The organism is Serratia sp. GW822-FHT06D09 (assembly GCF_058799515.1).
Window position 1 is genome coordinate 1 of record NZ_JBXALO010000006.1, and the last position, 57671, is coordinate 57671.

51 protein-coding genes (1 of these 51 running past the window's edge) are annotated in these 57671 nt (G+C 55.3%); 27 read left to right on the top strand and 24 right to left on the bottom strand.

Features of this window, described 5'->3' with window-relative positions:
- The first annotated feature begins 217 nt into the window (after window positions 1-217).
- The 7 genes from AC1RKG_RS15360 (at window position 218) to AC1RKG_RS15390 (ending at window position 5399) form a co-directional block, all read left to right on the top strand.
- A complete protein-coding gene (locus AC1RKG_RS15360; protein ID WP_128772015.1) occupies window positions 218-1051 on the top strand; it encodes a DUF4942 domain-containing protein in 834 nt (277 codons plus the stop codon).
- 76 nt (window positions 1052-1127) lie between these two features.
- Window positions 1128-1376, top strand: a complete 249-nt coding sequence (locus AC1RKG_RS15365; protein ID WP_108168540.1) for a CopG family ribbon-helix-helix protein — start codon at window positions 1128-1130, stop codon at window positions 1374-1376.
- A 3-nt stretch (window positions 1377-1379) separates the two neighbouring features.
- Window positions 1380-1655 (top strand): type II toxin-antitoxin system RelE/ParE family toxin, encoded by a 276-nt coding sequence (locus AC1RKG_RS15370; protein WP_493183413.1) that lies wholly within the window; start codon window positions 1380-1382, stop codon window positions 1653-1655.
- Window positions 1656-1773: 118 nt separating this feature from the next.
- Window positions 1774-2562, top strand: a complete 789-nt coding sequence (locus AC1RKG_RS15375; RefSeq protein WP_493183414.1) for a helix-turn-helix transcriptional regulator — start codon at window positions 1774-1776, stop codon at window positions 2560-2562.
- A gap of 369 nt (window positions 2563-2931) precedes the next feature.
- Window positions 2932-3567 carry a carbonic anhydrase gene (locus AC1RKG_RS15380; RefSeq protein WP_020825036.1) on the top strand — a complete coding sequence of 212 codons (636 nt, stop codon included), beginning with the start codon at window positions 2932-2934 and terminating at the stop codon, window positions 3565-3567.
- 208 nt (window positions 3568-3775) lie between these two features.
- Window positions 3776-4072, top strand: coding sequence for a helix-turn-helix transcriptional regulator (locus AC1RKG_RS15385; RefSeq protein ID WP_260629778.1), 297 nt, complete (start codon window positions 3776-3778; stop codon window positions 4070-4072).
- A gap of 4 nt (window positions 4073-4076) precedes the next feature.
- Complete coding sequence (locus AC1RKG_RS15390) at window positions 4077-5399, top strand: type II toxin-antitoxin system HipA family toxin (RefSeq protein ID WP_493183416.1); 1323 nt, start codon at window positions 4077-4079, stop codon at window positions 5397-5399.
- Between the two features lie 96 nt (window positions 5400-5495).
- Here AC1RKG_RS15390 and AC1RKG_RS15395 read toward each other — a convergent pair whose 3' ends face one another.
- From AC1RKG_RS15395 to ascF, 5 genes are all read right to left on the bottom strand, one after another.
- On the bottom strand, window positions 5496-6467 hold the full coding sequence (locus tag AC1RKG_RS15395; protein WP_217331501.1) for a 5'-nucleotidase: 972 nt from the start codon (window positions 6465-6467) through the stop codon (window positions 5496-5498).
- 168 nt (window positions 6468-6635) lie between these two features.
- Window positions 6636-7757: an HNH endonuclease gene (locus AC1RKG_RS15400; protein WP_493183418.1), complete on the bottom strand. Its 1122-nt coding sequence runs from the start codon at window positions 7755-7757 to the stop codon at window positions 6636-6638.
- A 254-nt stretch (window positions 7758-8011) separates the two neighbouring features.
- Entirely contained in the window at window positions 8012-8146 is a 135-nt protein-coding gene (locus AC1RKG_RS15405) for a hypothetical protein (RefSeq protein WP_493183420.1), read from the bottom strand.
- An 84-nt stretch (window positions 8147-8230) separates the two neighbouring features.
- Window positions 8231-9661 carry a 6-phospho-beta-glucosidase gene (locus tag AC1RKG_RS15410; protein ID WP_493183422.1) on the bottom strand — a complete coding sequence of 477 codons (1431 nt, stop codon included), beginning with the start codon at window positions 9659-9661 and terminating at the stop codon, window positions 8231-8233.
- Between the two features lie 222 nt (window positions 9662-9883).
- A complete protein-coding gene (gene ascF / locus AC1RKG_RS15415; protein WP_493183424.1) occupies window positions 9884-11326 on the bottom strand; it encodes a PTS cellobiose/arbutin/salicin transporter subunit IIBC in 1443 nt (480 codons plus the stop codon).
- Window positions 11327-11609: 283 nt separating this feature from the next.
- On the opposite strand from ascF, the gene AC1RKG_RS15420 reads away from it, so the two are divergent.
- Window positions 11610-12644, top strand: coding sequence for a LacI family DNA-binding transcriptional regulator (locus AC1RKG_RS15420; RefSeq protein ID WP_493183425.1), 1035 nt, complete (start codon window positions 11610-11612; stop codon window positions 12642-12644).
- On the opposite strand, the gene AC1RKG_RS15425 is transcribed toward AC1RKG_RS15420, so the two are convergent.
- Window positions 12641-13408, bottom strand: a complete 768-nt coding sequence (locus tag AC1RKG_RS15425) for an AraC family transcriptional regulator (protein ID WP_493183427.1) — start codon at window positions 13406-13408, stop codon at window positions 12641-12643. The two genes, AC1RKG_RS15420 and AC1RKG_RS15425, sit on opposite strands and share 4 nt — an antisense overlap.
- Before the next feature lie 104 nt (window positions 13409-13512).
- Between AC1RKG_RS15425 and AC1RKG_RS15430 the strand changes: the two genes are divergently transcribed.
- Window positions 13513-14682 (top strand): MFS transporter, encoded by a 1170-nt coding sequence (locus AC1RKG_RS15430; protein ID WP_493183428.1) that lies wholly within the window; start codon window positions 13513-13515, stop codon window positions 14680-14682.
- Window positions 14683-14850: 168 nt separating this feature from the next.
- Here AC1RKG_RS15430 and AC1RKG_RS15435 read toward each other — a convergent pair whose 3' ends face one another.
- Both AC1RKG_RS15435 and AC1RKG_RS15440 read right to left on the bottom strand, forming a co-directional pair.
- Window positions 14851-18138 carry a DEAD/DEAH box helicase gene (locus AC1RKG_RS15435; protein ID WP_493183429.1) on the bottom strand — a complete coding sequence of 1096 codons (3288 nt, stop codon included), beginning with the start codon at window positions 18136-18138 and terminating at the stop codon, window positions 14851-14853.
- 225 nt (window positions 18139-18363) lie between these two features.
- On the bottom strand, window positions 18364-19632 hold the full coding sequence (locus AC1RKG_RS15440; RefSeq protein WP_187962224.1) for a flavin-containing monooxygenase: 1269 nt from the start codon (window positions 19630-19632) through the stop codon (window positions 18364-18366).
- Between the two features lie 413 nt (window positions 19633-20045).
- Here AC1RKG_RS15440 and AC1RKG_RS15445 point away from each other — a divergent pair, with 413 nt between their 5' ends.
- From AC1RKG_RS15445 to argE, 4 genes are read left to right on the top strand one after another with little or no spacing between them, the layout of a single operon-like run.
- Window positions 20046-21440: a purine-cytosine permease family protein gene (locus AC1RKG_RS15445; RefSeq protein ID WP_493183431.1), complete on the top strand. Its 1395-nt coding sequence runs from the start codon at window positions 20046-20048 to the stop codon at window positions 21438-21440.
- A 24-nt stretch (window positions 21441-21464) separates the two neighbouring features.
- Window positions 21465-21905 (top strand): RidA family protein, encoded by a 441-nt coding sequence (locus tag AC1RKG_RS15450; protein WP_493183433.1) that lies wholly within the window; start codon window positions 21465-21467, stop codon window positions 21903-21905.
- Window positions 21902-22576 (top strand): DUF1028 domain-containing protein, encoded by a 675-nt coding sequence (locus AC1RKG_RS15455; protein WP_187962226.1) that lies wholly within the window; start codon window positions 21902-21904, stop codon window positions 22574-22576. The genes AC1RKG_RS15450 and AC1RKG_RS15455 overlap by 4 nt, the downstream gene beginning before the upstream one ends.
- On the top strand, window positions 22569-23717 hold the full coding sequence (gene argE, locus AC1RKG_RS15460; RefSeq protein WP_493183435.1) for an acetylornithine deacetylase: 1149 nt from the start codon (window positions 22569-22571) through the stop codon (window positions 23715-23717). The genes AC1RKG_RS15455 and argE overlap by 8 nt, the downstream gene beginning before the upstream one ends.
- Window positions 23718-23737: 20 nt before the next feature.
- Here the strand turns inward: argE and AC1RKG_RS15465 are convergent, their stop codons facing one another.
- The 6 genes from AC1RKG_RS15465 to AC1RKG_RS15490 form a co-directional block, all read right to left on the bottom strand.
- The gene (locus tag AC1RKG_RS15465) at window positions 23738-24646 is read right to left on the bottom strand and encodes a LysR family transcriptional regulator (protein ID WP_187962228.1); all 909 of its coding nucleotides are present in this window, start codon (window positions 24644-24646) and stop codon (window positions 23738-23740) included.
- Window positions 24647-24902: 256 nt separating this feature from the next.
- A complete protein-coding gene (yjiA, locus tag AC1RKG_RS15470; protein WP_493183437.1) occupies window positions 24903-25865 on the bottom strand; it encodes a GTPase in 963 nt (320 codons plus the stop codon).
- 12 nt (window positions 25866-25877) lie between these two features.
- A complete protein-coding gene (locus tag AC1RKG_RS15475) occupies window positions 25878-26081 on the bottom strand; it encodes a YbdD/YjiX family protein (protein ID WP_004953088.1) in 204 nt (67 codons plus the stop codon).
- 67 nt (window positions 26082-26148) lie between these two features.
- Complete coding sequence (locus tag AC1RKG_RS15480; protein WP_046374598.1) at window positions 26149-28329, bottom strand: carbon starvation CstA family protein; 2181 nt, start codon at window positions 28327-28329, stop codon at window positions 26149-26151.
- Between the two features lie 364 nt (window positions 28330-28693).
- Window positions 28694-29404, bottom strand: coding sequence for a trehalose-6-phosphate synthase (locus AC1RKG_RS15485; protein WP_493183439.1), 711 nt, complete (start codon window positions 29402-29404; stop codon window positions 28694-28696).
- 33 nt (window positions 29405-29437) lie between these two features.
- Window positions 29438-30817, bottom strand: a complete 1380-nt coding sequence (locus tag AC1RKG_RS15490) for a glutamine synthetase family protein (RefSeq protein ID WP_262034017.1) — start codon at window positions 30815-30817, stop codon at window positions 29438-29440.
- Window positions 30818-31075: 258 nt separating this feature from the next.
- Between AC1RKG_RS15490 and AC1RKG_RS15495 the strand changes: the two genes are divergently transcribed.
- Window positions 31076-31390: a hypothetical protein gene (locus AC1RKG_RS15495; protein ID WP_048762868.1), complete on the top strand. Its 315-nt coding sequence runs from the start codon at window positions 31076-31078 to the stop codon at window positions 31388-31390.
- Window positions 31391-31429: 39 nt separating this feature from the next.
- Here the strand turns inward: AC1RKG_RS15495 and yncE are convergent, their stop codons facing one another.
- Window positions 31430-32506, bottom strand: coding sequence for a 7-bladed beta-propeller protein YncE (yncE, locus tag AC1RKG_RS15500; protein WP_048762869.1), 1077 nt, complete (start codon window positions 32504-32506; stop codon window positions 31430-31432).
- Between the two features lie 587 nt (window positions 32507-33093).
- Here yncE and AC1RKG_RS15505 point away from each other — a divergent pair.
- Window positions 33094-34230 carry a porin gene (locus tag AC1RKG_RS15505; protein ID WP_493183442.1) on the top strand — a complete coding sequence of 379 codons (1137 nt, stop codon included), beginning with the start codon at window positions 33094-33096 and terminating at the stop codon, window positions 34228-34230.
- A 57-nt stretch (window positions 34231-34287) separates the two neighbouring features.
- Here AC1RKG_RS15505 and AC1RKG_RS15510 read toward each other — a convergent pair whose 3' ends face one another.
- On the bottom strand, window positions 34288-35106 hold the full coding sequence (locus AC1RKG_RS15510; protein ID WP_048762871.1) for an AraC family transcriptional regulator: 819 nt from the start codon (window positions 35104-35106) through the stop codon (window positions 34288-34290).
- A 116-nt stretch (window positions 35107-35222) separates the two neighbouring features.
- Between AC1RKG_RS15510 and AC1RKG_RS15515 the strand changes: the two genes are divergently transcribed.
- The 8 genes from AC1RKG_RS15515 (at window position 35223) to AC1RKG_RS15550 (ending at window position 43587) form a co-directional block, all read left to right on the top strand.
- Window positions 35223-35618, top strand: coding sequence for a hypothetical protein (locus tag AC1RKG_RS15515; RefSeq protein ID WP_020825052.1), 396 nt, complete (start codon window positions 35223-35225; stop codon window positions 35616-35618).
- A 16-nt stretch (window positions 35619-35634) separates the two neighbouring features.
- A complete protein-coding gene (locus tag AC1RKG_RS15520) occupies window positions 35635-36513 on the top strand; it encodes a helix-turn-helix domain-containing protein (RefSeq protein WP_020825053.1) in 879 nt (292 codons plus the stop codon).
- A gap of 171 nt (window positions 36514-36684) precedes the next feature.
- Window positions 36685-37605: a L,D-transpeptidase family protein gene (locus AC1RKG_RS15525; RefSeq protein ID WP_041414166.1), complete on the top strand. Its 921-nt coding sequence runs from the start codon at window positions 36685-36687 to the stop codon at window positions 37603-37605.
- Between the two features lie 506 nt (window positions 37606-38111).
- Complete coding sequence (locus tag AC1RKG_RS15530; RefSeq protein ID WP_258090175.1) at window positions 38112-38516, top strand: ExbD/TolR family protein; 405 nt, start codon at window positions 38112-38114, stop codon at window positions 38514-38516.
- A gap of 1 nt (window position 38517) precedes the next feature.
- Window positions 38518-39270 (top strand): energy transducer TonB, encoded by a 753-nt coding sequence (locus tag AC1RKG_RS15535; protein WP_493183446.1) that lies wholly within the window; start codon window positions 38518-38520, stop codon window positions 39268-39270.
- 39 nt (window positions 39271-39309) lie between these two features.
- Window positions 39310-41550, top strand: coding sequence for a TonB-dependent receptor family protein (locus tag AC1RKG_RS15540; protein WP_046374590.1), 2241 nt, complete (start codon window positions 39310-39312; stop codon window positions 41548-41550).
- A gap of 143 nt (window positions 41551-41693) precedes the next feature.
- Window positions 41694-42344 (top strand): MotA/TolQ/ExbB proton channel family protein, encoded by a 651-nt coding sequence (locus AC1RKG_RS15545; RefSeq protein WP_201895775.1) that lies wholly within the window; start codon window positions 41694-41696, stop codon window positions 42342-42344.
- A complete protein-coding gene (locus tag AC1RKG_RS15550; protein ID WP_493183449.1) occupies window positions 42337-43587 on the top strand; it encodes a phospholipase D-like domain-containing protein in 1251 nt (416 codons plus the stop codon). Before AC1RKG_RS15545 ends, AC1RKG_RS15550 begins: the two co-directional genes overlap by 8 nt.
- A 102-nt stretch (window positions 43588-43689) precedes the next feature.
- Here the strand turns inward: AC1RKG_RS15550 and AC1RKG_RS15555 are convergent, their stop codons facing one another.
- The 4 genes from AC1RKG_RS15555 to aptA all read right to left on the bottom strand — a co-directional run bounded on the left by AC1RKG_RS15555 (window position 43690) and on the right by aptA (window position 49200).
- Window positions 43690-44796, bottom strand: a complete 1107-nt coding sequence (locus AC1RKG_RS15555; protein WP_020825062.1) for a DmpA family aminopeptidase — start codon at window positions 44794-44796, stop codon at window positions 43690-43692.
- A 2-nt stretch (window positions 44797-44798) separates the two neighbouring features.
- The gene (locus AC1RKG_RS15560) at window positions 44799-46175 is read right to left on the bottom strand and encodes an APC family permease (protein ID WP_020825063.1); all 1377 of its coding nucleotides are present in this window, start codon (window positions 46173-46175) and stop codon (window positions 44799-44801) included.
- 159 nt (window positions 46176-46334) lie between these two features.
- Window positions 46335-47843: a CoA-acylating methylmalonate-semialdehyde dehydrogenase gene (locus AC1RKG_RS15565; protein ID WP_261287095.1), complete on the bottom strand. Its 1509-nt coding sequence runs from the start codon at window positions 47841-47843 to the stop codon at window positions 46335-46337.
- A 16-nt stretch (window positions 47844-47859) separates the two neighbouring features.
- On the bottom strand, window positions 47860-49200 hold the full coding sequence (gene aptA / locus AC1RKG_RS15570; protein WP_116691336.1) for an omega-aminotransferase AptA: 1341 nt from the start codon (window positions 49198-49200) through the stop codon (window positions 47860-47862).
- Between the two features lie 259 nt (window positions 49201-49459).
- On the opposite strand from aptA, the gene AC1RKG_RS15575 reads away from it, so the two are divergent.
- Window positions 49460-50389: a LysR family transcriptional regulator gene (locus AC1RKG_RS15575; protein WP_020825066.1), complete on the top strand. Its 930-nt coding sequence runs from the start codon at window positions 49460-49462 to the stop codon at window positions 50387-50389.
- A 134-nt stretch (window positions 50390-50523) separates the two neighbouring features.
- On the opposite strand, the gene AC1RKG_RS15580 is transcribed toward AC1RKG_RS15575, so the two are convergent.
- On the bottom strand, window positions 50524-51651 hold the full coding sequence (locus tag AC1RKG_RS15580) for an iron-containing alcohol dehydrogenase (protein ID WP_493183452.1): 1128 nt from the start codon (window positions 51649-51651) through the stop codon (window positions 50524-50526).
- Window positions 51652-51917: 266 nt separating this feature from the next.
- Between AC1RKG_RS15580 and AC1RKG_RS15585 the strand changes: the two genes are divergently transcribed.
- The 3 genes from AC1RKG_RS15585 to AC1RKG_RS15595 all read left to right on the top strand — a co-directional run bounded on the left by AC1RKG_RS15585 (window position 51918) and on the right by AC1RKG_RS15595 (window position 54467).
- Window positions 51918-52676, top strand: coding sequence for a response regulator transcription factor (locus tag AC1RKG_RS15585; RefSeq protein WP_493183453.1), 759 nt, complete (start codon window positions 51918-51920; stop codon window positions 52674-52676).
- A 102-nt stretch (window positions 52677-52778) separates the two neighbouring features.
- Window positions 52779-54080: an NAD(P)/FAD-dependent oxidoreductase gene (locus AC1RKG_RS15590; protein WP_020825070.1), complete on the top strand. Its 1302-nt coding sequence runs from the start codon at window positions 52779-52781 to the stop codon at window positions 54078-54080.
- Window positions 54081-54101: 21 nt separating this feature from the next.
- The gene (locus AC1RKG_RS15595) at window positions 54102-54467 is read left to right on the top strand and encodes a cupin domain-containing protein (RefSeq protein ID WP_129983279.1); all 366 of its coding nucleotides are present in this window, start codon (window positions 54102-54104) and stop codon (window positions 54465-54467) included.
- Window positions 54468-54507: 40 nt separating this feature from the next.
- Here AC1RKG_RS15595 and AC1RKG_RS15600 read toward each other — a convergent pair whose 3' ends face one another.
- From AC1RKG_RS15600 to AC1RKG_RS15610, 3 genes are all read right to left on the bottom strand, one after another.
- Window positions 54508-55314 (bottom strand): alpha/beta hydrolase, encoded by an 807-nt coding sequence (locus AC1RKG_RS15600; RefSeq protein ID WP_115060203.1) that lies wholly within the window; start codon window positions 55312-55314, stop codon window positions 54508-54510.
- Between the two features lie 86 nt (window positions 55315-55400).
- Window positions 55401-56513: a class II histone deacetylase gene (locus AC1RKG_RS15605; protein ID WP_142816006.1), complete on the bottom strand. Its 1113-nt coding sequence runs from the start codon at window positions 56511-56513 to the stop codon at window positions 55401-55403.
- A gap of 13 nt (window positions 56514-56526) precedes the next feature.
- Window positions 56527-57671 carry the 3' portion of an MFS transporter gene (locus tag AC1RKG_RS15610; protein ID WP_493183456.1) on the bottom strand. It continues 28 nt past the right edge of the window, so the window shows 1145 of its 1173 coding nt (coding positions 29-1173); its start codon lies beyond the right edge, outside the window; its stop codon occupies window positions 56527-56529.

The following is a 57671-nucleotide window of genomic DNA, read 5'->3' on the forward strand; positions in this document are numbered from 1 at the left end:
GGACTGACGCCGGAAGAATCAGAGAACAGATACCGTTTTTACTGTAAAACCGTGGCCAATATTACTTGACCACTACAAAGGCCATAATCTTTCGACACGCTGAATCTTGCGAGCCTCCTTCCCGAATTACATTCCCGATCTGTCTTCCTTATTTACTCATTGCATAATGCGCCTGCCACTCCCGGCAGGCGAGTTTGCTTTTATACGGACAAAAATCATGCAAACAGAAGCTGAAGTCTTAACTGACCATAATGAGCTAATTTGCTCAACCAGTATCGAACGCATCGTCACAGGACGTGATGCTGCGCTGAGCTTGATAGAAATCCTGATCCATAAGCTTGATGATATCTCACGGCTAACCTCCAGCATCGGTGGTGATGTGGCGGAGCATTGGGCGATGCGCCAGGGCCATTCCTTTGACTGTTGGCTGATGCAACCAGTAGATAAAGCGATGCCGGTGATTACCCGCAATATCGATCGCAGTATCTGGCGCGATCTCATGCTGAAGTCCGGGATGTTGACTCTGATGGATGCCGAAGCCCGCAGCCAGTGGGCTAAAAACCTCGAAGAGGGCGATCTTCCAGCCATCAGTGAAGCCAACATCCTGAGTACCTTTGAACAACTCCACCACAATAAACAGGATGTTTTCGAACGTGGGATTATCAACGTATTCAAGGGACTAAGCTGGGACTATAAAACCAACAATCCTTGTTGTTTCGACAAGAAGATCATCATCAACAATCTGGTGAAGCACGACCGATGGGGCTACAGCCTGAATTGGGGCTGGCGGCGCGATCAGCTTGCCGATCTGGAACGGATGTTCTACCTGCTGGATGGGAAGACCATTCCCGATAACCGGCATGATGTCTCTATCCGGTTTATGGATTTTGTGCGCGACAATCCGCATCAGCAAATTTTCGAAGATGAGTTGTTCACTATTCGCTACTTTCAGAAGGGCAGCGGGCATATCACGTTTAAGCGTCTGGATCTGGTGGAGAAGATGAATGACATTGTGGCAAAGCACTTTCTGGGGATGTTGCCTGCGAAATGAGATGTGATGTTTTTATAGGCACCTCTATGCTAATCTTAATAGGAGTTATTAAATGTTATTGAAGGAGATAATCCCTATGGGTTCGCTTACTAAACAAACCATCAGCGCACAGATACCCGTTGAATTGGCTGCTGCTGTTGAGAATCTGGCAATTGAGTTGGATCGTTCTAAGAGCTGGATTATTAAAGAAGCGTTGACCAGTATGCTGGCCGAAAGAGAACGGCGTCACCAGAGCATCCAGGCCGGTCTTGCGGATGTGGATGCCGGTCGCGTAGTGAGCCACTCGGACGTGGTGGATTTTGCTAATCGCTTAAAGAAATCCTGATAAATGGAAATTTACTGGACGCTTAAAGCTCAGGATGACCTGGAGCGTATCTACCGTTTCGCCCTTCAGTACAACCGCCAGCACGCCGATGACGTATTGGAGCGTCTGATTACTGGTTGTGCTGGTCTTACAGCGCATCCGGCAATTGGCGTACAGCAGACTCGGTATGAACCTCGCGAAGTCCGAAAAGTGTTGTTTGATGATTACGAGGTTCACTACGAACTTCGTGACAATGACATCTATATCGTGGATCTCTGGCATACCAAAGAAGAACGTTGAAGAGATGCTCTTCACATTAGCGAGTATTTCCCACTAACTAAAAACTCATTTTCGTGTTTTTTACTCTTTGTTGTGTTTTAATGATATCCATTACTTCTTGGTAAGTGGGGAGGGCATCATGCAAAACAAAATTAAAGAACTTCGTACTCAACTATCAATCACTCAGCGTGAATTGGCGGATATGGTTGGTACCAGCCAACAACAGATCCAACGTATCGAGACAGGGAAAGTTGCGGCCAAGTTAGGGCTGGCGCAAGCGATAAGCGCTGTCTTAAAGAAACCATTGAATGCAGTTTTTCCTGGTAACGATACTATATTGCAAAAAGTGCGCAATCAAAGTAGCCGTAGTGATGATGATCTGGAAAGCATCGCCGCTAGTGGTATTGAAATGGATGGCTGCATTTGGACGGTGAAACTCTGGTTACGAGGGCAGCAAGATTATTTGCTGTTACCCATTTCCCCGGCTGATAAGCGTCGTTTTTACTCATACTTTCAGGAAAGAGCAGCGCCTGATTATGAGCATTTCTTTGTTTTTGACTCTGAACAGCATCGTTATGCCTTAAATGCCCGAGAGGTTATTTTCCACCAATTCTTGTTTGATGGTTTTCCACCTATCCCTGATGAAGAGGCAAATAAAGAAAGATATGGGAATGTCCATATCACCATGGTGAATGGTGGTCCGGTTATTGAGCTTTACTGTGAGCCAGATGAGTCCGAGGACGAAAGTGATGGCGATATCGGTCAGTTGAATGCATTTTTTGACATTCTTGAATCAGAGCCGGAATCAACCGAGCGGTATCAGTTAACCGACATAGATGGAGAAGATGCTTTTATCCGTATTGGTTCTATTGCGATGGTGCGAGTCGCGCTTGACGCGTTAGAACCTGTGGAAGACGATGAAGAGTAATTTTTGAGCTAGTTAAGACCTCAGAGAATCGCGTTGAGTATACATGTGAGTATATGTTTCGATTCTCTTATTTTTAAACTTCAATTATTTCAGTTGGTTACGCGGATAATCACGGTGCAGCCTTGCACCATTAGTACAGCGCGAACAAGAAACCACCGAGAGGTGGTTTTTTTGTGCCTGAAATCCAGCCCCGCGAGTTTTCCCTATCTAACCCAACTCATCCATCAACGGATTGTTGCATCCCGTTATTGCCACTTTTGCAGGCACGTTCCGAAGCCCCTTCAAAGCTCATTTCCATCCAAGAGATACTGGACTAACCGGGAGTGATGATTATCATGTTATCGATACTACCGATCCAGAGAGCGTGTTATGCAACATATCATTGAAGGTTTCCTCAGCTTCCAGAAAGAGATTTTCCCACAGCGTAAGGAACTCTTCCGCAGCCTTGCCTCCAGCCAGAACCCTAAAGCGCTTTTTATTTCGTGTTCTGACAGTCGCCTGGTACCCGAGCTTGTGACTCAGCAAGATCCGGGGCAGCTTTTCGTTATCCGTAACGCAGGCAACATCGTTCCTTCCTTTGGCCCGGAACCGGGCGGGGTGTCTGCGACCATCGAATACGCAGTGGTGGCACTGGGCGTTACGGATATCGTGATTTGCGGCCACTCGAACTGCGGCGCCATGAAGGCGATAGCTTCTTGCCAGTGCCTTGACCCGATGCCTGCTGTGGCCCACTGGCTGCACTATGCGGACGCGGCCAAAGCGGTGGTAGAGAAGAAAACGTGGGATAACGAAATCGACAAAGTTAACGCTATGGTCGAAGAGAACGTTATCGCCCAGCTTAATAACATTAAGACTCACCCCTCCGTTGCCGTGGGCCTGCGCAACAACGGCCTGCGTCTGCACGGCTGGGTGTACGACATCGAAAGTGGCGAGATCCGCACGCTGGATAAAAATACGAAGAATTTCGTGTCACTGGCAGATAACCCTGAAGTTCACTTCGAATAAGGTGATGCCCGGTCTTGCTTATGAAATTCAATCCACGCTTCGGCGTGGATTTTTTTTCGGCATAAATTTAGCTTAGCTAACAGCCTTTAGGCTGTATTTATAGCAAAACACCCTATAAGCTGTATTTTGCATTTACAGCTTATGGGGTGTAATGTGAATAATACAGCTTATAATCTGTACACAGCGATAAGGCAGCGAGCCGCTATCTATGAATACCGTCTATCCGTTAAAAACACTAAGCCAGCTACGTCCTTTACTGGTGGGTTTTCGTAAAGCAAAAGGCCTGACGCAAAAAGACGTCTCTGAGAGGTTGGGTGTCACCCAGCAGACCTATGCACGCCTGGAGTCAAACCCTGCATCAGCCAGCCTGGAACGTCTGTTTAGGGTGTTTAATGTGCTGGGTATTGAAATGGTGTTTTCATCAGAGCTGACCTCTCCTGGATGTGAAACCGAGGAAGCCTCTGCCGAACATAAAAACTCACCCGCCAGGCGGGAACAGTGGTGACGAGATGCGTCGTTCGCAACAACGCTTAGCTATCTGGATGAACGGTATTCCGGTGGGATACTGGGAAAAGCATAAAGGTGAAGATCGGCTGGAATATCACCCTGACTGGATTGCTGATAGTCAGGGGAGGCCTTTGTCGCTTTCGTTGCCGTTCACACCGGGGAATCAGCCTTATCGTGGCAACGTCGTGCGCGATTATTTCGATAACCTGCTGCCGGATAGCGAGGGGATCCGTCGACGTCTGGCAATGCGTTATCATGCCGAAAGCCTTGATCCCTTTGATTTACTGACTGAACTGGGCCGCGACTGTGTGGGCGCCATACAACTTCTTGATATTGATGAACAACCCACTCATATATTTTCCATCAGGCAGCGCCCGCTTTCAGAGGCGCAAATTGCCGAAATGCTCCGCAATACTGCCACGATGTTACCGGGGCGACAGGGTCAGGATGACGATCTACGCTTATCTATCGCCGGCGCTCAAGAAAAAACAGCGCTGTTGTGGCACGACGACCAGTGGTGTTTACCTGAGGGAAATACGCCGACCACGCATATTTTCAAATTAGCGCTGGGGCTGGTGGGAAATATGCGGGCTGATATGAGTACATCCATCGAGAATGAGTGGCTCTGCTCTCTCATACTTGAGCACTATGGTGTGCCTGTCGCAAGAACGGCTATAGCGCAATTTGAAGATCAAAAGGCACTCATCGTTGAGCGTTTTGACAGGAAGCTATCGAGTGATAGGCAGTGGTGGATTCGCCTGCCGCAAGAGGATATGTGCCAGGCACTGGGCATGTCGCCGCTGAAGAAGTATCAGTCAGACGGTGGCCCCGGTATTACAGATATTATGGAAGTTCTGAGTCGCTCGGATCAGGCTGAAACAGATCGCAGGCACTTCTTTAAAGCGCAGATTATTTTTTGGCTACTGGCCGCGACCGATGGTCACGCAAAGAATTTCAGTCTTGCGCATTTACCGCAAAATCGTTACCACCTGACGCCCCTGTACGATGTGTTATCCGCTTGGCCAGTGATTGGCCCGGGGAATAGCCAGATAGCCTGGCAGAAGTGCAAACTGGCGATGGCCGTTCGCGGGAGCAGTAACTATTACCACATTAGCCAGATCCGACGCCGCCACTGGATAAAACACGGTGAAATGACCGGGTTAGGCCAGCATGAGGTTGAATCCATTATTGAAGAGCTGCTGGCGGATACTCCGGGAGTTATTGAGCGTGTAACAGGGCTGCTGCCTGCTTCGTTCCCACCGGAACTAGTAGCATGCATTTTTGATGGTATACGGCAGCAGTGTGCGCGGTTGGCTGGGGGATAATATGATATGCGAACGAGGGATGATCACAAATCACATTACTCTAAATATAGAGGCTCTGTGCCGAATGATTTATCAGTATTTGCCCGCGTGATCATATCAACTCTTAGTATCTAATGCTAAATAAAGCCCTGAATTGCTTGCATAAGGCACTTTACCTGAAGGTACAAGCTTCGCTGCGGTATCCAAATGAACATCTTGATCATCAAAAAAGATATGTGGCCTGAATGCTTTTAAAACTTTATCTTTTCCAACCCCGCCGAGAAAAAATGCTTCGTCAACGTAAACGCCCCATTTTCGTAGCGTTTTAATCACTCTCATCTCTGATGGGGAATTTCTTGCAGTGACTAAAGCAATACGTATTGGGGAGTATTCCATTCTTATAGGTAGCCTCTCCTGAAGTTTTGCCAACTTTTTGAGTAATGTAGCATACGGTCCTTCCCCCATAGGGATGTCTTGTTGTGCATTCTCTTGAGCGTGAAATGCTGCCATCCCTTGTGTTTTATAGACCAATTCACTCTCATCTGAAAAAAGCACGGCATCTCCATCGAAGGCAATTCTGACCTGGCCCTCAGGGATCTCTGGAGCATCTGCAGGAGGATCTTTCAAAATGGCTGCAGCACAGAAACAAGAGTCAATTACCTTCTGTGCATCAGCAACATTTGTAGTCAGAAAAAGGTCTACATCAAATGCATCTAAGTAATCGGCAACCGTTTCTCCGGCGGTGAAGGCCGAACGCGAGATGTTCAGCTTATCGTGACGAATGGTGTTTAATACACGAATACCGGTTTCTGGGCTATTACGAGACATAACAACGACTTCTACTAACGGTGATTTATCCTCGGCTTGCTTATACTGGTTTAGCCCAAGTAATGCTTTGATTAATGGATAGCCAGTCCCGGGCTCAAGTGGTTCATTTTCGTGTTCTAGCATATAGGCTCGATATTGCTCAATTGCACTATCGGGATCTGTTACCGATGTCTCTTGAAAAATACGATCCGACTCGCTCATATCAAACAGTGCGGTAGCACTTATACCAATAACCAAAGTATTACTCAGATCTAATGCCATTTTACTCTCCTATCAGAGCCCACTCATGCCATTAACAAATGGTATCTATCACACAGCGAATTTTATCATACACGCGAGAGCTAACGATTCAACGTTCAAGAACTCTAGGCTTATTGCTTTAAATATCCTCTTCGAAACACTTCTACTCAAATAGTTTTTAAACAACAGCTATTTAAAATCAGCCTCTTTCAGCTCCAACTTCACCATCAAAGTCTGGTTCAGCGCTTTCCCATCAACCCCACTATGGATCCGGCGGTGGCAGGTAGGGCAGATAGCGCCGACCCACTGAGGGTGATCGGGGCCTTCATCGGCCAGGCGTTTTGTGTGGTGAGGCTCCAGGTAGAGTTCGCCATTCTTTTTCATGAACGGAGCCGGTTTATCGCATGACTCACAGATGCCATTGGCGCGTTGCAGTACGTATTTTTTCACGTCCTCGCTGCGCTTGAACCAAGAATTCTTGCAGTCACTTTCTTTACGCTGGCCCGTCATCATGGATGATTTTATGGCCTTGGCACGTAGCTGCTCGAGCGTTTCTTTCTTCGAAGCGACTTCTGAAGTATTGATATCATTATCAACTTCGCGAGCAGAAGATACCGGGAATAAATTAAAAACTATACCCTGCCGCATATCCTTTTTTTCGAAGTCTAAGCATTGAATGTAATCCCAAGTATCACATTCAAACATGCCAATAAATCTTACGCCCTTATCTTTTTTATTATCTTCAAATAAGAAGATGTCTTCGCCATTCTCTTTGTGGTCGCGGATGGCCTTATTGCCCCGAATAAACTCCATTGGGCCTTTCTGGCCTTCTCCGGTATAGGAGAAACTGCCATCAGCAGACCAACCGTCTTTGTAGCCATAAGCCTCGCCGCTCTCACCGGTAAAGATGAAGATGACGGGGAACTCAGTGGGTGTCCAGATACCGCCCTGCAGTTGCCCACCATAGAGGTCGATAAGCTCTTTACGCGTGTAAAGCCTACCTTTTACTAAATGCTCAATAGGGTGAGGTGTTTCGATGATCTCGAAACCGAGGTTTTTAAGTGCTTGGATCGCAATCTTAGCACCGCTGTTAGATTTTATTTTTTCGAATGGTGTTACGAACTGGTAAACATAAGCGGCCGCGACGATGACTCTGATATCGTACTTTTCGTTATTATAAAGGAGTTCACATTTTTTAATTCGTTTGACGTTGTATTTTTCCAGCAGAGCATCACAACCCAACGCTTTATATTCTTCGATGGCTTTTAAAACCGCTTCTTTCGAAGATAACGTCTCTATTTTAGTCGCCAAAACATTTCCCTCATTGCAGAACGGATTCTGATCAATGCGTTTGCGTACTGCCAGCGGCCATGCGTGGTTATCCAGCAGTTAACTCATCGATTTATCGAATGCGTTAACTATGCCAGGCCACGGGGGAAATGCCTACCTTCGTGAATGTGTTTATCGTGATGTGTCAGTCAGATCTATGAGATTTACCGGAGTGATAAGAACGGCACAAAACTAATACCGTTCTTATTATTTATTTTGGCTTTTATTTTAACTTATCAGCTCTGGCACTCCATCTCCCGCAGCGCACGGCCATAGAGGTTACACAATGCCGGTACTAAGTGAGCCGCCGCGTTGAGGTAGTGATTCAGCTGTTCCCACTGGGTGTCGTCGGATTGCGGGTTCTTTTGCATAAGTTCACCGAACAGCATCAGGCCGTGACAAAGCCCTTCTGCCTGTTCGGCTCGCAACAATCGCCCTTATCGCACCCAACCCCATCACCCCAAATCCGCCCCATTACTGGCAATCACCTGCTTGTACCACCAGAAGGATTTCTTGCGCGTGCGGGCGAGGGTACCGTTGCCGTTGTCGTCGCGGTCGACGTAAACCAGGCCGTAGCGTTTGCTCATTTCTCCGGTTGAGGCCGCCACCAGGTCAATGCAGCCCCAGGTGGTGTAGCCGATCACCGGCACGCCGTCGGCGATGGCGTCGGCCATGGCGCGGATGTGCTCCCGCAGGTAGCTGATGCGGTAATCGTCGGCTATCTCGCCGTCGGCGTTGAACTCGTCATGCGCGCCCAGGCCGTTTTCCACCAGGAACAGCGGCTTTTGGTAACGGTCGTACATCATGTTCATGGTGATGCGCAAACCCAACGGGTCGATGCCCCAGCCCCAGTCGCTGCGCGGGATATGCGGGTTGGTCAGGGATTTCACCACGTTGGCGGCGCTGCTGTTGTTGTCGTTCATATCGGCAGACGCGCAGCGCGAGGCGTAATAGCTGAAGGAGACAAAATCGACGGTGTTCTTCAGGATCTCGGCGTCACCTTCCTCCATCGCAATGCCCACGCCTTTCTCGCGGAACACCCGGGCAGAGTAAGCAGGGTAGGCGCCACGGGCCTGCACGTCGATAAAGAACAGGTTCTCGCGGTCTTTCTCCAGCGCGGCCCACACGTCTTCCGGCTTGCTGGACCAGGGGTAAAAATTGCCGCCCGCCAGCATGCAGCCCACCTGGTTGGCGGGGTTCACCTCGTGGGCGATGCGGGTTGCCAGCGCACTGGCCACCAGCTCGTGGTGTACGGCCTGGTATTTTACCTGCTCGGGGTTCTCGCCGGCCTCAAACACCAATCCTGCGCCGGAGAACGGGCTGTGCAGCACAATGTTGATCTCGTTGAAGGTGAGCCAATACTTCACCAGCCCGTCGAAGGCTTCGAAGCAGGTGCGGGCATAGCGGGTGAAAAACTCCACCATTTTGCGGCTGCGCCAGGAGCCGTATTCGGTTACCAGGTGCATCGGCACGTCGAAATGGCACAGCGTCACCAGCGGTTCGATGCCGTATTTGCGGCACTCTTCGAACAGGCTGCGGTAGAAGGCGATGCCTTCCGGGTTGGGCGTCAGCTCGTCGCCGTTCGGGTAAATCCGGCTCCAGGCAATGGAGGTGCGGAACACGCTAAAGCCCATCTCCGCCATCAGCGCGATGTCATCGCGGTAGCGGTGGTAAAAATCAATCGCGTCGTGGCTGGGGTAAAACTCGTCTTCGCGCAGGGTAAAGCGCTTCTCCAGGCCAAGCTTTACCGGCATGCGGTTGGGGCCATGCGGGATCATGTCAACCGTGGTCAGCCCTTTGCCACCCTCGCGATAGCCCCCTTCCGACTGGTTGGCGGCCAAGGCGCCGCCCCATAAAAACCCTTGCGGGAAAGTTGAATCAGACATGAAATCCTCAATTACCCGTCATACTTGAAGTTGCATCTGTGTTGGCTGCGTTACAAGACCCATCCGTGGGTCTTGCCCCTTCGGGGCCGCTGCAAGCAGCGTTCAAATCTGTTCCTGACAGATTTGTCGCACACCCCAGTCACTTAGCTGACTAAGCTCCTGGGGATGTACGGCCTTGCCGCCGTGATGCAACACCAATTATGTAGGGTAAAAAATAGTGTGTTAATGGGTAGCGTTAGCGGTATTGGCCGCAGGCGCGGTTGTCGTTGTGGCCTCTTCGCTTTCCGGAATGTCTTCAAAGCCCAACAGCAGCGTGAGCACGAAAGACAACACCACGGAAAGCACCATCACGCCGCCGACCCAGACAATGCTCATCGGGTTCGACGGGTCAAAGAACTGCACGCTGGTGAACAGGCCGGGCGAAGCCATCGAATGGCTGGCTAATCCGCCAATGCCGGCGACGGCGCCGCAGATAAAGCCGCTGATCAGGCTGGCGATTAATGGGCGTTTGAGCCGCACCGCCACGCCGTACAGCGCCGGTTCGGAAATGCCCGCCACAATGGCGGAAGCGGCGGCGGCCAAGGCGGTCTGGCGCAGCTCGCGGTTCTTGGTTTTGAATGCCACCGCCAGCGAAGAGCCGCCGAGCGACAGGTTGGCGCCAATCTCCGAAGGCATCACCATGCCCTCTTTGCCGGTTTCGGCGATGGTCTGAATGATGGTCGGGGTGAAGATGCGGTGCATGCCGGTCATTACCAGCAGCGGCCAAATCGCCCCCATAATGGCGACGGAAAGCCAGCCCAAATAGCCATGCACGGTGTACACCAGCGCCGAGATACCGCTGCCGATCCAGATGCCCAGCGGGCCGATCAACACAATGGCGATCGGCGCGGCGATCAGCACAATCAGCATCGGCTTAAGGAAGTTCTTGGTTACCGCCGGGGTGATGCGATCGACCCATCGTTCGATATACGACAGGATCCAGGTCATCACCAGCGCCGGGATCACCGTGTAGGTGTATTTCACCGCCGTCACCGGAATGTAGGCGAACTCCACCGCCTGGCCCTGCGCCGCCTTGGCCATTAAGTCGATAAAATTAGGGTGCAACAGCACACCGGCAATGGCGATCGCCAGCGACATGTTGGTTTTGAATTTAAGGGCGGCCGACGCGGCGACCATCACCGGCAGGAAGAAGAACGCGCCGTCGCCAATCACGTTGAGGATGATCAGCGTCGACGAGCCTTTTTCGAACACGCCGGCCATATCCAGCATCATCGCCAGCAGCTTCACCATCGAACCGCCGATGATGGCCGGGATCAGCGGCGACATGGTGCCGACCAGCGCGTCGAGGATGCCGGCGCCAATGCTTTTCAGGGTGATTTTACGCTTTGCCGGTGCGGCTGCGGGGGCGTTACCCGGCATGCCGAGTGCCAGCACCGCCTGATAGGCTTTCGACACTTCGTTGCCGATGATCACCTGGCACTGCTCGCCGCTGTGCACCACGCCCATCACGCCGCTAATCGCTTTGAGTCTTGGCGTGTCGATCAGCGCCTTGTCTTTCACCACGAATCGCAGGCGGGTCATGCAGTGCGTAACGGCTTCGACGTTCGCGCGGCCGCCCAACGCATCCACGATGGCGTGCGAGATCTCTGTGTAGTTCTTCGGCATGGAATATCGTCTCTAAGATATGAATTCGGATTGCCCAAAGGCTCACTTTTACTGCCTGGGCGATCCGCCGTTCCATCTCAATGAAACGCCCACAAGAAACCGGTTTCACAAAATCATGCTGATCTGTTTTAACTCTGGCAAGAATTATGATTTTTTGGTTTTTCATTTCGTGAAGTCAGTCACTTTAAGGCTGGGGAGGGCGGCAGCGGCAGGCGCGAAAACATTCCAAAGGCGGGGCGTCTTGGGTAGACTGCGCGGAACCCTGGATTTTGACGGCGCAGAGATGGCAACAATACTTGAGGTGGCAAAAAGGGCCGGCGTTTCGAAAGCGACGGTGTCCCGCGTGTTATCCGGCAGCGGCTATGTGGGCCCGGAGAAGCGCGAACGGGTAGAGAAAGCCATCGCCGAGACCGGCTATCGGCCCAATCTGCTGGCGCGCAACCTCGCCACCAAAACCACTCAGACCATCGGGCTGGTGGTCACCAACACGCTGTACAGCGGCAACTATTTCAGCGAGCTGATGTTCCAGTCGGCGCGCATCATGGAAGAGCACGGCCGCCAACTGATCCTGGCGGACGGCAAGCACACCGCCGAAGAAGAAAAGGCCGCCATTCAATTCCTGTTGGACCTACGCTGCGACGGCGTGATCATCTACCCGCGCTTTCTGTCGATCGCGGAAATGGACGAGATCATTTCCCAGCATAAACAGCCGATCCTGGTGATCAATCGTCGGTTAAGGCTGAACGACAGCTACTGCATCTTCAGCGATCAGCACGCCACCAGCGCGGCGGCAGTGGGGCACCTGATCGAACAGGGGCATCGCGATATCGCTTTCATCACCGGTTCGCTGGATTCTCCCACCGGGCTGGAGCGGCTTTCCGGCTATAAAGCCGCGTTGGCGGAGCAGGGTATTGCCGTCAATAGCGCCCTGATTGTCGAGGGGAAGTGGAATGCGCAAAGCGGCATGGCGGCGGTTGATACGCTGGTGGCCAGCGACAGCGCTTTCAGCGCCATTGTCGCCAGCAACGACGAGATGGCTATCGGCGCTATCAAGCGGTTGACGGAGCGCCAAATTCCGGTGCCGTCCGCCGTTTCGGTGATTGGTTTTGATGACATCCCGCTGGCGCCTTATACCATCCCTTCGCTCTCCAGCATGAAAATGCCGGTAACCGACATGATCAAGGAAACCATCAATCGGCTGGTGTCGATGCTGGACGGCGGCGAGCTGAGCAAGCGCCCAACCTTCCCGGCCAGCCTGATCCTGCGCGATTCGGTAGCGGCGGGGCCTTATTTGTCGGCAGAGAAGGCGGACCGTTAACGGCGGATCAGCATATAGGCGCGCGGCGAGCTGCCGGTCATATTTTTAAAGAAGGTTGAGAAGGCGCTGTCGCTGGAAAATTCGAGCTTACCGGCGATATCTGACAGGCCGTATCCCTCCGCCAGCAGCTCGATGGCTTTGATCAAACGCCATTGCTGGCGCCACTGCTGGTAGCTCAATCCGGTCTCCTTGCGAAAGATGCGGCTGATGGTTTTCTGCGAAGCGCCACTGTAGCGCGCCAGCTCATTGAGCGGTGGCACTTCCTCCATGCCGGCCAATTGCCGTAAGCGGCGGTCCTTGGGCAGCGGCAATAAGGTCGGTTCGCGCTGCGCATGCCGTATTTCGTCCAGGCATACGGCAAGAATATTGGCGCTGGGGCCGCTTTCCCACTGGGTAGCAAAGTCGGCGATGGCGATCCGCTCCAGCACTTCCCGCAGCAAAGAAGAGGCCGACAGCACTTCCAGATGGGGCGAAAGGCCAGGGTAGCGCTGGTTGTCGAGATAAACCGAGCGATAGCCCGCCACGCCGGTAACCTGAACGCGGTGCACCACCTTGGGAGGGATCCAGGCAATGCGTGCCGGCGGCAGGAGGCAAATGCTTTCATTGAGTGTGATGCGCATACAGCCCCGCTGGCTGAACAGTAACTGCCCCATGTGGTGCCAGTGCGGCCCGGAATCATGCTGCGCCAGCTCGGCCGCAATGCCTAACACGCTATTGTTGATAGCATCGGGATCAAATTCGTCCTGTGCGCTGAGCCATGCCATAAATGTGTCCGATTTTATAAGTTTTTTGTCTTTTATATTGTAATGGTCAGGGTGGGGAAGGTGCTACTTTGTGGCCTACTTACTTTTTGGAGACGGGATGTACCATGCAACGCAGACTGACCCTTACCCTGGCGACACTGATGATGATGTTTCCCCAGATTGTGGAAACGATCTATAGCCCGGCGCTCACGCATATTGCCGACGGTTTTCACGTCAGCGCGCAGGCCGCGGCGCAAACCCTGTCCTGTTACTTTTTCGCTTTCGCATTCGGGGTCGTCGTTTGGGGCCGTTTGTGTGACGTGATCGGCCGGCGCCCCACCATTTTGGCCGGTCTGGCGCTGTATCTGCTGGCGTCGATCATCGCCATTTTCAGCACCGGCTTTACCCTGTTGTTGGCGGCCAGGGTGCTGGCGGCGTTTGGCGCGGCGGTGGGCTCCGTAGGTACTCAGACCGCCATTCGCGACCGGTTCGACGGCTATGAGCTGGCGCGCGTGTTTTCCGTGATGGGGATTGCGATGGCTGTCAGCCCTGCGGTGGGGGTGCTAAGCGGTGCCCTGTTGACCCATTACTGGGGTTACCAGGGGGTGTTCGCCGGGCTGGCGGCGTTGGCTGCCTTGCTGCTGGCCTATGCCGCATGGCAGTTGCCGGAAACGCGCCCGGCGCAGGTGGTGAAAAGTTCTTTCTTCGGTACGTTAGGCCGCATGGCGAAAGACGGCGATATCTGGCGCAGCGCATGGCTGGTGGCCCTGTTCAACGTCTGTATGTTCAGCTATTACCAACTGGCGCCGTTTCGGTTTGAAGCGCTGGGCATTCCGCCGCAGTGGTTTGGCTATACCGGGTTGGTGCTGGCCGCCGGCGTCGGGATCGGCGCGGCAATCAACAAGTTTCTCATCGCCAAACAGTGGCTGTTTACGCCGCTGCTGATGCTGGCCTGCGTATTGGCGCTGATCGGCGGCGGCCTGGTGTTCCTGTTGGAAGATAAGCTGTGGTTCGTGCTGCCGATGATACTGGTGGTGATGGCCTACGGCATCGCGATCCCCAATATTCTGGCGCGGGCACTGCGGAATTATAAGGATTGCATGGGCACTGCGGGCGCAATTCTTGGCCTGATGTATTACCTGATGCTGGCGGCGGGGCTGGTGCTGGCCGGGATGGCGCAGCGGCCGGGCATCGTGCTGATGACGAGCAGCGCCTGCGCGCTGCTGCTGGCGTGGACCGTCGTGCGCGGCGAACGCACCGTCGCATTGGGTAAACGCAACAGCGAGCAGGCGTAACCCTCAGCGGGGAGTTGGCGGGGCGCTCAGCGGGCCCGCCAGCAAGGCATGAAGAGCATCTATCACCGAGTTACATTGCTTGTGCAGGAACCAGCATTAGCGAACAACAAGTCATCCTTGGTTAATATTTATTGAAGGCCAGATACCCTGGCCTTCAGGCTTTAGAATTTACTGTGTTTCAGTAATAGGGCTGTGAAGTGGGAGCTTTTTAGCCACATCATTAAAAAAACACTTATCGTGCCAAACAGCAGGATCTCCTACCACGAAGATATGTTTTTTAGCTCGGGTAAGGGCGACATTGAGCAGATTGGGTTTACTGGCTGCCCATGTGGCACCGCCCTGGTTGTTTTCGTCACAACCCAATACCAAAATGACAATGTCGTTTTCTTTGCCCTGGAAAGTGTGAACGGTACCTACGTTCTTTTTACACCACTCAGTCACTGCCCCTTTTTCCTGGTTGGTAGGGTTGTGCAATTTGCTTGCATGCCTTGCCATTTTAAAAGTATCTAATAGTTTTTCGCGCACGGCTTTAAACGGTGTGATGACAAAAATGTTGGGTAGCAAGTACCCAGCCTGAATCAACTCTTGCAGCAGTGAAAGCGTATCCTCCGCCAGCTCGCGCTTATATTGTTTATAGCTGCAATTGCCGACAGAAATTCGCCAATGATTTTCCAGGTCATTATTCAGCGGTTGGCTGCGGATAGCTGGCCCTTCACTGCCATGGATCATTCTATTGTTGTAGGCAATATGATTGGCCAGGCTGAACATAGGTTCAATACAGCGGCGATGTACCCATAAAGGGATGCCCGTCCACACTGATTTATTCATTACCTGCAACTTACACCCATAGGCATTGGCGCGATCGGAAATTTGTTGGACGGACCAACAACCCGGATTCCATTTTTCAGCTTCGCTACCCAGAATGGACTCGGTCAGGTATTTCACCAAGCGGGCAGGGGTGACAAACACCGGTTCAATTTGTAGAGGATCACCAACGGCCAGAACACGTTTGGCTCGCCAGATCCCTCCTACGGCAAACTGTGGCGGCGCCTGTCCGGCTTCATCAATAAATAACCAGCCTAGCTGGTCTTGGGTGACACCACTGAACATTCTGCCTAATGAGGCAAATGTCGTTGATACAACGGGAACGATCATGAAAAGCAGGCGCCAATGTTGCAAAATATCATTGCTCACCTGCGGAAAATTAAGGAAGTCTTTTAATCCCAAGATATGTTTCCGAAAAACGCTTTTCTTCAGGGCTTCGTGGAGCCATGTTTTATGTAGGTCAAGGGCTGCAATAAATAATTCGGAACGTAATCGGTTGACCTGAGCATTTTGCCAGAATGCGAAGCGCTGGAGCTCCGGGGTTGAAATATCACTCTCAGGATTGGCGACAGGCATATCTGAATAGATCGCGTGCAGTTGTTCCAGTCGATGTTGTCTGGCCTGATAATCCGTCAGACGTTGTCTGGCATTATTGAGATTGTTATTTGCCTCTTTCAGCGTAGGTTCAATCAATTGCTGAGCTTGCAACAGGGGGATCCGTTGCTTGCGTAAGTTCAGGATACAGGCCTGGTGCTGAGCGGTGGCAAGCCGGTAACTGCGGTATTTTTGTCGTTGCAGTAAGCGCCCCCAAAAGCCGGGTTTCTCTGCGGCGTGTTGTTTTTCCTCGGCGACAGCAATAAGCACCTGTTCATCCAGCAGTGAGATTTTTTTCTCCAACTCGGTTAACTCTGTACCTACCTGTTGTTGGTGGGCAAGTTTTGTGATCTGCTCCTGTCGTAGGATTGCTAAATGATGTTCACCTGCTTCACTGGTCAACTCTGCATGCAGTTCCGCCATCTCTTGCAGTTCATTTTGTTGTGCTTCTGCTTTCTTTCTCAATTCAATAAATCGCCGCCGGGCATTGCTAAAAGAATCGTGCTCGGAAAGAGCCTGCCAACGCCAAAGGTTGAGTAAATTGAATTCTGCCGGCCGAGGGTTTTCTTCTTCACTGCCTTTCTTAAAATAGGTATCCATCGTAAAACGACTGGCAAACTCGCTGCGATTCGCTTTTTTCCCCAACACTGCGCTGATCATGCCCCAACATTGTTCTTCAGGTTTCAACGCTTGATAGCGACTTTTTTTCTTTCTGGCATTCGTCTGGTTGGCTACTGAACTCATATAGTCAGTTTCGCCAAACTCTTTGCCCAAAGATTTGCGTTGAGGTAGCTCTCGAGAGATATTTTCTACTGCGGCGTTGTTTGATGAAGCCACGACCATTTCAAAACCTGCTAATGTTTCAATGGGAAAACCCTGACGGTCCAGCGTGTCTTCCACCCGAGCGAAACCAGAGAGCACCGTCGCTCTCTCTACCAGATTATGGGCAATCATATCGCGCAGCAGCGTTGTTTTACCGGTTCCCGGCGGGCCATTCACCGAAATCAGCCCGCCACTTTGCAGTTCTTCAGCAGCGGTATTAATGGCGAACTGTTGCATTAGCGACATGCTATGGTTTGGATCCGACGGCCATCTTCCCACTGGCGTGTTTCCAGGCATTAATTTATTAATAATGCAGTGTAAGCCATCCTGTGAGTAAAGGTCAGGATGCTGGTTAATAGCAATGCTAAAGTAATCTTTGAGCGCTTGCCCCTCTTTGCCACTTTCAATACTCAGTAAAGCCCGTTCAATATCCTCAATATAAAAACTATTGAGGATAGGGAGTATGCTGCCCTCGGGGCTATCTTCGCTGTCATCATTCTCGTTGTCTTCCGGACCATCATTTACATTGGAGGACACGCTGAGTGTCTTATCGTCTGATTTCTCTTTTTTCTTTGGCGGTAATTCACGCCAATCGAGCTGTAAAGCAAACTGCATGTCAGGGATATAATTAGCCCAGTGGGTTAAGATTTGAAGTAAATCGGCTAATGCTCTGGTGTCTAGCATGCTTGTGTGTTGTTCAGGGTGAAGGGCGAGGTTAATACGACTCAGTTGTTCTTCAAGTAAACGGCTATGGCGACGATAGGTATCCATAGAAAGTTGGTTAGTGCTACGTTGCTGTAAATGACCTAATGCCCAGGGCAATGTGCTCACTGACATTTCCGTTAGGTTAGGTGCCCCATAGGTGTCCAAAGTGAGTTTGGCGAAACAGGTCATGCCGCTGGTATCCAGGCGTTGTTCCTGCTCATAGGCCTGTATAGGGTCGATCTCGTTACCCAATATATTATCGCTCAGGCGTTCAATTTCACCCTTGGTGAATAAACCTATATGCAAAATGTAGCGAATTTCACCGGCAGAGATTTCGAGTTGTCGTTTGGCTTGCTCATTGAGCCAGGGTAGCAGGCTGTCGCCGCAATGTATTAATTCATTGCGAGTTATTCTGACGCTATTTTCTTCCTTTTCAAGATTATAAGTTTGGAAGAACTCGACCAAATGCCAGCTTTTTAAGATTTTTAATGCCTGATTCTTATCGAACATCACAGTCCTTTGTAACCTGATTTTGTAGGTGTTGATGACTACTACCGCAGAGCAATCTATGAATGGGTTTTTATTTCAGTTAACTCAGACTAGCGCAAAAAACTTATATCTTCGAGTTGCGTGGTCACAAAAGGCAGTTATTTCAGGGGGCGTGGCATGCCGCGCCCTCTGCATAATCAAAGGGGGGAGTCGGGGCCAACTAGCGGGACCCGTTGTAAAAAGTATTTATTGGCGGTGAGCGGCATCCTGATATTTTAGATAGCTACGTTGCGTGGCGATGTGATCGGCAATGTATTTGGCGTCATGCCAAACACCCCAGATAAAGGTTGAACCGCGGCGCGATAACCAAGGTAACCCTAAGAAATAAACGCCAGGCTCGTTCGATACCCCGCGCTGGTGTAATGGTTTGCCCTGGTTATCGAAAGTATCGACCCCCAGCCAGCTATAGTCAGCCGTATAGCCGGTTGCCCAGATAATGGCGGTAATGCCCGCTTGGGCGAAGTTTAGTGTCAGCAGCGGGTTAATCATGCACTCCGGGTCAGGTAGCAACTGACGTGCATTCGGATCTTCAGGCAGATCAAGGCCATTGCGGGCAATATACGCATCTGCCGCATCCAACAGTGCCAGATAATTTTCATCCCCTCGGGTAATGTTCTCCTTCAAGTTGTCGGCAAAAGTGACGGTACCATTCTGGAACGCACGGGTGACGCCAACCAGGTGTACCCCTTCAGCGGCCAGTTTGCGGAAATCTACCGTATACCCCCCCTGAGCGCCGCTCACAGCAATCGTCACATGTTCTTTACCTGGCTGAGTTGCCGTGGCATCCCATAAGCCAAGCACCCCCAACCACCAGCAGAAGTCGCGGTTACGGTAGGCACGGGGTGGGCGATCATGTGCGCCTACGGAAAGGTAAACCTGTTTCCCCGCCCGGCGTAGCTCATCGGCAATCTGAACCCCTGAAGAACCGGCTCCGACTATCAGTACCGCCCCTGCAGGCAACTGTTGTGGGTTACGGTATTGCGCCGAGTGAAGTTGCGTGAGGTTGTCATCTTTTGGAGCGATGGGTGGGATCACCGGCCGCTGGAAGGGGCCGGTGGCGGCCACGACATGTCTGGCTTCGATGACGCCTTCTGAGGTTTCAACCCGAAAACCAGGGCGACCAAGATTGCGTTGCAGGTGTTTTACTTCAACCCCCGTACGGATAGGCGCATTGAATTTATCCGCGTAGGCGGCAAAATAATCGGCAATCTGTTCCTTTGGCACAAAGCCGTCGGGGTCGATACCTTCAAAGGCCATGCCAGGGAAGCGATCGTGCCAGGCCGGCCCGTTAGCGACTAAAGAATCCCATCGCCCTGTACGCCAGGCTTCGGCAATGCGGTTTTTCTCCAACACCAAATGCGGAATGCCACACTGGGTCAGATGTTCACTCATCGCCACACCAGCCTGGCCCGCGCCAATCACTAGCGTATCAATCTCGATTTTATCTGATGTCATTTTTGCATCCTCAGGATAATGATTCGGTGCGGGGGCAGATATACCCTGATTTACCCCGGCTGGATTTCGCAGCCTATGGGATGCCACTGCATGGGTAAAATATTATTAAACTGCCAATTGACGATAAATAAATGATGCAAGAATGTACGGATTTTTAAATGCCAATTTGCTAAATGCGCGGATCTAATAAATAACTTATTCCTTGTATTTTGCATGGTCTATTGTGCGGCAGGATAGTCTATCGGTGGGAAAATAAAATAAATTCGAGATAACTTTTTTATGCTCTGGCGGAATAATTTTAATATTTTATCTATGCCGCCCAAGATGCGCATTATCGCTCAAATAAAAAAACTGTCGGCCATACCGGTTAATTCAAAAATATCAATAAAATTATACTTAACCAGGAGTTCACCATGCCTGTTACTGAATCATCGCCGCCCCTCATTGAAAAACACACCATTGGCTATATCCCGCCGGAAGAACGCCATGGGAAGGTCAGGGATCTGTTCACGCTGTGGTTCGGTGGCAACATCGCTCCATTGCCCATTGTGACGGGTGCACTCGGTATCCAATTGTTTCATCTCAATCTGTTCTGGGGGATCACCGCTATTTTGGTCGGGCACCTGATTGGTGGCGTGCTGATGGCACTGCATTCGGCCCAGGGGCCGCAAATGGGCATTCCGCAAATGATCCAGAGCCGGGCTCAATTCGGCTCTCTGGGTTCTCTGTTGGTGGTGGTGATCGCCGGCGTCATGTATCTCGGTTTCTTTACCTCCAACATCGTTCTGGCGGGTAAATCACTGCATGGCGTGGTGGAAGGCGTCTCGGTTCCGATGGGGATAGTGGTCGGCGCGGCAGGCTCCTGCGTGATTGGCATTATTGGCTATCGCTTTATTCATGTGCTTAACAGGATCGGAACCTGGGTGCTGGGTATCGGCATCCTGTTGGGTTTTGGCTATATCTTTACCCATATACAGACCGCAGACTTTTTGACCCGGGGGGGTTTTACGCTTTCCGGTTGGCTGGCCACGGTGTCGCTGGGGGCGTTATGGCAAATTGCGTTTGCCCCCTATGTTTCTGACTATTCACGCTATCTGCCGGCAGACGTTTCGGTCTCAGCCACCTTCTGGGCGACCTACCTGGGCTCGGTATCGGGCTCTTGTCTCTCTTTTATCTTCGGGGCGGTGGCAGTACTGGCAACACCGGTCGGGATGGACACCATGGATGCCGTAAAGCTGGCGGCCGGGGCGATTGGCCCTCTGATGTTGGTGCTTTTTCTGCTGAGCGTCATTAGCCACAATGCGCTTAATCTGTATGGCACGGTGATCTCGATCATCACGCTGGTGCAGACCTTTTCCTGGCGCTGGATACCTACCGCCAAGAGTCGGGCAGTGTTATCGGTGCTGGTACTGATTTTCTGCTGTGTTGCCGCTATTTATACCTCTCAGGACTTTATCGGTCATTTCGTCGATTTGGTGTTGGCGTTGTTGGTGGTGCTGGTTCCCTGGACGGCGATTAATCTGATTGATTTCTACGCCATTCATAAAGGTCACTATGACATTAACTCTATTTTCCAGGCCGACGGCGGTATCTATGGTTACTTTAATCCCCAGGCGCTGTTGGCTTATGGCATAGGTATTTTGGTACAGATCCCGTTTATGAATACCCCGTTATATGTCGGGCCGATCTCTGCGCATATTAATGGGGCAGATCTCTCCTGGCTGGTTGGGCTGGTGGTGACATCACCACTGTATTACTGGATGGCAAGTCGCGATACCGCCCATCGCCGTCGGCAAATTGTTCACTAAGGTTTTATTTAACAGGAATCACTGATGAGTAATGTAACCCATACCAGAATTCGCATGTTTAATACTAAAGAGACTTATCCTAACCAATCACTGAATAACGATCTGTGCCAGGCGGTGCGCGCGGGAAATACCGTCTATGTCCGTGGGCAGGTGGGCACGGATTTTGCCGGTAATCTGGTGGGGTTGGGCGATCCCGCCGCTCAGGCTGAACAGGCGATGAAAAATGCCAAACAACTGCTGGAGGAAGCGGGAAGCGACCTTTCACATATTGTTAAAACCACCACTTACATTATTGACCCAAGGTACCGTGAGCCGGTCTATCAGGTGGTCGGTAAATGGCTTAAAGGCGTCTTCCCTATCTCTACCGGGATTGTGGTGGCTGGGCTGGCACAGCCCCAGTGGTTGATGGAGATCGATATTATTGCCGTGATCCCAGAAGGCTGGCCTGTGAAGGAGTCTCTATGACCTTTTCAATTGCGGCTCGCTGCGAGGAGACAGGGCAGTTCGGTATTGCCCTGAGTTCTTCCAGCATCGCCGTCGGTGCCCGTTGTCCCTGGCTGCTTGTCGGTGTGGGGGCGGTCTCCAGCCAGAACATCACGCTACCCAAATTGGGTCAGCAGGTGCTGGAAAAACTCGAACAGGGGATGAAACCGACGAGTGCGCTGGAGCAGGTACTACTCAACGATCCGTTTAGTGATTACCGTCAGGTGATAGCCATAGACCGCTTGGGTGAAACCGCTGTTTTTAGTGGCGATAAATCGCTGGGGACTTACCATCAGGTTCTGGGCAAAAACTGCGTCGCGGCAGGGAACATGTTGGCGGACAAAAAAGTGATTAATGCCATGGTGAGCGCATTTGAGAATGCGACCGGCCAGTTGGCAGACCGCCTGATGGCGGCGCTGCAGGCGGCCATTGAGCAGGGCGGCGAGGCAGGCGCGGTACACTCGGCGGCGCTTAAGGTGGTGGGCGAATATTCCTGGCCGATCGTTGATCTACGGGTGGATTGGGCAGAGAAAGACCCGATTAATGAATTGGCGGGGTTGTGGCAGGCTTATGAGCCTCAGATGCAGGCCTACGTCACCCGGGCGATAGATCCCCGTGAAGCACCAAGTTATGGAGTACCGGGTGATGAGTGATGCAGTGCGTAACCTGCTGGCCAAACTGCTGGCTTTTGATACCACCAGCCAAAACTCCAATCTTGAGCTAATCGCTTTTATTCAGGATTATTTGGTCGGTTTTGGGATGGAAACGCAGCTTTTTCAGGACGATGTTGCACGCAAAGCCAATCTGTACGCCCGCATCGGCCCCGCAGGTGAAGGCGGGGTGATGTTGTCCGGGCATACCGATGTGGTTCCTGTCGACGGGCAGCAATGGACAGTGCCGCCCTTTGTGCTGACGCACCACAAGGGCCGTTACTACGGCCGTGGCAGCGCCGATATGAAGGGGTTTCTGGCCTGTGTTCTGGCCTCGGTGCCGGCTTTTGTGGCCCAACCGTTACGCATGCCACTGCATTTGGCCTTTTCCTATGATGAGGAGGTTGGCTGTGCTGGTGTACGCAGCCTGGTCGCTCATCTTAAGGTCTCACCGGATAAACCGGCGATGTGCATTGTGGGTGAACCTACGGGCATGCAGCCGGTTTACGGTCATAAAGGCAAGCTGGCAATGCGCTGTAAAGTGCAGGGCCATGCTTGCCACTCTGCCTATACTCCGCAGGGCGTGAATGCGATTGAATACGCGGCCAAACTCATCAATAAATTAACCTTGCTGGGCAGTCAATTGGCGGCCACGCAAAACCGGTGTTTTGATCCACCCTACAGCACGTTGCAGGTTGGCACGATCCAAGGCGGGGCGGCGCTAAACATTGTCCCGCAGGATTGTCAGTTCGATTTTGAAATTCGCCATTTGCCGGATATGCAGGTTGATTCGGTTATTAGCGAATTGCAGCAGTACGCCGATGATGAATTGTTACCGGCTATGCGGGAGGTTGCGGCAAGCAGTGATATTAGCTTCCAACCATTAAGCCATTACCCGGGACTGCTCACCGATCCACAGTCTGATTTTGCCCGCTGGCTGGCACAGTGGAGTAACGATCAGGCGTTCACCACGGTGGCTTTTGGTACCGAGGGCGGGTTATTTGAACAGGCGGGGGTCGCTACCTTGATTTGCGGCCCAGGCAGTATGGAGCAAGGCCATAAACCTGACGAATATGTTAGCGTGGAACAGCTTGAACGCTGCATGCAAATGTTGGCCAACCTGCGCCTCTGGATGTTGGCCTGACGGCTCCGTAATGGGTGGGGTTAGTGCATATTGGCCAGTTCGCTTTTACAAAACTCAACGAACAACTGAGCCGGTTTGGTCAGTTGGTTGGCGGTGAGCCAGGCCACCACCAGGCCTGAGCCTTCCACTTCATCTTGCAGCTCGACCGTCGCCAGCGGTTGGCCATCGTAACTGTATTGGCCATAGGGCCGGGTGACCAGAATGGCAAAGCCAAGACCCTGGCCGACCATACCGCGTACCAATTCGAGGGAAGGTGAGCTAAAGACTATATTGGGCGTAATGCCGACCCGGGTGAACAAATTGAGGAAGTAGTTTCGGCTGGGCAGCAGGTCTAACAGCACCATAGGCTCAGTGGCCAGATCTGCCAGAGACACCTGTTTGTTTTGTGCCAGCGGGTGGTGGGCGGACAGCAGGACGTAAGGTTTTCTGGGGGCCACCAAAACATCCGTGACGATATTACTGTTCAGATCATGGTTGTACAGCAGAGAAACATCCAGACTCCCGGTGGTCAGGCTGTGGACCAATTCATGCTGCTCACCATCGTGAATGAGAGTTTCTATCCCCGGATAAAGTGTTTTAAATCCTCTGATCAGTTTCGGCAAAATTAAAGGGGCGACCGTTTCAAAACAGCCAACACTGATTTTCCCGGAAACCATATCGTTATCAGCCAGCGCATCTTGTTCAAAGATATGCGCCATGCGTAATAGTTTTTGTGCTTTGCGATAAAAGCGAGAGCCGGAAGGCGTCAGTGAGACACCCTGCGCATGGTGGCGGATAAACAGCTGCACACCAAAGCTGTCTTCAAGGCTTTTTATCGCGCCAGAAATAGAGGGCTGTGCGATGTACAGTTTACGCGAGGCTTCAGTAACGCTCCTGCATTTGGCAGTGGTGACGAAATATTTAAGCTGGCGCAATGTGTAATTAGCCATCATTGATCCCTTTAAAAACAAATGATTCGGTGCTTGAAATTAAAATCAATCCGTCAATCAATTGTTGCAATTATGTTAATGTCAAGGCTGCCAGCATAGGGGAGTCCCAGCCAGTTAACAGTGAGGGGGTTCAAAAATTCAGCGTGTCTCAATCAGGCGATAACGTCAGTAGTGAAGCAGTCACCATCCTTAAGATGGCGACCTGGAGCAAAGGGCTAAACGGTGAAGAACATCAGGCGTGCAATTTTCAGTAAGCTTAACTCAGAGCTGCAAACCTTGCCCGGATCTCCTCCTCAGGCAAATCTACGCCAATAAACACCAAGGTGCTGCGGCGCTCTTCCTCCGGTAGCCACTCGCGATCCCAGTCGGCGTTATACAGCCGTTGTACGCCCTGGAATAACAGCCGGCGCGGCTCGTCCTTGATCGACAAAATGCCCTTATAACGCAGCAGGCTGTCGGCGTATTCCAGCAGCAGGCCTTCCATCACTTCGGAAATCTGCATCAGCTCCAGCGGCTGGTCGTGGTATACCACGATCGAACCAATGTTGTTTTGCGCTTGCGGAATGCGGCGGAACAGCGGCGTCGGCGGCGTCAGGGTCAGCTTGTCGTTCAGCACAAAGCCTTCGATGTCGAACAGCACGCTGAGATCGATATCGCCGTGCGTCACTTTATACACCGGTGCGCGGGCGTTCATCTGCTGCAGGCGTTGGATCAGCGCTTCGCAGTCCGGTGCCACGTCGGTTTTGGTCAGCAGAATGCGGTCGGCGTAGCCCACCTGCGCCTGCGCGATGCTGAACTGGGTCAGTTGTTGGTCGGCATGTGCGGCGTCCACCAGGGTGATGATGCCGTCCAGCAGGAAGCGTTGGCAGAGGATCTCGTGCGAGAAAAAGGTCTGGGTGATTGGGCCGGGATCGGCCATGCCGGTGCATTCGATGATCAGTCGATCGAACGCCAACTGGCCCTGGTCTACGCCGTCCAGCAAGTCCAGCAGCGCATCGGCCAGTTCGTTGGATTTGCTGCAGCAGATGCAGCCGTTGCTCAGGGTGGTGATGCGGCTGGCGCGGTCGCCAATCAGCGCATTGTCGATCGGCACTTCGCCGAATTCGTTTTCGATTACCGCAATCTTGTAGCCGTGCTCGGCGTTGAGAATATGGCGTAGCAGAGTGGTTTTACCGGCGCCCAAAAAGCCGGTCAGAATGGTGACTGCGATGGGTTTCATTACGGGTCCTTATTAACAGCAGCGCATGCCGCCTTTGCCGTCCCCACCGTAGCGGGCCTGCTGGCGTTCGCGGAAAAACTCTTTATAGGTCATCACCGGTTTGTCCGGGTGGTTGTCTTTCATGTGCTGGACGTAGGTATCGTAGTCGGGCACGCCCACTAACATGCGCGCTGCCTGACCGAGGTATTTCCCCGCCTGGCCGAGATTTCCGAACATCGCCTTCTCCCCAAAAAATTACCCTGCATAACAGCTTTCATTATGCAGGGTATCCGTTAAATCACCATCAGTGCTGCGGTGAAACTTTGACGTCCCCTTCAGTTACGCCGTTGGAGGGCGCTTCTTCAGGCACCGGCACGTACGGCGTTTCCTGGTCGCTGCGGTTCGGGTTTTTATGCGCCGCCATGGCGGTTTTCACCCCGTAGAAGATGATGCTGTACACCACCAGCAGGAACAGAATGCTCAGCCCGGCGTTGGTGTAGTTGTTCACCACGATATGGTTCATGTTAGCCACTTGCTGAGCGGTCAGCTCGGCACCGCCTTCGGCGATTTTGCGCTTGTACTCACCAGCCTGGAAGAAGAAGCCTTCCAACTGAGGATTGTCGCTGAACAGCTTCAGACCCAGGGCGTAAGTGGTACAAATCAGCAGCCATACCGCCGGCAGCACGGTGACCCAAATGTATTGGGTGCGCTTCATCTTAATCAGCACCACGGTACCCAACACCAGCGCCACGGCGGCCAGCATCTGGTTGGAGATGCCGAACAGCGGCCACAGGCTCTTCACGCCGCCGAGCGGATCGACCACCCCTTGATACAGCAGGTAACCCCACAGGCCCACGCAGCCGGCGGTGCCGACAATACCGGCCACCAGCGAGTCGGTTTTCTTCAGGAACGGCACGAAGTTGCCCAACAGGTCCTGCAGCATAAAGCGGCCGGAACGGGTACCGGCATCCAGCGCGGTCAGAATAAACAGTGCTTCAAACAGAATACCGAAGTGGTACCAGAAGCCCATGTTGGCACCAGGAATGATCTGGTGGAACACGTGGGCGATACCCACTGCCAGCGTAGGTGCGCCACCGGCGCGGTTCAGCACCGAAGGCTCGCCGATGTCCTTGGCGGTCTGCAGGATCTGTTCCGGGCTGATGACAAAGCCCCATGAGCTGACGGTCGCCGCCGCGTGGGCGGTCACATCTTTCAGTGACGCCATGATCATCGGCGCATCTTCGGTACCCAAACGGTGCAGGTCAGGCATGGTGATGCCCAGTGCTGCCGGCGGGGTGTTCATGGCGAAGTACAGGCCCGGCTCGATAATCGAAGCCGCCACCAACGCCATGATGGCCACGAAGGACTCCATCAGCATCGCGCCGTAACCGATAAAGCGCGCGTCTTTTTCATTGGCCAGCAGCTTCGGCGTGGTGCCGGAGGCGATCAACGCATGGAAGCCGGACACGGCGCCACAGGCGATGGTAATGAACAGGAACGGGAACACCGAGCCTTTCCACACCGGGCCTGTCCCGTCGACAAACTGGGTGATCGCCGGCATTTTCAGCTCAGGGTTGAGGATCACGATGCCAATCGCCAGCCCGACGATAACGCCAATTTTCAGGAAGGTTGCCAGATAGTCGCGCGGCGCCAGGATCAGCCAGACCGGCAGCAGGGCGGAAACGAACGCATAGCCAATCAGCGTATAGGTGATGGTGGTGTCTTTAAAGGTCAGCGCCGGGCCCCAGTACGGGTCGTGGGCGATCACGCCGCCGAACCAGATGGAAGCCACCAGCAGCACGATGCCAATGATCGACACTTCGCCCACCCGTCCCGGACGCAGGAAGCGCATGTAAACGCCCATAAACAGGGCAATCGGCACGGTGGAACAGACGGTGAACACGCCCCATGGGCTTTCCGCCAGCGCTTTCACCACGATCAGGGCCAGCACCGCCAGGATGATGATCATGATCAGGAAGCAGCCAAACAGCGCGATGGTCCCCGGTACCGGGCCCATTTCCTTTTTGATTATCTCGCCAAGCGAAGCGCCGTTGCGGCGCGAGGAAATGAACAGCACCATAAAGTCCTGCACCGCCCCCGCCAGCACCACGCCGCCCAGTAGCCACAGCGTGCCGGGCAGGTAGCCGACCTGCGCTGCCAGCACCGGGCCCACCAGCGGGCCAGCCCCGGCAATGGCGGCGAAGTGGTGGCCGAACAGCACGTTTTTGTTGGTTGGCACGTAGTTCAGGCCGTCGTTATTGACCACCGCCGGCGTCGCGCGGAAGGCGTCCAGCTTCATCACCTTGGTGGCGATGTACAGGCTGTAATAACGGTACGCCACCAGATACACCGCCACCGAGGCGACGATGATCCACAGCGCGCTGATGTGTTCGCCACGGCGCAGCGCAACCACGCCCAGGCAGGACGCGCCGAGTATTCCCAGCAGCATCCAGGGTATGTGTTTTAAAATCCCCTCTCTGTTCATTGAGGTGTCCTTAGTTCAAATCTGCAAAATGAGTGAGTTAACCCGCTTATAAGATGTTTCAGGCACGCGGCCCGGTGCGGATAACGTTCGGGTACGAACTCTAAATAATTCGAGTGGCATTGAGGCGGCAAGGGCGCGAAGCCCGATGAACTTACATAAGTAAGTGATTCGGGTGAGCAATCGTAGCCAACAACGATGCAACTTGAAGTATGACGAGTTTAGGAACAGCTCATCATTGCGGGTTGGGGCTGGGGAAGACATGCGAATTTCAGTCAACGGTGCTATAGGGTGCCGAACGGTTGAAATCCCGGGATGAGCGGTTGGGCGTTGCAGGGGGAGTGGCAACGCCCCACCGAGGGACGGGTCAGTAAATCTTTCTGGCGTTGATCCCGGCGGGGAAAATGCCGGTGGCGAAGATGTGCCCGTTAACCTGCAACTGGCCGTCGGGCAGCATTTCGACCGGGTATTCGAGGGTCAGATAACTGAGAAAGTTATTGCGGTCGTCGAGCGTCTGAAAGCCGATCAGATCGTAGAAAAACAGCGATTCGATTAAGCCGTGGTGCTCGGGGATCTGTCTGAGCAGCGCCGTCGACGGGAACGGCAAATGGAAGAAGAACGCGCAGGGGTTCAGTAACCCCTGTTCTTTCAGCGCCTGGCCGCAGGGCAACAGCTGGTAATCATCAATACAGATGATGTCGTTCGGGCAAACATACTCGCAGGCGATATCGGCGAAGTGCCGGTTGAGTTGCCGATAAGCGCGGTAGTTCTCCGGCGTGAAATGCGCCTTCTCCGGGTGGTTATGGAACACTGGCCACAGGCCATCGTGATAGTAGCCCTGATAGTGGAAGTGAAACTCCTCGGTCGATAACGGAAAGGTCACCTGCTCGTAGCCGCTGCGGTGCTGGTAACTGACCGGGCGCAGCGGCGCATCGCCAAAGTTCTGTACGTCACCGTTCCAGCCCAGCCACAACCCGCGATCGTCGTCGCTCTGGCTGTCAGGCGATAGGGCCTGCGTAGCGCAGGCCAGATCCTTGCCGTCACACTGCTTATTCGAGATCAAAACCAAACGAGACATGCTGCGTTCCTTGTTCAGGTTACGAATAGGGGGTTAAAGCATCCAGCGGGTTTCCGCTTCGGTGACCTGCGCTTCAAAGCGGCGCAGCTCGGCGCTCTTACAGGTGTGCCACAGCGCGGCAAACGCTGGGCCGAGGCTTTCCTGCAACGGTAGGGTTTGCCGGAATAACGTCAATGCTTCCTGCTGGCTGAGCGGCAGTGCCACCGCGTCGCCATTTTCATAGCCGTTGCCGCAGGCTGCCGGCGGCAGGGGTTGCGCGTGCTCCAGCCCATACAGCATGCCGCTCAGCATCGCCGCTACGGCCAGATACGGGTTGGCATCGGCCCCGGCCAGCCGGTATTCGATGCGCTGGTTGGCATGGTCGGCGCAGGGTAAACGCAGTGCCACCGTGCGGTTATTGTGCCCCCAGGAGGCGCGCAGCGGCACGTGCATACCGGGACGAAAGCGGCGGAAGGCGTTAACGTTGGGCGCGAATATCGCCATCGAGGCTGGCATCAGCGCCAGCATGCCCGCCATCACCTGCGTCATGGTGGCGCTCAACTCGCCCGGCAGGCTGGCCAGCAGGTTGTTGCCCTGCTCATCCTGCAGGCTGATATGAAAATGCAAACCGCTACCGGCGGCCTGAGCACAGGGCTTGGCCATAAAGCAGGCGTGCTGGTGGTGTTTCTCGGCGATCTGGCGCGTCAGCCGCTTCAGGGCCAGCACCTGATCGCAGGCCTCCAGTACGCGAGCGCTGTGATGCAGATTCAGCTCATACTGGCCGGAGGCGGCTTCGGCGACCACGCCGGTCAGCGGCAAGGCCTGCAGCCGGGCCTGATGTTCGATGTCATTGAGCAACGCCTGGTGGCGCTCCGGCGCATCGACAGAAAAACTCTGCGTCGGGCACTGTCCGGCCTCAGCCGGTTGCTGCAGCGGATCCTGCAGATAAAACTCCAGCTCTGCCGCCACGACCGGGAAGTAACCCTTGGCATGCAGGCGTTTGAGCACCCGTTGCAGCACCACGCGCGGCTCCAGCTCGCAGGCGTCGCCGTCGGCATTTTTCATCGTCAGCAGCAATTGGGCATGGTGCTGCGGATCGCGGGCGCAGGGCCGCAAGGTTCCGGGCACCGGCAGACACAACCTGTCCGGCTCGCCGGCCTGCTGGCCCAGCCCGCTTTCTTCAATGACCTGGCCGCCAAGATCCATGGCGTAGATCGACAGCGGGAAATAACAGCCTTTATCCAGCGCAAACACCTCGGCGACAGGCAGCCGTTTCCCGCGGAATTGACCGTTCAGATCGTTGAGATAAATATCGACGTGTTCGGTGTCCGGATAGCGCTGTAAATACTGTTCTACTTCTTTGTGGAATGAACGCGCCTGCGAAGCAGGAATATCTGCCAGCAGCGGGTTGAAACCAATAACGTTAGCATGCATGGCAGCCCCCGAAATGAATTAAAGCCGCGGGGGAAATTATTATCAGGGCAGGGGATAAACACATGAGGCATCCGTCTCGTAAGGCCATATTGGCGATGTAATGATGTTATCTGCGCCCCTAAAACCTGTCTGTAAAAACGCCGTAACTTTATTTATAGCCGGAATAAAAAAGGTGTAAATAAGGGGCGTGGCTCTGATGGCCGAAGAATAAATAGCTGCATATACTGCTGAGAGCGACGTTATTCAGGAGAGAAAATAATGATCAGAGTTTTTATCGTGTTTGCCGCCGTGATGACGGCGTTCAGCGCCGGGGCCTCCTCTGAAGCGGCATGGGCCAGCGGCGATAAAGCACTGCAAACCGCCTGCCTGAAAGCCAGCAGTTTGAAAGGGGCCAAAGCCGTCGGCAGCATTATCCATTATGGTGATGACGTCGGTTACTCGGCCCTGTTGATCGCTGGGCGCTACCCGCAGGCGTTTATGCATAACAAAGCGGGCAGAGAGCTGTGCCTTTACCAGCGAGCCACTAAAAAGGCGGTGGTTCAGGACGCTGACGGGCTGGCGGGGAAGCCATAGCTGCCGATCAAAAAAGGGCGCCGGGGCGCCCTTATGCCGTTATTTCAACGCGATACGGATCACGTCGTCCGGCGCCGTGGCTTCTTTCTCGCGGCTGGAAGCCTGTTTGACGCTCACGTACAGCGTCTGGCCATCCGGTGACAGCGCCAGGCTGTTCGGGTGGGTTGGGGTCTTGATGGTTTGCAGCAGCTTGTAGTTCTTGGCGTCGATCACGCTGACCTGGCCTGCCTGACGATGGGTGACATACACCTCATTGCGCGTCGGGTTGAACAGGACCGCCAGTGATTCCGGCACGTCGATTTTGCTCAGAATCTTGCCGTCGCGGGTATCGACCACCAGCACCTGGGCCTGCTTGGAGTCGGTGATAAAGGCGCGATGCGTGGCAGGATCCAGGCTGATGTTCAGGAAGAAGTGCTCTTTGGACTCGTCCAATTTCTTGCGGCTGAGCACCTTGTTGGTTTTGGTGTCGATAGTCACCAGCTCGCCGTCGGCGTTGGTCACGTACAGGCGGCTTGCGGCCGCATCCAGTGCCAGACCGGTACCGTATTTGCCGGTTTCGGTGATGGTGGTGCGTAGGGTCAGGTCTTTGCCGTCTACCACCCAAACCACGCTGGATTCACCCAGCCCGGTGATATACAGGGTGTCGGTGGTGGCGTCGGCCACCAGCTCACGCGGTGCCAGCGGTTTTACCGTTTCGGAGCGTTTACGCGCATCCAGCACCAGGCGGCCTTTGACCTCACCGGTTTTACCGTCGATGGCAGTGACCGAGTTATTGACGGTGTTGCCGAAGAACAGCGTGTCGGTTTTGCTGTTAATGGCCGCGCCGAAAGGTTTGATATCGTTGTGAATGATCTGGGTGATATCCAGCGTTTGCGGATCCAAACGATACACCACGCCGCCTTTGTCCAGCTTGCGGCTTTGCGAAGTGGCCAGATACAGCGCGTTCTCGCCCTGGCTGTAGACCATCTCGTAAGCGCCTTTGCCGACGGGCTTGCGCAGCAGTTCCGGCTCGCCCTGGGCCAGCAGCGGGGCGGAAAACAGCATTGAAGTCAGCAGCAGCAGTGGGAAAGCGGCGCGTGCGCCAAAGCGGCGGCTGGTCGTTGTTGCAGAGTTCATAACCTCTCCATGGAGTTAAAATGCCTGTCGCCGCAGGGCGGTTGCCCAGAGGCTAAAAAGCTCAACATTGAATTCAAAGCAAAATCCGGCCGGTCGCATCGTGGCGTGCCGGGCCTTCTGTTTGCGAATAATAATCATTATTCATGCCGGAGGGGAGTGATTTCTACCCAGGCTGGGGTGAAAATCACAATGTGAAGAGTGGGGGGAGGGTGACCGTTGCCGTGTCGCTGCGTGGGTTTCCTGGTTTTCCCTGCGGGCCGATAACAAATAATTAATTTAGCTGCGTTATTGTTTGGTCGCTGTAATAATATTTATTTGTTATCTCTTATAATAAAAACCCGATAATAACGGAGGTTTCTTTGGGTTAAAAACTCCGGCTTTGTACGTTATGTGAGCGGTTAATTACATTGTCTTGCATTGAATTACAGTTGAATACTTTTGTGGTGAAAAAGTCATCCTGTGGTGGATAATCTCAGGTTATGACATGAATTTTTATAACTTGCGTCATTTGCACACATCGGGTAATTGTTTATGCGTGGCTCAAGACCACCGTATTTATAACAATAATTTTTCGGGCAGGGGTAATAATGAGATATATAAAAACGCCAATATTCATTGGCGGCGTTGTGCTGTCGGCGTTATCCGCCGGCGCGCAGGCAGAAATCACCATTCTGGATAAAAACCCGCAAAGCAATGTGTTGCTGGCACCGCTGAGTTTGAAAGTTGGCGGCAGTATTCGCCCCGAGTGGATATTTAATAATGGCCCGGAGCCGGGATATTATAAAAATGGTCATGATGGCGGCACGCGCTTTCGCTTCAGCGGCGACTATGCGCTGACGCAGGATACCTCGGTTATCGGCTACTACGAGTGGGGCGTCGATCTGGCACACGCGCTGAGCTGGGACGGCCACTACAACGAAGACGGCAAACGCGACTATCAGCGCCAGCTGTACGGTGGCTTCAAAGATGACCGCTACGGCACCTTAACCTTTGGTCACCAATACGGCATTTATTATTCGGTTGTCGGCATTAAAAGCGACGTCTGGGATAACGATGGTCATGCGGGCGGCACCGGCATTGGTATTTCCGGCGACTACGACGGCGGTAATAAACCGAAGAACAGCCTGAAATACACCAATGATTTTGGGCCGGTTACCTTATACGCCAACTATTTATTACCGGAAGACGATTTGCACACGGCGGATAATCTCATCTATCGCCGTAAAGGCGGCGGCGGATTGGGGTTTGATTATAAGGCGACGAAGGAATTAACCTTCAGCGCGGCCTACAGCTACACCGACGCAAAAATCAAAGACAATCAATATAACGAGAAAGAGTATCACCAGCAGTTGTCCGGCACCGCGCTGACCTGGCAACCCAATAACTGGTATATCGTTGGGACCGCCAGCTATTACAAAGACTATGTGCCGAGCACCCGTGAACGTACCTTGTCGCATTATTTCGCCGGGAGCGGTTACGGGGTAGAAGGCTTTGTCGGTTATACCTTTAATATCAACAAGCCTTTCCTGAAATCGATCCAGCCTTATGTGGCCGCGGACTCGCTGCAATTGAAGGGCGACGAAGAATACCACGCCAATCACGTTTACCTTGGGGCGGGTACCACCATCGGCTACGGCCTGTCGGTGTATGTGGAACGGACGCTGGCCAACAGCAGCGACAACGAACCGGACTCCACCTGGGTGACGGTGTTCTACGACTTCTGATCGCCCCTGACAAACTTTCCAGGCCGGCCTCGTTGCCGGCTTTTTTGTCGGGTTATTTCACAGGGTGATCCAACCGCCCTGCGCCCGATCCGCTGCGGTTTTCTCCGCCAGATAGCGTGCCGGCGGTTTGCCGACGGCTTTGCGAAACATGGTGACGAAGCCACTGGCGCTCTCATAGCCCAGATCCAGCGCCACCCGCTGTACGGTCTCCCCCTTGGTCAGGCGTTGCAGCGCCAGCATCACGTGCAGTTGCCGTCGCCAGTGGCCAAAGCTCATGCCCATTTGCTGCTGCAGGGTGCGGTTGAGGGTGCGTTCGCTCATGCCGATGCGCTGAGCCCATTGGCTGAGGGTGGCTTTGTCCGCCGGATCGGCCAGCAGGCGCTCGGTCAGTTGGCGAATGCGTGCGTCATTGGAGACCGGCAAGTGCAGGTTCTCAATCGGCGCGGCGGCCAATTGATCCAAGAGTACGCCAATCAGCCGCCCTTCAGCGCCTTGCTCGTCATACAGCGGATCAAACCCGCTGGCCTGCAACAGCAGTTCGCGCAGCAACGGCGAAACGGCCAACGTACAGCAGCTGGTCGGCAACCCGGCGATGGCCGCCTGATCGACAAACAACGCGTAACATTCGGTGGCCCCGGTACCCTGAGCGTTGTGCAGCACGTTGCTGGGCATCCAAAGCGCACACTGCGGCGGAACCAGCCACAGGCCGTTTTCCACTTCGCAGCGGATCATGCCGCGCATCGTATAAATCAGCTGCGCTTTTTGGTGCCGGTGATGGGCGACTTCCCAATCCTTGTTAACGGTGGAACCCTGCACGGCAAAAACCGCCCGGGGCACCCGATCGATATCGAAAAGCGGTGGAGTGACAAAAGGCATGAGAATAATTCTCAATTTGGCGTAAATGAAAAACATTATGTCCTGATTGTGCAATGTGGTCTAGTGCTTCCGCCGATAAAGTAAGCGCACGTTTCCGAACTCTTAGGAGAAATCTCATGTCATTAGATTCTGCAACCTTCCCACTGGTCTGGATGCGTCAGCAAGCCGCCGGCGAACCGAAAGATACCCTCGCCGAATTTGCCGAATTCAGCACCTTGCTGCAGCGTGAACAGCCGTTTGTGCTGCTTTGCGATCGTCGTATGGACGAAAGCGGTGAGCAGGATCGCGACGAGCGTACCCAGGTCGCCCTGTGGAAACGCGATCACCGTGAGGCGTTAGCGAAGTGGGTCAAAGGTATGGTGCTGATCGAGCCGGACGACATGCGCCGAAAGGCGGCGGAAGAGTTTGTCGATTTCGCCAGCCGTTTCTGGGGTTATCCGGTGATGGTGGTGGCCAGTGAGCAACAGGCCCATGAGCTGGCACAACGCCTGCTCGAGCAGCGGGAACAATAATCAATAAGGAAGCGCCATGTATCAGCAACAGGTAATTGCGCAACTGCTGGCCTGGATTGAAGCAAACCTCGACCAGCCGCTGACGCTGGACGATATTGCCGCCAAATCCGGCTACTCCAAATGGCATTTGCAGCGGCTGTTCAAGCAGTTGACCGGCCATATTCTGGGCACTTACGCCCGGCGCAGACGTTTGACCGCCGCCGCGCGTGAGCTGCGGCTCACCCATACCGGCGTGGCCTGCATTGCCGATAAGTACCAGTTCGATTCCCAGCAGACCTTCACCCGTTGCTTCAAAAAACAGTTCGGTTTGCCGCCGGCCGGCTATCGCCGCAGCGCGGATTGGTCCAGCCACGGCATGCAGCCGCCGCTACGGATGGCAGAAGGCCCATTGCCTCAGGGGAGTATTGTCACTCTGCCGGCCATGCAGCTGGTGGGGCGTACCCAGCGCCGCAGCTGCACTCTGGGGCAAATGCAGCATTCGAAAAATGAGCTGCGCCAGTACGTCTGGAACCAGGTGCTGCAACCCGAAGTCGCGCCACCGGCGGTAGTCTACGGCCTCACCAGTCTGGAAGCGGACAACCGACAGCTTGATGGTCAACGCATGGCCTATACACTTGCGCTGGCAGATGAACAGGCCGAAGGGGAGCAGATCCTGATCGAGCAGGGCGATTACGCCAGCTTTACCTATCAGGGGCAGGTCGAAGAGTTGCCAAACTTCGTCGATCGCCTGTACGACTCCGCGATGCCCATGATGAAAGCTGTGCGCCGTCCCGGGCAGGATATCGAGCGTTTTTACCCGGCACAGGGAGAGGTTTGTAATGCACGCGGTACGGCGATCCGCTGTGAATATCTGATCCCGATTCGCCGAACGTCACCGCCGGCCGCTGTGCTTTAACGGCAGTTTTCACAGAAAAACCTCTTCGTGCTGCACCAGGTTACAAAAAAGTTCGATATTGCGCTGGTAATGTTTCACACTTAGGCCGATGTGCACATATAATGCGCATCCGGTCATTTATGGCCGCATAACCTATATTGATAACTGCCAGTGGCCACTACCAACACGAAGATGAAAATGAGCATTCGCGCGTTACTAACCCTGTTTACGGCACTGGTGGCTTTCAGCCAGGCTGCCTTCGCCGTTGTATATCCGTTGCCTGCCAAAGACAGCCGTCTGGTGGGTGAGAACATCCAGATCACCGTACCGGAAGACAGCAAGCTGCCGCTGGAGAGCTTTGCCGCTCAATACCAGATGGGCCTGAGCAATATGCTGGAAGCCAACCCGGGTGTGGATCCTTTCCTGCCGAAAGCAGGCAGCACTCTGACCATCCCACAGCAGTTGATCCTGCCGGATGCGCCACGTGAAGGCATCATCATCAACAGCGCCGAGATGCGTCTGTACTACTACCCGAAAGGCACCAACACCGTGATCGTGTTGCCAATCGGTATCGGCCAGTTGGGCAAAGATACGCCACTGAACTGGACCACCACCGTGCAGCGCAAGAAAGACGGCCCAACTTGGACGCCAACCGCCAAGATGCGTGCGGAATACGCCGCGGACGGCGAGATCCTGCCTGCAGTATTCCCGGCCGGTCCGGACAACCCTATGGGGCTGTACGCGCTGTACGTCGGTCGTCTGTATGCGATCCACGGTACCAATGCCAACTTCGGTATCGGTCTGCGCGTGAGCCACGGTTGCGTACGTCTGCGTGCTGACGACATCAAGTTCCTGTTCGAAAACGTTCCGGTTGGCACTCGCGTGCAGTTCATCAACGAGCCGATCAAAGCCAGCGTTGAGCCGGACGGTTCCCGTTACATTGAAGTGCACAACCCACTCTCTGCTAACGAAGAACAGCTGAAGTCCAAAGATCCGGTGCCGTTGACCATCTCTGCGCCAGTGGGCAAAGTGATGATGGACCCGGCGGTTAACCAGAGCGAAGTGGACGCGGCAATCAAAGCCCGTTCCGGTATGCCGGTTAAAGTGAACTGATTGATTCAGTCGCTGTAGAAAAGGCGCCTTAGGGCGTCTTTTTTTATGGCTAAAAAACACCGTTTTGCGCAGGCCTCCGCAGTTCTTTGCTTTTCGTTACCGCTGCCGCTTTAAAGGTCCGGTACTGTTAGCAAAAAACAGATTTTCTCGTTGCCTTAAACGGGCATCGCGAAGCTGTAGGTGGGCAAAATTGCGACAGGGAACTGCCGGGAGGCCCGTCGCTGAAACTTCTTTCTCTGGTGCAAAAACGCGGTCTGGAGATCTTGCTGTAGAGTGTCAGAATAATCACAGCTTACCTGCCTATGCATCACCGCTATAAGTCCTTCCTGGTAATTATTCCTCAAAAAGTCATCGTTAATTAATTGGTTATATATCCCATCCGACCAGTGATTGCCTGAGAAAAAACTCTCAAAACCTCTGCATTGTGAAAATAAGATCACACAAACGTAACAAAAGATAAACATAGGCTCTCTATATTGGCTGCTTTGCTTTTGGGAGGGAGTGCCATGCGTAACTGGAACGAGCCGAAAAAGAACAAAGCGCACATCGAACTGATCCCGATGATCGACGTGATGATGTTTTTGCTGGTGTTTTTTGTGTTGATTAGCCTGAACGTGATCCCGGCCCTTGGGCTGAAGACTCAGTTGCCGTCCGCCGGCAGCGCTCAGCAATTGAAGCCGCAGAAGAAGGCGATCATTACCCTGGGCGCTGAGGAGCAACTGCAGCTCGACGGTCAGCCGATAGCGCTGAGCGCGCTGGTCAGCACGCTGAAGCAGCAGCAGGAAAACCAGACCACCACCATTATCGTTAACAGCGACAAAGGCGTTGCGGTAGAGCGCTTGGTCGCGGTGATGGATAACCTGCGCCAGGGCGGTTTCTTCTCCGTCTCCATCGCCACACGGAAGCTGTGACATGTATCTGCTCTATCGCTCACGTCACCTTTTCAGCTGGTTGCCGGCGCTGATCGTCGCGGGCTGCGTACTGTTCGCCAGCCAACAGGCGGCGCTGAAAATTCAGCCGCGCTATGACGAAACCGCCATGGAGCTGGCATTGGTCGAGCCGGAACCTCAGCCACAGCCGGAACCGGAGCCGCCGGTGGAAACTCCGCCGCAACCCGAGCCACCGCCGCCGGAACCTGAGCCCCTTCCTGAACCTGTGGTGCCTGCACCTGAGCCGATTGTCGAGGCCAAACCGGTGCCCAAGCCGCAGCCGAAACCCAAATCCAAGCCGGTGAAAGAGAAAGCCAAGCCGGTGGAAAAGGCCAGGCCCGCCGCGGTGCCGGCAGCACCGAGAACCTTGGTCAGCAAGCCCGCCGCACAGCCCGTTCCGCCGGCTCCAGCGGCACCGAAGGTGAATGCGCAGGCAATCGAAAACGGTTATCTGCAGGCATTGCGCCATGAGCTGGAGCAGCGCAAGCGCTATCCCACCGGGCGGCAGGCTTCGCTTGAACGGCCGCAGGGCAACGTCGAGGTGTGGCTGGAGGTGGATCGCAGCGGTCGGGTGATCTCTTCCGGCATCACCAATAAGGCCTCCAGCATGCTGCTCAACCGCGCGGCGCTGAGCAGTTTGCAAAGTATCAGCCAGGTGAAGCCGTTCCCAACTGAGGCTTTCAACGGGCAGACAACCAAAAGATTTTCAGCCACGTTCAATTATCAGGCGCCTTGATGCCTGGCATAACAGTTTGATTTTTATGGGATGGAAACAATGAAATCTTTCAATCGATCTGGGATTTATCTGGCAGTGATGTCGGCGATGTTACCGGGTGCCGTGCTGGCGGCGGACTCGACCGACGTCGGCACCATCAACGTTAAGGGGCAGTCGCTGGGCGGAGGGATGATGGTGCAGGAGGACAGCGCCAAGTCGCGTTCCACCGTCACCAAAGAGGCGATGGATAAAATGCCGGCGGCGGCCAACGCCATCGACAAGCTGAAATACACGCCGGGCCTGAACGTCAACAGCGACGATGCCAGCGGTCTGAGCGGCGTTGATTACACCATGCGCGGTATGAGCTCCGATCAAATCGGCCTGTCGATGGACGGGATCCCGATTAATGATTCCGGCAACTATGCGGTTTACCCGAACCTGCTGGGTGATTCGGAGAACCTGGGGGAAGTGTTCGTCACCCAGGGCTCCTCGGAAGCCGACGGCCCGCACATCGGCTCCAGCGGCGGCAATATTGGCCTGGTGACGCGGCGTCCGTCTAAAGACTTCGGCGGCTTCGTCAAACAGACGCTGGGCAGCAACAACCTGAGCAAAACCTTTGCCCGTCTGGAGACCGGTGAGTACAACGGCTTCAGCAACTGGATCTCCTATTCGCACACCGAGGCCAAAAAGTGGCGCGGGGAAGGGCGCTTGTACTCCAACAAGTTTGAGATGAACTCGTTGTATGAGGACGGCAACGGCAACAGCAGCAACCTGATCATGAAGTACAACCAGCAAAATAACGTCAACTACAACACCCGCAGCAAGGCTCAGTTCGCGGAAGACCCCCGTGGCGATTATGACACCACGCCGTCCTACAACAACCGGGGCCAGCTGACTCGCTACTACAAGCTCAACCGTAATCCGTTCGAGAATTTCAACCTGACGTTCACCCAGAAGCTGCAGCTGCGCGACAACCTGGCGTTAACCCTGCAACCCTATTACTACTGGGGGAACGGCGGCAGCTTCAGCGGCCAGAGCGCGTCGGTACTGTCCAGCACCTCGGATCGGGCCGGTCAGTATGACCTCAGCAACTTGCAGTCCAACACCTATTACCGTCCTTCCTGGACTCAGACCTGGCGGCCGGGTATCACCACCAAGCTGAAGTGGGACATCAACGATCAGCACAGCCTGGATATCGGCTACTGGTTTGAACGTGCACGCCAGTCGCAGACCCAACCGTTTATCGGCATCAAGGACGACGGCAACCCGCAGCAGCTCTCGGGTAAACCGGGCGGTTCCGATCAGGTGAAGGACGCCAACGGCAAAACCGTGCAGGGGCGTAACCAGTACACCATTACCCCGGCGCAAAAAGTGTGGCTGCAGGACACCTGGTTCGCGACGCCGGACTGGACCTTCGTCGGCGGGCTGGCCTATCAGTACGTTGAACGAAAAGGCGATAACAAGGGCAGCCTGTATAACGTGCCGGAAAAGCGTGATGCCAAATACCATGAATTTCTGCCGAACTTCAGCGCCAGCTACAAGCTGAACCCGGAAAACCAGGTGTTCTATAACCTGACTCGCAATATGCGCACCCCGCCAAACTACGTGTTGTACAACGTCGGCGATTCGCTTAGCACCAAGCCTGAACTGAGCTGGAACCATGAGCTGGGCTGGCGTTTCGAGCGTGAAGATATGCTGCTGAGCGCCTCGCTGTTCTACTTGCGCTACAGCGACCGTCAAATCTCTACCACCAATCCGGACGGTGACTACGAGATGATGAATATCGGCAACGTAGAGAACAAAGGGCTGGAACTGGAGTGGAGCGGCCAACTGCCGCATAACTTCAACTACTACACCTCGTACACCTATACCGAGTCCAAGCAGAAGAGCGACATTGTCAGCAACGGCGGCCTGCCGCTGCCGACCAGCGGTAAAGAAGTGCCGAACGTGCCAAAAAACCTGCTTAACGTGACCCTGGGTTATGACGACGGTTTGTATTACAGCAGCGTGAGCGGCAAGTACGTCAGTTCGTTCTACGGCGACCTGACCAATGACGAGAAGATTGGCGGCCGGACGGTATTCGATCTGGCGGCGGGGGTGCATTTGCCGGTGGACAAGAAGATCGTCAAGAGCGCGGCGCTCCGCTTCGGCATCAGCAACCTGTTTGACAAGGAGTACCTGACTTCGGTGCGCTCCACCACCTTCAACGCCGCACCTTATAACGGCGTAAGGGCCAGCACGCCTTACTACAACGTCGGGGAAGAACGTACCTTCAGCGTATCCCTGGAAGCCACCTTTTAACTATTTATACCCTATGGCTTTCAAGTTGCAGCCAGGCGGCCAACTCGCTCATCCCCAGGCGCTTACTTAAGTAAGTAACTGGGGTGAGCGAGTGCAGGTAACAACGCTGCGGCTTGAAAGACGACGGGTAAGAGGACTGAACGATGAATGCCAATCTGCTACACGACATTATTTTCTACGTGATGTACGCCGCGCTGGCGATTGCACTGGTGATCATTATCGAACGTGCGTTGTATTTCACCTATACCCAACGCCAGGCGCGTCGACTGGAGCAGGCGCTGACGTTGGATGTGCACCGCACGGCCGATCTGCCGGATGAGTTGACCCAGCGCAACAGCCTGCCGCTGGCGGTGATTTCACCGGTGCTGGAGCAAAAACACCGTGCCGGTGACCGCGAGGCGATCGGTGATTTGATCGACGCTCAGTATTTGTTGAGCAAGCCGCTGATGGCGCGGGGCCTGTGGTTGCTGGAAACTATCGTTACCGCGGCACCGCTGTTGGGGCTGCTGGGTACGGTGATGGGGATTATCGAAACCTTTAAGGCACTGGCTGCCTCGGGAGTGTCCGAGCCGAGCCTGGTTTCTGCCGGGATGGGCACCGCGCTGTACGCTACCGGACTGGGTATCGCCATCGCGCTGCTGTGCCTGGTGGGGAACAACTATCTGCAAAGCCGCATGGAGCGCATTAACGAACTGTTGAAGGTGCTGCTGATCCGTGCCGGTGCGCCGGGCAGCCGCCCGGAAAACGGCAGCCGCGAGCAACGGGTTGACAGCGAGGTGCCGCGCTATGCCTAATGGCCGTCATTCACGGTGGCCATTAGGCCGCCTTTACACTGCGTTATGGGGTGGTTGCCTGTTGATGTTGAGCCAGAATGCGGCGGCGCGCTTTGAAATTCCCGGCTACGAGCTGGTGTACACCGCACCGGTAGAAACCGCGTTGCAGGCGGATGACCTGCGCAACACTGCCGAAGTGTGGCAGCAGATGTTTGATGCGGCGAAAACCCGCATCGATCTGGGCCAGTTCTACGTGGCGAACCAACAGGGTTCGCTGCTGGATGGCGTGCTGCAGCATCTTAAAGCGGCGGGGGAACGTGGGGTAAAAATTCGTTTCCTGATGGAGGAGAAGGGCATCCGCATTTCTACTCCCGAAACGCTGGAACAGCTTAAGGCGATCCCGAATCTGGAGCTGCGTATTATCCCTTACCAGCGGCTGAGCGGCGGCATTCTGCATGCCAAATACCTGCTGGTGGACGGTGAACAGGCGTTTGTCGGCAGCCAGAACTTTGACTGGCGCGCGCTGGCGCACATCCATGAAACCGGGCTGCGCATCAGCGATGCCGGTGTGGTGCGGCAGATCCAGGCGATCTTCGAACAGGACTGGCAGGCGCAGGCGTTGCTGGCGGCGGAAAAACCGGTGCCCCAGCTGACGTCCCAACCCACGGTTGAACCGCTGCAGAGCAATTACCTGGTCGCCAGCCCGCGTGCCTACAACCCGGCGGGCGTGATTGATTCGCAGCTTGAGCTGCCGCGCCTGTTGGCTTCGGCCAGGCAGCGAGTGCGGGTACAGGTGATGGACTACGCGCCGTTGTCTTTTGGCCCGGACCGCACCCGGCCTTACTACGCGGTGATCGATAACGCCCTGCGCAGCGCTGCCGCGCGCGGTGTGCAGATTGAGCTGATGGTCGCTAACTGGAATACCAAAAAGCCGGATATCGCCTGGCTGAAAAGCCTGGCGCTGGTGCCGAATGTGCAGGTGAAAGTGGTCACCATTCCGCCGGCAAGCAGCGGGTTTATCCCGTTTGCCCGGGTGATCCACAGTAAAATCATGACCATCGACGGCGAGATCGCCTGGGTAGGCACCAGCAACTGGACCGGCGGCTATCTGGACAATTCGCGCAATCTGGAGATTGTGCTGCACGACGTGAACATGAGCCAGCGGCTGGACAAGTTGTACAGCCAACTGTGGGACAGCCTTTACGCCGAACCGCTGAAGCTGGATTACGACTACCCGACGCCCAAACCGGGCGGTGAGTCCTGAGATTGTCGGCAAATCCTCGTCAAGACTGAACCGGTAGGGTCGAACAGGTTCGACCCGATTTACCCCTTTTAATGCTGCGCCTCTGCGCTTGGCTTTGCCGGATTATTTCCGCCAGCCGCTTTTTTCCAGTGCCGTCAGCAACTGTTCGGCGCTCAGTCCCTCCGCCCGATGGCCATTACCGGAAACGGTATTGGCGGCCAGCAGGGCATTGATAATCGCCTCTTCCACCGCTTCTGCCGCTGCGGCAAACAGCTCGGAGATGTAATCGTTGTTCACCATGCGCAGCGGGGTGGTAAAGGCTCCTTTGTTGGCGTAGTCGGCAGGGGGGAGGCCGTCATTGCCGGTGGCGAAGGCGATAAAAATGTCGCCGCTCGAGTCTTCGGTACCGCCGCCGGTGCGGGCAATGCCGATGCTGGCACGTTGGGCCAGACGGGCGCATTGGTGCGGCAACAGCGGGGCGTCGGTGGCCAGGGTGACGACGATCGACCCCATGCCCGGGTGCGGCAGCTGCGGTGTAAACGGCGAGTGAATATGTGCCAAATGACGGCCCACCGGATAACCGCCCACCAGCAGCGACGCGCGTTTGCCGTGGTTGGCCTGCACGATGGCACCGACCGTCCAGCCACCGCGATCGGCAGGCAGGCGGCGCGAAGCGGTGCCGATGCCGCCCTTGAACTCATGGCAGATCATGCCGCTGCCGCCACCGACGGCACCTTCCTGGGGTAATCCTTCGTGTGCCGCCTGCAGTGCTTGCCGCACATGTTCAGGCTTGACGTGAAAACCGTTGATGTCGTTGAGCAGGCCATCGAAGGTTTCCATTACCACCGGCATATTCCAGTACACCGCGTCGTCGGCCGGCAGCGCTTCACGTTCCAGTGCGATCAGGCTGTCACGTACCACGCCGACGCTGTGGGTGTTGGTGAAGGCGATTGGGCTGGTGAGCAGGCCGGCTTCGCGGATCCACTCCAGCCCGGTGGCGTCGCCATTGCCGTTAAGCACATGCACGCCGGCAAAGCAGGGGGATTGCCGGGCCTGGCCGGCACGCGGTTCGATCACCGTGACGCCGGTACGCACGCTGCGCCCGTCGGGCAAATCGGCGTGGATGCTGGCGTGGCCGACGCGAACGCCGGGCACGTCGGTGATGGCGTTCAGCGGGCCGGCAACGCCGTGGCCGATTTTAATGCCCAAATCCTGAGCGCGCTGCGACATGGTTATTCTCCTTCAATTGAGGGTTCAACGTGCGGGATAGCCTGCCGGGTGCGCATATAGCTCAGCAGCAGGCCAAAGCAGAGGATACCGGCAATGATAATAAAGTCTTTCAGGCTGCTGGCGATCAAAATTGTCCATAACACATACAGGCAGCCGATCAGCGCGATCGCCACCGGCAGCGGCCACAGCGGCATCAGATACGGGTGGTGGAAACGTACGCGGCGGCGACTGATCAGCGCGGCGACGGCCATGATGATGTACACCAGCAGCAGCAGGATCACGGTAAATGAGGTCAGATCGCCGAGGTTGGAGCAAAAGGCCAACAGCGCCGAGGGAATACCGAACAGCAGAGTGGCAATCCACGGCGTGCCGAAACGCGGATGGATGATTTTCAGCGCCCGGTTCACCTGCGGCAGCCAAAAACCGTCACGCCCGCTGGAGAACATCATGCGGCTAAACTGCGCCACGATGGCGATAATGGCGTTGAACACCGACAGGTAAATCGCGCCGCTGACCACCCGCGCCAGCGTCGGCCCACCCAGTTGGCTGACCACGTAGCCGACCGGATCGGCCTGTTTGGCCATTTCCGCCAGGGACGGCGCGCCAATCAGCAAAGCGGTGAAGGGCAGCAGCTCGACCAGTACCACGATCGCCAACGTCAGCATGATGGCGGTGGCCATGGGTTTGCCCTGCTCGCGCATGTCCTCCGCCATATACACCGCGGCACCGTAGCCGTTATAGGAAAACAGCGCGACGCCGACCATGGCGACGATCAGCGGTACGGAAACCGGTGCCAACACGCCTTCGGGGTTTAGCATCACCGGCGCGACGAGGATGTCCGCACTTTGGTGCGGGGTGCTAAAGCCCAACCAGGCGATTAGCCCCAGCACCGCGATTTCAACCACCAAAAAGGTGCCGGTCAGCAGCGCATTGGCCTTGATGTTGAAAATGGCGCAGGCTCCGCCGATCAAGATGGTGATCATCCCGGCGGTAGAGGCGTCGAACTGAGTCCCCAGCGCGGTGTTCAAATAAGGCACGGCACCGGTGGCCAGCACCGCCGGTACGAACAGCGCGGCACTGAGAATAAACAGGTAAGTTTGCAGCCCGCACAGGGTGCCGAACAGGCGTTTGATAATGCTGTATTCGCCCCCGGCGCTGGGATGCGCCGCACCGAGTTCGGCGTAGCACAGGGCAATAGTGGCGGCGATAAAGGCAGCGATCAGAAATGAGATAAAGGCACCGCTACCGGCGCTGGCGATCGCCAGCGGTGCAATAACGAAAATTGAGCTGGCGGGCGTGACGCCGGAGGCGGTAATCATCACCACGTCGAGGACGCTGAGATTACCTTTGAATTTGTGTTCTGGTGTGGGCTCAGTCATTCAAAACTCCATTAACGCGTTAGTGGGTTATTTTGCGGGCGGCGATCGTGCGGAAGAGCCTTGCGATGGCATGCCGCTGCCCGGGCCTGATTAAATGGAGCGCGTGGAAAACGAGGCGAATTTCTTCGCCTCTAAAAAATCATTATGATTATTATGAAATTACCCTTGCCCGGACGGGAAGCTGAAGGTGGCATGCTGGGCGTCATGGGAAGAAGGCCAGCGCTGGGTTATGGTTTTGCGCTTGGTGTAGAACCTGACGGCATCCGGGCCGTAGGCGTGCAGGTCGCCAAACAGCGAGCGTTTCCAGCCGCCGAACGAGTGATAAGCCACCGGAACCGGCAGCGCAACGTTGATCCCCACCATACCGACCTGAATATGACTGGAAAAATAACGCGCCGCCTCGCCGTCGCGGGTGAACAGGCAGGTCCCGTTGCCGTACTCGTGGGCGTCTATCATCGCCATCGCCTCTTTCAGCGATCCGACCCGAACCACCCCCAGCACCGGGCCGAAGATCTCCTCCTGATAAATCCGCATGCCCGGCCGCACGTGGTCAAACAGCGTTGGGCCAAGGAAATAACCCTGGCTGATTTGCCCGCTGTCGTCCCGCACCGCCAGCTCGCGACCGTCGACCACCAGGGTAGCTCCCTCCTCAACACCCTGATCGATATAGCCTTTCACTTTTTCATAATGCTGTTGGGTGACCAGCGGCCCCATGTCGTTGCGGTTATCGTTACCGGCACCGACCCGCATGGCCGCCATTTGCCGCTGTAACCCGGCAACCAACGCGTCGGCCGTGCCGTCTCCCACCGCCACCACCAGCGGGATGGCCATGCAGCGTTGTCCGCAGGAGCCGAACGCCGCACCCATCAGCGCACTGACGCTGCCGGCGATGTCGGCATCCGGCAGCACCACAGCATGGTTCTTCGCGCCGCCCAGCGCCTGCACCCGTTTGTTCTGGCCACAACCAGTGTGATAGATGTGCTCCGCTACCGGCGTAGAGCCGACAAAGCTGACGGCTTTGACCCGGGGATCGTGCAGCAGGGTGTCCACCGCCTCGCGGTCGCCGTTGACCAGGTTCAGCACTCCCGGCGGCAGCCCGGCTTCGGACGCCAGTTGAGCGATATACAGCGTGGAGGAAGGGACGCGTTCGGAAGGTTTCAACACAAAGGTGTTGCCGCACACCACCGCCATTGGCCACATCCACAGCGGTACCATCGCCGGGAAGTTAAACGGCGTGATGCCTGCCACCACTCCCAGCGGTTGAAACTCGCTCCAGCTGTCGATGCCCGGCCCGGCATCCTTGCTGTGTTCGCCTTTCAGCAGTTCCGGCGCATAGCTGGCGTACTCAATATTCTCGATGCCGCGCTGCAGTTCGCCCATGGCGTCGCTGAGCACTTTGCCATGTTCGGCGGTGATCAACCGGCAGATGGCATCGGCATGCTGTTCCAGCAGCGTTTTTAGACGCATCATCACCCTGGCCCGCTTTAGCGGTGGCGTATCGCGCCAGGCTGGGTAGGCTTGCTCGGCGGCGTCGATGGCGCTTTCTACCGTGGCGCGGTCGGCCAGTAACACCTCCTGATGCGACAGCCCGGTAGCCGGATCGTAAACCGGCTGGCTGCGGGTTCCGCCGGTGGCGGACTGGCCGTTGATCCAATGTGCAATTGGCATGGCTTGCGCTCCTTTATTATTCGGTTGCGTTGATAGCGTCGCCGAGGGCGTTGATCAGCGAGTCGATCTGCGCCTCGCTGCTGATAAACGGCGGCGCCAACTGCAGGGTGTCGCCGCCATAGCGGACATAAAACCCGCTTTCCCAGCAGCGCATCGCCACTTCATACGGCCTGCGTGCCGCTTCGCCAGGTCGGGCCGCCAGCGTGATACCCGCCGCCAGACCGAAGTTGCGAATGTCGCTGACGTGGTTGCTGCCCTGTAAGCTGTGCACTGCACGTTCGAAATAGGGGGCCAGCGCCTGCACCCGTTCGATCATCTGTTCGCGTTCAATGATATCCAGCGTCGCCAGCCCCACCGCACAGCTGACCGGATGGGCGGAGTAGGTGTAGCCGTGCGGGAATTCGAGCAAATATTCCGGTTCATCGGTGGCCATGAAGGCCTGGTAAATCTCGGGGCGAACTACCACGGCCCCCATCGGCTGTGCGCCGTTGGTGACCTGTTTGGCAATATTCATGATGTCCGGCGTGACGCCGAATGCCTCGGCGCCGGTCAATGCGCCGCAGCGGCCGAAGGCGGTGATCACTTCGTCAAAAATCAGCAGAATATTGTGTTGAGTGCAGATCTCGCGGATGCGTTGCAGATAACCGACCGGCGGTACGATCACCCCGGCCGAGCCGGAGAAGGGTTCGACAATCACCGCGGCGATGGTCGAGGCGTCACGCAGTGCGATGATGCGGTTGAGTTCTTCCGCAAGCTCTGCGCCCTGCTCGGGCATGCCGCGCGAAAAGGCATTTCCCGCCAGTTGGGTATGGGGCAGGTGGTCCGCTTCGGCGCTGGCGCCAAAGGCTTTACGATTGCCGGCAATGCCGCCCACCGCGATGCCGCCAAAGTTAACGCCGTGGTAGCCCTTCTCGCGACCGATAAAACAGGTTTTACCCGCCTGGCCCTTGGCTCGCCAATAGGCACGCGCCATTTTTAACGAAGTGTCAGCCGCTTCGGAGCCGGAACCGGTGAAAAACACATAGTCCAGCCCGGCCGGGGTCATGGCCTTGATTTTGTTCGCCAGCTCGAAAGATAAGGCATGGCCGAACTGAAACGCCGGGGAATAATCCAATCGGGAAAGTTGCCGGTGAGCGGCATCGGCAATTTCCTGGCGGCCATGGCCCAATCCGCAGCACCACAACCCGGATAACCCGTCAAAAATCTTGCGACCGTCCTGGCTGGTATAATAAACGCCTTGCGCGTGGCTTATCATTCTCGGGTTGGCTTTAAAATTACGGTTGCCGGTAAAGGGCATCCAATGTGCTTCTAACCATTCACGGTCGGCTTTATTTTCACGTTGATTTAAATCAGCCATTTTTCCCTCCGAGGGGAGAATAGGTACGGTTAATTAACTATGCCCGTCATCTTTTAAATTGCAGCGTTGTTATCTGCACCAGCTCACCCCAGTCACTTACTTGAGTAAGCACCTGTGCTGAGTGAGCGGGCCGCCTGGCTGCACCTATAAAAGCTAGAGGGTATAAATAAACGTGTTAATGAATTGTTGAGTGAAATTGACTATGTTCTGCTTCTTCACTAATGTGAATAATCATATGTCGAAACTTACTTAAGGTTTTATGCAAGTAAAAAAGCGCGCATTGTTGGGCCAGTTATCGGATATGGATCTGCGGTTGCTGCGGGTATTTAAGGCGGTGGTCGACTGTGGCGGCATGAGCGCCGCCGAGCTGGAGCTGAATATCAGCCTGTCGACCATCAGCAAGCATATCAAGGATCTGGAACAGCGACTGGGCCTGACGCTGTGCCACCGCGGGCGCGAGGGGTTTGCGGTTACTGACGAAGGGCTGCTGATATATCAGGAAACCGTGAATCTGTTGGCGGCGACCGAGGCCTTTCGCCGTGGGGTGGATGATGTGCATCAACGCCTGGGTGGGCAGCTGCACGTGGCGATATTCGACCATACCGTCAGTAATCCTCAGGCGCATATCGGCCGGGCGATTGCCTTATTCAGCGAGCAGGCGCCGGATGTCTCTTTGCAAATGTATGTGGAACCGATAAATACCATTGAACGCGGCGTCATTGACGGCCAATTTCAAATTGGCATTATTCCCATGCACCGCAGTGCGGAAAGTTTATCTTATAGTTCGTTATTTCATGAGAGGATGTTCTTATATTGTGGCGCGCAACATGAATTATTTTCCGCTAACCATGAAATACTAAATTGGGATCTGTTGCACAATTATGCCTTTGCCGGATTAGGCTACCATTCGCCGAATATGGAACTGAGCCTGCAGCAGCATTTACATCGCAAGGCAACGGGGTTTGCCCAGGAGTCGATCGCGACCCTAATTCTTTCCGGTAAGTACGTCGGCTTTCTTCCCGACCACTATGCAGCGTTTTTTGTCGCGCAAAATATGATGCGCGCCATCAAACCGACGCTGTTCCGTTATCACTGCGAATATTCCAGCGTGCTGCGGCGTTCGCCCAGCCCGCAGCGGGTGGTCAAGCTGTTCCACGAATGCCTGCTGGCGGCTCATGGAACAGCTTGATGTTTACTGATCTTTCTTCTTGCCAAAAATCTTGATCAGCAAGCCGACCAGGATGCCAATCGCGATGCCGGTGAAAATCCAGCTGATGATGCCCATGTCCAATCTCCCACTATTACTTTGATCTGATTATATAATCATTCGATGCGGAATGCGCCTTCGATCATCTGCTGCCGCTGCGGCGCGCTGTAGTCGATCAGCGAGTTTTTGCTGTTGGATTTTGCCAGCGTCACTGCCAGTTCGTCGGCGGAAATCGGCAGGTCATCCTGCCAGAAACTGGCGATGGCATTGCGGGTAATAAAGTCGATCAGGTAGCGTTCCGGGCTGTCATGCTGCTCGGGGAACAGGCGGGCGGCAAGCTCAGCCATCAGCGCCCGCTGCTGCGGTTGTTCGCTTTTCGCCAGCAGTTCGAGGAACGGCAGCAGCAGGCGACCGCAGACCTGGCCGTGGTGATAATCGCGCAGGGCGCCAATCTCGCCGGCGATGCCGTGGATCACTCCCAGCCCAGCGGCGCTCAGCGTCAGGCCACCAAGGTAAGAGGCTTGCATAATCGCCTCGAGAGCCTCGGCGCTGCGGTTGAGCGCAGGCCAGGCCTGCAGGAAGTGGCGAATGCCGGTCAGCGACATCTCGCGCGTCATGGTATTGGCGGTTTTGGACAGATAGGCCTCGAACAGGTGGGTAAAGGCGTCGATGGCGCAGTAGGCCAGCACCTTGTCCGGTGACCCTTGCAGCAGTTGCGGATCCAGGATGGCGGTGTGCGGCACAAAGTTGTTATGGCGCAGCGAGGCTTTCACCTTGCTCACCTGGGTGTCGGTGATCACCGCATTCTGCGTGACTTCACTGCCGGTACCGGCGGTGGTCGGGATGGCAATGAGCGGCAGGGTTGCACCGCTGATTTTTGTGTCGCCGATCTTTTCCATATAGCGCAGGGTGGGCAACGGGTGCTCGACCAGCGCGGCAAAGGCCTTGGCAGCATCCAGCACGCTACCGCCGCCAATGGCTACCACGCGTCTTACCTTGCCGCGCCAGCGCGCGACCCAGGCGTCTATCTCTTGCGGTGAAGCCTCGTGACTGACGATTTCGGTGCCGAGCAGCAGTGGCGTCAATTCGTCTGCCAGTGAGGAATACACCGCGCCATTGAGGAATGATCGGCAGCTAAACAGCAGCGTCGGCTGTGGCTCGGTGGTCAGTAGCGGGATCAGTTGGCTGATGCTGCCGTGGCCGAACCAGGTCTGGCGGTTGGTAATGGTCAGACTGGTAGTCATGTTCTCTCCTTGGCACGCGAAAACCACAGCATAAGCCAGCCTCTGCGGCTGAACCACTGCTTTTCGCTGCCTGAAAGGGATTCCGTTAATATATTAATCCATCCTCGTTCGGCCACGCCGCAATAATCTGGCGAAGGTGTGATTTGTTTAACATGTAAACGATTATGCTGTTGCATTTGGCGCTATTGAGTGTTTTCTATAACAAACAGGCCACGGCGTAGCCGGAATAAAGTGATTGTTAATTTATTAATGATGGCGGGGCGAAGATGAATATTCAGGTGGAACGGTTATCCGCAGTGATAGACGCAGTCGCAACCCAAGGTTTCTATCCCAACCTGTTGGCCTGGCTGGAAGGGTTCTTCGCCTTTGATAGCGCCATTGTTTACGCGTTTGAACGCGGCCAGGCGCCACGTTGCCTGATCAAAACCGAGCGAGAAAACAGTGACGCGGTCAATCAGCTCTATCAACAGGGCGCTTACCTGCAGGATCCGTTTTACCAGGCGCTGAATGATGGCGGCGGCGGCGAGGTGCTGACCCTGCGCCAGTTGGCTCCCTGCGGCTTCTACCATACTGATTATTACCGTAACTTTTACCGCAAGACCGGCTGGCATGATGAAGCCGGCGTGCTGCTGCCTCTGACGCCGGAACGCGGGTTGGGGGTGTTTTTCGGCTCGGCGCGCCAGTCGGTGGGGGTGCGTTATCCGCAGTTGGCTGAGTTGCGTGATGCGCTGACGCTGCTCAAGAGCGTCGCGCGGCTGCATGGCGAAGTGGTCCTCGCCCCGGCAGAACCAGAAAGGGTGACGGATCATGCGGTGCAGGCACGTTATCTGTTGACGCCGCGCGAGCGCGAAATAGTGGATCTGATCCTGGACGGCTGCGGCTCGCAGCAAATCGCCGATCGGCTGTTCATCAGCCTGGGAACGGTGAAAAACCACCGCAAGAACATCTACAGCAAGCTGGCGATCGGTTCGCAGGCCGAACTGTTCAATCTGCTGTTGGCCACCCCGCTGCGCCGCAGCGCCTGAGTGTTAATTATTTGTTGCGAATGTCCCTAAAGGGACATGGCGACGTCGCGCCCACCTCCTGATAATCCGATGTTATGGCATAGGGTCTTCGGGAGTGCGACAGTGAACAATAATATCGAATCGTTAACCTACTACGCGGCAACCAAAAAATACGATCTGCGCTTTCCGACGCTGGAAGAAGATCTGGACGTTGACGTGGTGATCATCGGCGGTGGTTTCTCCGGCATCAATACCGCCCTGGAGTTGGCTGAGCGCGGCATCACCAATATCGCCATACTCGAAGGGCGCTACCTGGGCTACGGCGGCACCGGCCGCAATGGCGGGCAGGTGATGGCCGGTATCGGTCACGATCTGGAAAAAATCAAACGCCACGTCGGCCCCTCCGGGCTGGAAACCATCTTCAAAATCAGCAACCTCGGCGCCGGGATTATTCGTGAGCGCATCAAGAAGTACGCGATTGATGCCGATTTCTGTTTTGGCTATGGCTACCTCGGCAGCAATGCACGCCAGGAGAAAACCCTGCGCAGTTGGCTGAAGGAATTCAAGGCGGTATCACCGGATGAAGAGATTGAACTCTACACCGGCGCAGAAGTGAAACAGGTCGTGGGGTCAGATGCCTATACCTGCGCATTGAAACACATGGGCGGCGGCCACGTGCATTCGCTCAACCTGCTGTTGGGCGAGGCGAAGGCGCTCAGCGGCTACGGCGTAAAAATCTTCGAAAACAGCAGCGTGCTGGGCGTGGAATACGGTTCGCGCATCAAAGTGCGCACCGCCATGGGCTCAGTACGTGCCAACAAGATGCTGTGGGCGTGCAACGGTTTCCTCAACGGCATGGAGCCGTTCATCTACAACAAAACCATCAATACCTACGCGTTCCAACTGGCGACCGAACCCTTGCCTGAAGAACTGATCCGCCAGATCAGCCCGATCCGCGGTGCCTACAGCGATATCCGCCCGGTGATCGATTACTACCGGGTGACCAATGAAAACCGGCTGCTGTTTGGCAGCGCCACCCGCTTGATCGAATACATCCCGTCGGATCTTAAGGCCTGGAACCGCAACCTGATGCTGAAAGTGTTCCCGTATCTGCATGACGTGAAGATCGATCTGGCCTGGGGCGGGCCGCTGTGTTGCAGCGCCAACCTGTTCCCGCAGATCGGCACCTTGCCGCAGCATGACAACGTGTTTTATGTGCAGGGCTATTCCGGCTTTGGCGTAACGCCGAGTCATATCGTCTGCAAAGTGTTGGCAGAGGGCATGAGCGAAGGATCGGATCGTTACGATCTGATGAGTTCGATTCCGCACGTCAATATCTTCGGTAAAGACAAGCTGCGACGGGTAATGACCACCGCCGGCAAGGTTTGGCACCAGACGTCCGGCTACTGGAAAGGTCGTCGCTAATTTTTATCACAGGAGAGAAACATGAAACCATTACTGCTTAAGCAACCGCTGCCTGAACTGTTGGACATTGGCAGCGTCAGCAACCTGGGCGCCACGGTGATCGCCGGTGAGCCAAACGTCGGGGTGGCGAGCCTTTTCGGTGAGCCGACCGATAACCTGAACTGCGGTGTTTTCAGCTGCACGCGCGGCACCTTTGTAATGGAGTATCCGTTCTCCGAACACGCCACGGTGTGGGAGGGTAGCGCGACGCTGACCGACGAAAAGACCGGTAAATCCGTGCAGTATCAGGCCGGGGATTCGTGGTTTGTCGAAAAAGGCACCCCGGTACGCTGGGAGATCACCTCGGATCGTTTTGTAAAACATTACCTGGCGATCGTCGAAGGCTGATCGTTAACTGGCCCCTCTCCGCCGGGAGAGGGGTATTCAGCTACCCCAGCACCCGTTCGATAAAGTCGGTGATCCGCCTTAATATCTGATCCTTGTTGGTTTCGTTAAAACTCTCGTGTCGCCCGCCTGGATTGACCATCGCTTCGAAATCGCTGCCCTTGAGCCGATCGATCGCGGTTTGCGATTCCGCCATTAATACCAGCCTGTCGTCATCGCCATGTATCCACAGCGTAGGCAGCGTGCCGAAGCCCGGGCCGGCGTTGATTTTTGCCAGGATCTGCTGCATCGCCCGCAGCGTCGGGCGTTTGAACGGCCCGTGCCACACCAGCGGATCGGCCTGATAGGCTTCCCCCACCGACGGATCACGCGACAGGGTGGCAGTATCGAGCGGCGTGTCCGGGATCTCTGGCAGAGTAAGCAAATCCGAAATCAGGGTTCTTTCGCCAATCAAGGGGCCGGAAAGCACCAGCGCACGCACGTCATCGCCATAACGTTGAACGTAGCGGGTGGCAATCATCCCGCCCATGGAATGGCCGATAACCACCAGAGGGACGCCAGGATGCAGCCGCTGAAAATGCTCCGTTACGCGTCGAACGTCGTCGACCACGGCGTCATAATCTTCAATCAATACGCGTTCGCCCTGCGAAAGCCCATGGCCGAGATGATCGGGGCCGAACACCCGCGCACCCTGCGCTTCCAGCGTACGAGCGACGTACTGATAACGGCCGAGATGCTCGCCGTAACCGTGAACCAGCAGCGCCAGAAAGCGCGGTCGGTCATGGCCCCAGTCATGCACGGCAATATCGCCATGCCCACCTTTGATAAAGCTGATCTTCTGTTCAGACATCGTATTTTCTCATCGGAAGGGTCATATTCAGCGTAGCGGCAAAGCGGAGAATGGGTAGGGGCACTGCGTGCGGTGCCCCAGGATATTTAGCGAATGAAGTGCTGTGCCAGCGCATCGATAGCCTGGCGTTGGAACAGATTGAAGGCGTCTCGCGGCTGCTGTTGGCGGATGAATGCCAACAGCGGATCTTCGACCTCAGTGCGAATACCGCTAAGCTGCTCCATCACCGCCAGCCCGCAGAAGGGCACGTAGGACTCGGCATAACCGCCTTCATGCACCATCACCAGCTTTCCATCGCACAGGCGGTCGGCGGCGTCCTGCACCAGGGCCGTCATGCTGCGGAAACTGTCGCTGTGCAACTGCATGCGCGCCAGCGGGTCGAGGGCATTGGCATCGTAGCCGCAGGCGACAATGATCAGCTCGGGTTCGAAGCGCTCGAGTGCCGGGATCACTATCTGTCGCATGGCATACAGATAGCCGTCGTCACCGGCGCCCGCCAGCAGCGGAACATTGATGTTAAAGCCTTCTCCCGCCCCGGCACCGCGGTCCTGTTCACCGGAGTAGCCCGCCGGGAAGCAGCCGTCCTGATGCAGCGACATCGTCAGTACGTCGTCACGTTGCCAATAGATATGCTGCGTACCATTGCCGTGATGCACGTCCCAATCGAGCACCGCCACTTTGCCCAGACCGTATTTGGCTCTGGCACGCTCGATGGCGATCGGGATATTGGCCAGAAAGCAGAACCCCATCGACTGATCCGGCAGGCAATGGTGGCCCGGTGGGCGCGACAACGCATAGGCGTTATCCAGGTGGCCCTGCAGCACCGCTTCGACCGCCGCGCAGGCCAGCCCGGCGGACAGTTTGGCTATCTCGTAGCTGCCCGGGCCCAAAGGTGCTTCCTCACCCAGCATGCCGCCGCCGTTATCACTTAGCTGTTTGAAACGTTGCAGATAGTCGGCCGGATGAATGCGTAACAGGTCTTCTTCCGTCGCCATGTCGGCACTTAGCAGCTGGATCTGTCGCGACAGGCCGGACACGTCCATCAGGTTTTTCATCCGCCGTTTGGTTTCCGGCGATTCGGCATGGCCCGCCCCTGAAGGCGGTTGCACCCAGCCGCCGACCGGCAGCGTGGTGGCATGCAGGCCGGTGCTGTGCCAGAAACAGCGTTCATCAAACAAGAAACCGGTTTTTCTTTTCACCTTATTACTCCTGTTAAATAGCGCGTTGAACGCGCGGTGAAGCCAGCGAAATCAGCAGCAGCGACAGCAGCGCACTCCCCAGCGCCCCGACCAGCAGCCTGTCGAAACCGCCTGAAGACTCAATCCAATAACCGGCCAGCGTTGGGCCGATCGCCATGCCGCCGCCAATCACCAGATTGATGTTGTTCATCAGCTTGCCGTTGTTATCCAGCCCGGCGACGCGGGCCAGGATAAACGGCAGCACAAAGGTCCAGGTAAACTTGAACAGCACCGCCGCCAGCGCAAAGCGCAGCAGCTGCGGCGTGTGGAACAGCAGCGCAATGCCGGCGAGCAGCAAGCCGTAACTTAGCCTGATCAGCCCATTGCCGCCTCGCCTGGCGCTGATGAACGCCGCACCACCGGCGCCGACGATGCCAAACAGCGTGGCGGCCGCCAGCACCTGGCCGCTGCTGACCGGCGAAAGGCCGGCCGCGTGGGCGATACTGCCGATAAAGGTCCAGACTGCGCTCAGGCTGATATAAAAGGTCAGCACCGCCAGGACGGCGAAGACTTTACGCAGCCATGGCATTGCCGTGGTATGGGCGGTGGATTGCGCAGGGTGAAAGCCGCTGGGAAAGGCGGAAAGCAGCGGCAGGCAGCACAGCATGATGGCCGCCAGGATCAGGTATACCGCCATCAGGCCAAAATGGGCGAACAGCAAGGGCAGCACCAGCAGCCCAACGGCGCCAAGCACCAGCTGGCCCAGCACCCACAAGGCGTAAACCCGGCTGGGGTTGGCGGTGCCACCGGCACAGGTGATACACAGGATCATCAGCGTGCCGCCCGCCAAAGAGGCGATGAAACGCAGCCCCAGCAGCAGGTGAAAATCACTGACCAGTGCCGACGCCAAATTGCCGACGATAAACACCCCCGCAGCCAGGGTTGCCACCCGGCGCCAGTTAACGCGGCTGATCCACCACCAGGCGGGCAGGGTGGCGAGGCTCATGGCCCCCAGCTCGGTGGAAAACAGATGGCCGATTTGCGCGGGGGTGAGCGACCATTGGCTGGCCAGCTGTGCGGCAACCGCCGGGGCGGTCATCAGGATGCCCGGTACAATGGCGGCAAAGATGATGATGGCGGTCAGCAGCCGCGGCGGGCAGGGGAGAGCCGCCCCGGCAG

Coding starts and splice junctions, on each gene's coding strand:
- AC1RKG_RS15360 (WP_128772015.1), top strand. CDS start 218: ATGCAAACAGAAGCTGAAGTCTTAACTGACCATAATGAGCTAATTTGC.
- AC1RKG_RS15365 (WP_108168540.1), top strand. CDS start 1,128: ATGGGTTCGCTTACTAAACAAACCATCAGCGCACAGATACCCGTTGAA.
- AC1RKG_RS15370 (WP_493183413.1), top strand. CDS start 1,380: ATGGAAATTTACTGGACGCTTAAAGCTCAGGATGACCTGGAGCGTATC.
- AC1RKG_RS15375 (WP_493183414.1), top strand. CDS start 1,774: ATGCAAAACAAAATTAAAGAACTTCGTACTCAACTATCAATCACTCAG.
- AC1RKG_RS15380 (WP_020825036.1), top strand. CDS start 2,932: ATGCAACATATCATTGAAGGTTTCCTCAGCTTCCAGAAAGAGATTTTC.
- AC1RKG_RS15385 (WP_260629778.1), top strand. CDS start 3,776: ATGAATACCGTCTATCCGTTAAAAACACTAAGCCAGCTACGTCCTTTA.
- AC1RKG_RS15390 (WP_493183416.1), top strand. CDS start 4,077: ATGCGTCGTTCGCAACAACGCTTAGCTATCTGGATGAACGGTATTCCG.
- AC1RKG_RS15395 (WP_217331501.1), bottom strand. CDS start 6,467: ATGGCATTAGATCTGAGTAATACTTTGGTTATTGGTATAAGTGCTACC.
- AC1RKG_RS15405 (WP_493183420.1), bottom strand. CDS start 8,146: ATGCAAAAGAACCCGCAATCCGACGACACCCAGTGGGAACAGCTGAAT.
- AC1RKG_RS15410 (WP_493183422.1), bottom strand. CDS start 9,661: ATGTCTGATTCAACTTTCCCGCAAGGGTTTTTATGGGGCGGCGCCTTG.
- ascF (WP_493183424.1), bottom strand. CDS start 11,326: ATGCCGAAGAACTACACAGAGATCTCGCACGCCATCGTGGATGCGTTG.
- AC1RKG_RS15420 (WP_493183425.1), top strand. CDS start 11,610: ATGGCAACAATACTTGAGGTGGCAAAAAGGGCCGGCGTTTCGAAAGCG.
- AC1RKG_RS15425 (WP_493183427.1), bottom strand. CDS start 13,408: ATGGCATGGCTCAGCGCACAGGACGAATTTGATCCCGATGCTATCAAC.
- AC1RKG_RS15430 (WP_493183428.1), top strand. CDS start 13,513: ATGCAACGCAGACTGACCCTTACCCTGGCGACACTGATGATGATGTTT.
- AC1RKG_RS15435 (WP_493183429.1), bottom strand. CDS start 18,138: ATGTTCGATAAGAATCAGGCATTAAAAATCTTAAAAAGCTGGCATTTG.
- AC1RKG_RS15440 (WP_187962224.1), bottom strand. CDS start 19,632: ATGACATCAGATAAAATCGAGATTGATACGCTAGTGATTGGCGCGGGC.
- AC1RKG_RS15445 (WP_493183431.1), top strand. CDS start 20,046: ATGCCTGTTACTGAATCATCGCCGCCCCTCATTGAAAAACACACCATT.
- AC1RKG_RS15450 (WP_493183433.1), top strand. CDS start 21,465: ATGAGTAATGTAACCCATACCAGAATTCGCATGTTTAATACTAAAGAG.
- AC1RKG_RS15455 (WP_187962226.1), top strand. CDS start 21,902: ATGACCTTTTCAATTGCGGCTCGCTGCGAGGAGACAGGGCAGTTCGGT.
- argE (WP_493183435.1), top strand. CDS start 22,569: ATGAGTGATGCAGTGCGTAACCTGCTGGCCAAACTGCTGGCTTTTGAT.
- AC1RKG_RS15465 (WP_187962228.1), bottom strand. CDS start 24,646: ATGGCTAATTACACATTGCGCCAGCTTAAATATTTCGTCACCACTGCC.
- yjiA (WP_493183437.1), bottom strand. CDS start 25,865: ATGAAACCCATCGCAGTCACCATTCTGACCGGCTTTTTGGGCGCCGGT.
- AC1RKG_RS15475 (WP_004953088.1), bottom strand. CDS start 26,081: ATGTTCGGAAATCTCGGCCAGGCGGGGAAATACCTCGGTCAGGCAGCG.
- AC1RKG_RS15480 (WP_046374598.1), bottom strand. CDS start 28,329: ATGAACAGAGAGGGGATTTTAAAACACATACCCTGGATGCTGCTGGGA.
- AC1RKG_RS15485 (WP_493183439.1), bottom strand. CDS start 29,404: ATGTCTCGTTTGGTTTTGATCTCGAATAAGCAGTGTGACGGCAAGGAT.
- AC1RKG_RS15490 (WP_262034017.1), bottom strand. CDS start 30,817: ATGCATGCTAACGTTATTGGTTTCAACCCGCTGCTGGCAGATATTCCT.
- AC1RKG_RS15495 (WP_048762868.1), top strand. CDS start 31,076: ATGATCAGAGTTTTTATCGTGTTTGCCGCCGTGATGACGGCGTTCAGC.
- yncE (WP_048762869.1), bottom strand. CDS start 32,506: ATGAACTCTGCAACAACGACCAGCCGCCGCTTTGGCGCACGCGCCGCT.
- AC1RKG_RS15505 (WP_493183442.1), top strand. CDS start 33,094: ATGAGATATATAAAAACGCCAATATTCATTGGCGGCGTTGTGCTGTCG.
- AC1RKG_RS15510 (WP_048762871.1), bottom strand. CDS start 35,106: ATGCCTTTTGTCACTCCACCGCTTTTCGATATCGATCGGGTGCCCCGG.
- AC1RKG_RS15515 (WP_020825052.1), top strand. CDS start 35,223: ATGTCATTAGATTCTGCAACCTTCCCACTGGTCTGGATGCGTCAGCAA.
- AC1RKG_RS15520 (WP_020825053.1), top strand. CDS start 35,635: ATGTATCAGCAACAGGTAATTGCGCAACTGCTGGCCTGGATTGAAGCA.
- AC1RKG_RS15525 (WP_041414166.1), top strand. CDS start 36,685: ATGAAAATGAGCATTCGCGCGTTACTAACCCTGTTTACGGCACTGGTG.
- AC1RKG_RS15530 (WP_258090175.1), top strand. CDS start 38,112: ATGCGTAACTGGAACGAGCCGAAAAAGAACAAAGCGCACATCGAACTG.
- AC1RKG_RS15535 (WP_493183446.1), top strand. CDS start 38,518: ATGTATCTGCTCTATCGCTCACGTCACCTTTTCAGCTGGTTGCCGGCG.
- AC1RKG_RS15540 (WP_046374590.1), top strand. CDS start 39,310: ATGAAATCTTTCAATCGATCTGGGATTTATCTGGCAGTGATGTCGGCG.
- AC1RKG_RS15545 (WP_201895775.1), top strand. CDS start 41,694: ATGAATGCCAATCTGCTACACGACATTATTTTCTACGTGATGTACGCC.
- AC1RKG_RS15550 (WP_493183449.1), top strand. CDS start 42,337: ATGCCTAATGGCCGTCATTCACGGTGGCCATTAGGCCGCCTTTACACT.
- AC1RKG_RS15555 (WP_020825062.1), bottom strand. CDS start 44,796: ATGTCGCAGCGCGCTCAGGATTTGGGCATTAAAATCGGCCACGGCGTT.
- AC1RKG_RS15560 (WP_020825063.1), bottom strand. CDS start 46,175: ATGACTGAGCCCACACCAGAACACAAATTCAAAGGTAATCTCAGCGTC.
- AC1RKG_RS15565 (WP_261287095.1), bottom strand. CDS start 47,843: ATGCCAATTGCACATTGGATCAACGGCCAGTCCGCCACCGGCGGAACC.
- aptA (WP_116691336.1), bottom strand. CDS start 49,200: ATGGCTGATTTAAATCAACGTGAAAATAAAGCCGACCGTGAATGGTTA.
- AC1RKG_RS15575 (WP_020825066.1), top strand. CDS start 49,460: ATGCAAGTAAAAAAGCGCGCATTGTTGGGCCAGTTATCGGATATGGAT.
- AC1RKG_RS15580 (WP_493183452.1), bottom strand. CDS start 51,651: ATGACTACCAGTCTGACCATTACCAACCGCCAGACCTGGTTCGGCCAC.
- AC1RKG_RS15585 (WP_493183453.1), top strand. CDS start 51,918: ATGAATATTCAGGTGGAACGGTTATCCGCAGTGATAGACGCAGTCGCA.
- AC1RKG_RS15595 (WP_129983279.1), top strand. CDS start 54,102: ATGAAACCATTACTGCTTAAGCAACCGCTGCCTGAACTGTTGGACATT.
- AC1RKG_RS15600 (WP_115060203.1), bottom strand. CDS start 55,314: ATGTCTGAACAGAAGATCAGCTTTATCAAAGGTGGGCATGGCGATATT.